This window comes from Embleya sp. NPDC050154 (genome assembly GCF_044460165.1).
Taxonomy (GTDB): Bacteria; Actinomycetota; Actinomycetes; order Streptomycetales; family Streptomycetaceae; genus Embleya.
The window spans coordinates 57,672-108,571 of record NZ_JBITJP010000035.1; the positions used below are offsets into that span (position 1 = coordinate 57,672).

The window sequence follows — 50,900 nt, forward strand, 5'->3', positions numbered from 1 at the left end:
CCTCAACGCGCTGAACGCGACGGTCGGCTGGACCGTGGCCCACCCCGGGCGGATCGCCGTCATGGTGTGCGCGGAAGCCTGCTCGGCCGCCTACGTCCTCGACGCCACGATGCGCACCTCCGTCGTCAACAGCCTCTTCGGCGACGGCGCGGCGGCTGTCGCACTGGCCGCCGACACCCCCGACGCGGCCGGCCCGCCCGACGCGCCGAGCGGCTACGCCGGACTCGGCGTCGACGTCGACTCGCCTCCCGCCGGCAGCCCGCGCGTACTGTCCTTCGCCAGTTGCCTGATCACCGACGCGATCGACGCGATGCGCTACGACTGGGACGACGAGCAGGGCAAGTTCAGCTTCTACCTCGACCCGGACGTGCCCTACGTGGTCGGCGCGCACGCGGAGTCGGTGGTCGATCGACTGTTGTCCGGCGCCGGATTGCGCCGCAGCGACATCGCGCACTGGCTGGTGCACTCCGGCGGCAAGAAGGTGATCGACGCGGTCCGGGTCAACCTCGGCCTGACCCGGCACGACGTGCGGCACACCACCGGAGTGCTGCGCGACTACGGCAACGTGTCGAGCGGTTCGTTCCTGTTCTCCTACGAACGGCTGCTCCGCGAGGGTGTGGTCCGGGCCGGCGACCACGGCGTGCTGATGACCATGGGGCCCGGCTCGACCATCGAGACGGCACTGGTCCAGTGGTGATGGGGGAACGCATGAACGACGACCTGGAACTGCGGGTGGACGGCGCCCGACCGCTGACCGTCGAGGCGATCGCGGCGGTCGGCGCGGTCTGCGACACGGCCGAGGATCGGGGTGGCCGGGGCAGGGTGGTGGTGTACGTGTCCGGCGCCCCGGACGGCCCCAGACCCGCCGGGCTGACCGTGGCCGTGGTGAGCAAGTGGGAACGCGCCCTGCGGCGCCTGGAGCGACTGCCCGCGGCCACCGTGGCCGTCGCCGACGGCGACTGCGGCGGCCTGGCCCTGGACGCGCTCCTGGCCACCGACCACCGCATCGCCACCGAGTCGGTGCGCCTGGTCGTGCCGGTGGAAGGCGGCGCCACCTGGCCGGGCATGGCCGTCTACCGCCTCGCCCACCGGGCCGGCAGCACGGCGGTGGCGATCCGCCGGGCGGTGCTCTTCGGCACTCCCCTGCCGGCCCGTGACGCGCTCGCCCTGCAACTCCTCGACGAGGTGACCGACGACGTGTCCGCGGCCCTGGCGGCGGCCGAACCACTCGGTGAACTGTCCGGCCCCGAACTGGCCATCCGGCGGCAGTTGTTGTTCGACGCGAGCACCGCCGGCTTCGAGGAGGCCCTGGGCGTGCATCTGGCCGCGTGCGACCGGGACCTGCGCCGGACCGGCAGCGGAGCCGTGTCGTGATCCGCGAACGGGCCCGGCCCGAGTGGCACGAGGACCTCGCCCTCGTCCGCGCCGAACTGGAGCCGGCCCGCTCGACGCTGGCCCGGGCCGCCGCGCACACCGACGACCTGCTGGCCGTCCTGCCCGCGCCCGAACACCGGTCGATCGCCCAGCACATCGCCGCGACCGCGGCCAAGGACGGTACCCGCGCGTTGCGCCGCGCCTTCCTGGCGCGGCATGCCGACGCCGTGTACGACGAGCTCACCGCGTGCCGGACCCGAGCACTGCGACTCGCCGAGCTGTCCCGGGCGGCCGCGAGCGCCTTTCCCGGACTGGTGCCCGGCCCGGAACAGTTCGTCCTCGAACGCGGTCGTCCGCAGGCCCACAAGGAGGGCCACGAGATCGACCAGGGCATCTTCTTCGCCGGCATCCTCGGCGCGGAGCAATCCGGTCGGCACCTGCTCGACGTACTGTTGCGGCCCACACCGCGGGCGCTCGCGCTGCTGCCCGAGTTCACCGCGACCGGCCTGATCGAACTGGGTTCGGTACGGCTGGAGCGCGTCGCCGGCACCGCCCGGCTCACCCTGTGTCGGGACGACTGCCTGAACGCGGAGGACAACCGTCAGGTCGACGACATGGAGACCGCAGTCGACCTGGCCCTGCTCGATCCGGCGGTGCGCGTCGGCCTGGTGCGCGGCGGCGTGATGACCCACCCCCGCTACCGCGGCCGTCGGGTGTTCAGCGCCGGCATCAACCTCAAAGCGCTCAACGCCGGCGACATCTCCCTGGTCGACTTCCTGCTTCGCCGCGAACTCGGCTACATCCACAAGCTGTTGCGCGGCATCCGGGTCGAGGACGACGCCGCCTGGCACAGCCCCACGATCGACAAACCCTGGGTCGCGGCGGTCGACACGTTCGCGATCGGCGGCGGCATGCAGCTCCTGCTCGTCTTCGATCACGTCCTGGCCGCGTCCGACGCCTACCTCAGCCTGCCGGCCGCGCGCGAGGGCATCATCCCGGGTGCCGCCAACTTCCGCCTGACCAGGCACGTCGGGCCGCGCATGGCTCGGCAGATCATCCTCGAAGGCCGGCGAATCCCGGCGCAGGGACCCGAGGCCCGACTCCTGGTCGACGAGGTGCACGATCCGGAACGACTGGACCGGGCCGTCGAGGACTGCCTGGACCGGCTGAAGCAGCCCGCGGTGGGGGCCAATCGGCGGATGCTCAATCTCGCCGAGGAGTCGCCGGACCGGTTCCGGCACTACATGGCCGAGTTCGCACTCCAGCAGGCGCTGCGGATGTACAGCGCGGACGTGCTCGACAAGGTCGACCGGTTCTCCGCCCGGCAGGGGGTGCCGTCACGATGAGCGCCGCCGAGCAGCCCCGGGTGCGGTACGAGAAGAAGGATCACGTCGCCCGGATCACCCTGGATCGACCCGCCGTGCTCAACGCGATGGACCTGCGCACGCACGAGGAACTGGCCACGATCTGGGACGACGTCGAGGCCGACGACCAGGTGCGCGTCGCGGTGCTGACCGGAGCGGGCGAGCGCTCGTTCACGGTCGGCCAGGATCTGCGCGAGCGTGCCCGGCTCGACCGCGCGGGCGTTCCCCGGTCCACGTTCGGCAGTCGCGGCCAACCCGGTTGGCCCCGGCTGACCGAGCGGTTCGAGCTGTCCAAGCCGGTGATCGCCCGGGTGAACGGCTATGCCCTGGGCGGCGGCTTCGAACTCGCGCTGGCCTGCGACCTGATCGTCGCGGCCGACCACGCGGTGTTCGCGTTGCCGGAGGCTCGGTTGGGCCTGGTCCCCGGCGCGGGCGGCGCGTTTCGGCTCGCCCGCCAGCTACCGCTGAAGATGGCCATGGGCCATCTGCTCACCGGCCGCCGGATGAGCGCGCAGTCGGCGCTCCGCCTGGGACTGGTCAACCAGGTCGTCCCGCTCGACGACCTGGACGCGTGCGTCGACGAGTGGACCGACGACCTCCTGCGCAGCGCGCCCTTGGCCGTGCGGGCGATCAAGGAGGCGGTCATGCGGTCCGTGGACATGCCGCTGGAGCAGGCCTTCTCGACGCCGTTCGCATGGGAGCAGCGGCGAAGGCACAGCGAGGACGCCGTCGAGGGTCCGCGCGCGTTCGCCGAACAGCGCGAACCTCGGTGGCAGGGGCGCTGAGCCCACCGGCCCCCGGAACCGACGAGACCTCACCGCAGCGTGGCCCCGAGTCCTGATGATGGGCTCGGGGCCACGCTGCGTCGATCTCCGGCGCTCGCGCCTCCGCGGCGTAGGGCGGGCCCGCTTTCGGGCCCGCCCTACCTCGTTCACCGCGGGTCCGCGCCCGGCCGTTCCGCCACGGCCGACCAGATCCGGTCGAGCATCTCCGGGAGAACCAACTCCGCGTGGGCGCAGGGCAACCGCACCTCGGTGATCTCACCGCTCACGTGCGGTCGCCAGCTGTCCGCGCCGACGAACCCGGCAGGCTTGTCCTGCTCGGCGACCACCAGCACCACGTTCCCGTCGAACCGGCCGTACTCGTGGTCGGCGCCGATGTTGCCGTTGTTGCGCCGGATCCGGGCCAGCATCAGCAACTCGTCGTCGGAGACGGCGCCTTCGAAGCCCGCCTCCCGTCGCACGGCCCGCATGCGCTCGGTCGGTTCGGCGCGATCGTCGTCGGCCTCGTCCGCGGAGCCGCTCCCGGGGCTCTCGACCTCTTCGTCGCGCGCCTTCGGGTCGGTCAAGGCGGTCGCCGGATAGGTGTCCATGATCACGAGTGCGGCGACCTCTTCGCCCGCGGCTCGCAGCCGGACCGCGATCTCGTGTCCGAGCATGCCGCCGAAGGACCATCCCAGCAGGTGGTAGGGGCCCTTGGGCTGGATGCCGCGGATCTGCTCCAGGTAGACGTCCGCCATTTCGCCGACCGACCGGGACATCTCGCGGACACCGTCCAGGCCCGGGGCCTGGAGTCCGTACAGCGGGACGTCCGCGTCGATGTGCCGGGCCAACGGCGTGTAGCACCAACTCAAGCCGGCGCCGGGAGGCAGCGCGAAGAAGGGCAGCCCTTCCCCCTGGGCCTTGATCGGCAACAGCACGCCCAGCGCGTCCCGGACCGCGCCCAGATTCATCCGCCGCACCAACTCGGCCGGGGTCGGCGCCGCGAACACCGTCCGGACCGGCACCGACACGCCGCGCGCGGCCAGTTCGGCGACCAGGGTGACCGCGAGCAGGGAGTGTCCGCCCAGCTCGAAGAAGTTGTCGTCCGCTCCCACCGAGTCCACGCCCAGGGTCGCGGCGAACACCTCGCACGCCAGCACCTCCAACGACGTGACCGGAGTTCGGCCGGAGCCCGTACCGGAAGCCCCTCCGCCGCCGCGCCCCGGATCGGGCAGGGCCTTGCGGTCGAGCTTGCCGTTCGCGGTCAGCGGGAGCGCCTCGAGGACCGCCACGGCCGACGGGACCATGTACGCGGGCAGTCGCCGAGCCGCGAACTCGCGCAGGCGCTCGGCGAGTCCACTCTCGTACTCGCCGTCGTCGTCCCCGACATCCATGGTGCGTGGGTCGCTCGGGACGACGTAGGCAACGAGCCGAAGCTCGCCGGGCGCGTCCTCGTGGGCGATCACCGCGGCGCGGGCGACGTCGGGGTGTGCTTCGATGGCGCTCTGTATCTCACCGGGCTCGATCCGGAAGCCCCGGATCTTGACCTGGTCGTCGACCCGCCCGACGAATACCAGTCGGCCGTCGGCGGTCCAGCGGGCCCGGTCGCCGGTGCGATACATGCGCTCGCCACCGCCCCCGAACGGGCAGGCCACGAACCGCTCGGCCGTCAACCCCGACCGGCCCAGATAGCCCCGGGCCAGACCCGCACCCGCCACATACAACTCGCCCACCACCCCGGGCGGAACCGGAGCAAGCCGACCGTCCAGCACATACGCCCGGGTGTTCACGATCGGCGTGCCCACCACCGGTTCACCACCCGCCGCCAACGGCGCCGACATCGTCGCGCACACCGTCGTCTCCGTCGGCCCGTACGCGTTGATCAACCGCCGACCCACAGCCCACCGCGCCACCAGATCCGCACCCAACGCCTCACCGGCACAAACGAGGGTCCGCACACCGGCCAGGTCCCGTTCGTCCATCACGCTCACGACCGCCGGCGGCAACGTGACGTGCGTGACGCCGTCCCGGGCGATCACCTCGGCCAGGCCTGCCCCGGGCAGGAGTTCGTCGGCGGGAGCCAGCACGAGCGTCGCCCCACCACACAACGCCACCCACATCTCGGCCGACGCCGCATCGAACCCGATCGACGCGAACTGCAACACCCGATCCCCCGCACCCAGAGCAAACCGCTCCACCTGCGACGCCACCAGACCCGACAACCCACGATGCGACACCGCAACACCCTTGGGCCGACCCGTCGAACCCGACGTATAGATCACATACGCCAAACCCTCCAACACCTCGACCACCGGCACAGCCAACGGACAAGCCGCCACCGCACCCCGCACAGCCGGATCGTCCAACGCCACCGACACCACACCACGCACCGGCAACTCGTCCAACACATCCTCGGAACTCAACAACACCGAGGCACGACTGTCCCCCACCATGAACGCAACCCGATCCACCGGCGCACCCGGATCGATCGGCAGATACGCCGCACCCGCCTTCAACACCGCCAACAACGCCACGACCAGGTCGACACCACGCTCCAACGCCACCGCAACCACCGACTCGCGGCCCACCCCCAAACCGGTCAGGTAGCCCGCCAACCGACCCGACCGCGCATCCAACTCCCCGAACGACACCTCCTCCCCACCGCACACCAGCGCCACCGCATCCGGAGACCCCTCCACCCACCGGCCCAACAACCCCACCACCGACGCCCGAGCCACCTCGGCAGACGTGTCGTTCCACTCCACCAACACACGCGCACGCTCGTCCGCGTCCAGCACGTCGAGCGTGCCCATTCGGGTGCTCGGCTCTGCGGTCAGTTCGGCCAGGGCCCGGACCCATCGATCGGTGATCGACCGGACGGTGTCCGCGTCGAACAGGTCCGCGGTGCCGGTCACCCAACCCAGCAGGCCGGCACGCCGGCCATGCCGGTCGAACGCCTCGGCGACGGTGACGTCCAGGTCGAACTTGGCCACCGAGGGCAGGTCCGAGGCGGCGTCCGTGGTCGGCGCGTCGGTGCGTACGCCGGGCAGGTCCAGCGCGGCGCGCGCGTTGTTCTGCACCGTGAGCATGACCTGGAAGAGCGGGTGCCGGGCGAGCGAACGGGCGGGCGCGAGTTCCTCCACCAATCGCTCGAACGGCACGTCCTGGTTGCCGAACGCGCCCAGTCCGGCGTCGCGGACCCGGCCCAGCAGTTCGCGGAACGTGGGGTCTCCGGAGAGGTCGGTGCGCATCACCAGGCTGTTCACGAAACACCCGACCGAGTCGTCCAGTGCCTCGTCGGTGCGTCCGGCGACGGCCGCGCCGATCGGGATGTCGGAACCGGCGCCCAGCTTCGACAACAGCACCGCCAGCGCGGCCTGGAGGACCATGAACACGGTCACGCCCTCGGCCCGCGCCAGTTCGACCACACGAGTGTGCGTCTCGGCCGGGATCTCCAACGGCACGCTGTGGCCGACGTGAGTGGCGACCGGCGGACGCGAGTGGTCGACCGGCAAGGGGAGTTCCTCGGGCACTCCGGCCAGGGTCTCGCGCCAGTAGGCGACCTGGGCCGACAACACACTGTTCGGGTCGCCCTCGCCGCCCAGCAACTCGCGCTGCCACAGCGCGTAGTCGGCGTACTGCACCGGCAGCGGCTCCCACGCCGGCTCCTCGCCCGCGCGGCGGGCCGTGTACGCCTGGGCGATGTCCCGGCCCAGCGGTTCCCACGACCATCCGTCGCCCGCGATGTGATGCACCACCGCGACCAGAACGCACTCCTCCTCGGAGCGGAACAGCCATGCACGGATCGGTATTTCGGTGGACAGGTCGAAGGCGTACTCGCTCGCCCGAGCGACCGCCGGCGCCAGTTCGTCGGCTGCGACGCGGCGCACCCGCAGCTCCCACTCGAACCCGGCCGGGTCGAGGATGTGCTGGTACGGCTCGCCGTCCGCGACCGGGAACACGGTACGCAGCACCTCGTGCCGTGCGATCACGTCCCGCAGCGCGTCCGCCAGCGCTTCTTCGTCCAGGTCGCCCGACAGGCCCACCACCACCGGGATGTTGTACGTCGGGTTCGGGCCCTCCAACTGTTCGATGAACCACAACCGCCGCTGGGCGAAGGACAACGGCAGCGGCTCGGGTCGCTTGCGCACGGTCAGCGCCGGGCGTACCGCACCCGTCCCCGACTCGGCGATCCGCGCCGCGAGCGTGGCCGCGGTGGGCGCCTCGAACAGCTCCCGGATCGCGATCTCCGCGCCCAGCACCGCACGCACCCTGGACACCAACCGGGTCGCCAGCAGCGAGTGCCCGCCGAGGTCGAAGAAGTCGTCGTCGACGCCGACCGTCTCCAGACCCAGAACCTGGGCGAACACCCCGCACAGGATTTCCTCCCGGGCATCGGTCGCGGCCCGGCCCGCGTCGCCGGCTCCGGTGTACTCCGGCGCGGGCAGTGCCTTGCGGTCCAGCTTCCCGTTCGGCGTCATCGGCAGCACGGACAGCACGACCACGGCAGCGGGCACCATGTACTCGGGCATCTTCTCCGCCGCGAATCGGCGCAGCAGCTCGGGGAGTTCGTGATCGAGCACGGCGGCCTGGCCGCTTGCGGCGGCGGCCACGACGTAGGCGACGAGCCGCTTGTCGCCCGGCACGTCCTCACGGGCGATCACCGCGGCCCGGGCCACCCGCGGATGAGCGACCAACAGCGCCTCGATCTCCCCCGGTTCGATCCGGAAGCCGCGGATCTTGATCTGGTCGTCGGCCCGCCCGGCGAACCTCAACCGCCCGTCGTCGGTCCACCCGACCCGGTCCCCGGTCCGGTACATCCGCGAGCCGTCGGCGGCGAACCGGTCCGGGACGAAGCGCAGGCCGGTGAGCCCGGGACGGCCCAGGTAGCCCCGCGCGACGCCCGCGCCGGCCACGTACAGCTCGCCGACCACTCCCGGCGGCACCGGGTTGAGGTACTCGTCGAGCACGTAGGCGCGGGTGTTGACGATCGGCGCGCCGATCACCGGTTCGTCGCCCGGCCGCAGCGGCTCGGACATGGTCGCCACCACCGACATCTCCGTCGGCCCGTAGGCGTTGATCAATCGCCGACCCGGCGCCCATCCGGCCACCAGTTCGGCGTCCAGCGCCTCGCCGCCGGACAGGAGTGTGGAGACCGACGGAAGATCGTCGGGGTCGAGGAGGCCCAGCACGGTGGGCGGCAGCAGCAGGTGGGTCACCCGGTGCCGATCGACGAGGTCGATCATGCCCGCGCCGGGCAGGAGTTCTTCCGCCGGCGCCACCACGAGACGTGCTCCCGAGCACAGTGCCATCAGCAGCTCCCAGGTCGCGGCGTCGAAGCCCACCGAGGCGAACTGGAGCACCCGGCTGTTCCCGTCCAGGTCGAGTCCGCGTGCCGCGACCAGGTTCACCGCGCCGGCGTGCGACACCAGGACGGCCTTGGGCGTGCCCGTCGAGCCCGAGGTGTAGATCACGTAGGCGAGGCCCTCGGGCCGGGCCGCGGCGACCGTTGCGGGTCCGGTCACGGGCGCCGCGAGGGCGCCCCGCACCCGGTCGTCGTCCAGCGCGATCGTCAGGATGTGCCCGAGCGGCAGGTCCTCCAGGAGCTCTTCCGTGCCCACCAGCGCCATCGCCCGGCTGTCGGTGAGCATGAACATGATCCGGTCGGTCGGCTGCTTGGGGTCGATCGGCAGGTAGGCCGCGCCGGCCTTCCAGACCGCGAGCAGCGCCACCACCAGTTCGACGCCACGCTCCAGCAGCACGGCGACGACCGACTCCGGCCCGACCCCCGACCCGGCCAGGTACCGCGCCAGCCGATCGGCCCGGGCGTGCAACTCCGCGTAGCTCAGCTCGAACCCGTCACCGGCCACGGCCACCGCGTGCGGTGCCCGGGCCACCTGGGCCGCGAACAACTCCGGAACCGTGGCCGTGGGAACGTCCAGCGCGGTGTCGTTCCAGTCCAGCAGCAGCCGGGACCGCTCGGCGTCGTCCAGTACGTCCACGCTGCCCAGCGGAACGTCGCCGGCGGCCGTGTTCGGGAGGCCCACGCCGTCCGCGCCGACCGTACGCGCGGTGGCGTCGGCCAGGACGGTGAGGAAGTTCTCGATCGTGGTGTGCAACATCCGCGTGACCACATGCGGATCGACCGGCGCCGCCGCGTCCACGGTCAACCCGAAGCCCTCGGCGCCGAGGTCATCCACGGACACCACCAGCGGGAAGTTGGTCAGGTCCTCCATGAAGACCGTACGAACGCCCATCGTGTCGTCGTCGGTGCGACCGTCGGGCGCGCCCGGGCCCGGCCGCGGGTCGGCCTCGCGCCCATTCTCCGGCTCGCCGCTGTAGCGGTAGTTGAAGAAGGCGGTGAACAGCGGTGCGTCGCCGGTGATCCCGCTCGCCTGCTGCGCGAGCGAGAGCGGTGCGTGCTCGTGTTCGAGCAACGCGGCGAGTTGGTCCCGCATCGCGGCCACTGCCGCCAAGGCGCCCACGCCCTCGGTACGCGCCCGCACCGGCAACGTGTTCATGAACAGACCCAACGCACGATCGGCACCGGCACCCGCGTTCATCCGACCGAACAACACCGTCCCGAACACGACATCGTCCCGCCCCGCCAATACCGACAACACCCGCGCCCAGGCCACATGCAGCAACGTCGCGGGACTCACACCCAGCCCCCGCGCCACCTCCCGAATCCGCACGGCCACCACATCCGCCACCGGCAACTCGGCCCGCCGCACACCGGTCCCGTCACCACGCACATCCAACAACCCGAACGGAGCCGTCGTCTCGGTCACATCACCCAACAACTCCGCGAAGAACTCCTCGTGACCACCGTTCCGCAGACTCTCCCGCGCCTGCACCACGAAATCCCGGAACGGCAACGCCGGCGCCAGTTCATCGCCGCGACCGGCGAGGAACGCCCGCACCTCCTGGAGCAGGACCTCCATGCCGACGTGGTCCTGGATGATGTGGTGCACCCGCAGGAGGCACAACAGCCGGGTCCCGTCGGGCAGGCGCGTGCTGTGCGCGTCGATCAGCGGTGCCCGGCCGATGTTCATGCTCAGCCCGCCTGCGGCAACCAACGCGGCCACCGGATCGCCGCTTTCCGGACCGAGGTCGATCTCCCGCACATTCAGTGGTGCGTGCCGCTGGACCACCTGGACCGGCTCGGGCACGCCCTCCCACACGATCGCGGTCCGGTAGATGTCGTGCCGGTCGATCACCTGCCGGAGCGCCCACAGGAAGGCGTCGAGCCGAGCCGCCGTGTCGAACTCCAGAACGAACGGCGAGACGTAGACGTCGCGTTCGTCGTCACCGGCCATCAGGTGATGGAAAAGGATGCCCTCCTGGAGCGGCGCCAACGGGTACACGTCGGCGATGTTCGCGGCACCGCCCTCGATCGACCCGACCAGCCGCCCGACCTCGACGGCCGACAGGTCGACGAGCGGCAACATCTCCGGCGTCAGTGCGGTGGCGTCGGCCGGGATTCGGTTCACCGGCACGCGCACCGGGATCGGCCCCGCGGCAGACGCCAGTCCGGCCACCGTGGGCGACTGGAACAGGGCCCGAACCGACACCGAGACGCCCCGCGCCCGCAACCGCTCCACCAGCGTGATGGCCAGCAGCGAATGCCCGCCCAGCGTGAAGAAGTTGTCGTCCACCCCCACCGACGGCACGCCCAACACCTCGGCGAAGACCGCGCACAACACCTCCTCGCGCACCGAGGAGGGACCACGGCCGCCGAGGCCGGAGGCATACTCCGGCGCGGGCAGTGCGTTGCGATCCAACTTGCCGTTGACGGTCAGCGGAAGCGCGTCGAGCACCACGACGGCCGCGGGAACCATGTGGTCGGGCAGCCGGATCGCGGTGAACCGGAGCAGTTCCCCCGGCAGTTCGCCGTCCGCCGCGGCACCGGCCTCGACGGGCACGACATAGCCGACCAGCCGCTTGTCCCCCGGGGAGTCCTCACGCGCGACCACCACCGCACGGGCGACCAGCGGATGCGCGGCGAGTGTGCTCTCGATCTCACCGGGCTCGACCCGGAATCCACGAATCTTGACCTGCTCGTCACCGCGACCGAGGTACACGAGCCGGCCGCCGTCGGTCCACATCACCCGGTCCCCGGTGCGGTACATCCGCTCGCCCACGGCGAACGGGCACGCCACGAACCTGTCCGCCGTCAACCCCGGCCGCGAAACGTAACCCCGAGCCAGCCCGGCACCCGCGATATACAGCTCGCCGATCACACCCACCGGAACCGGAGCAAGATCCCCACCCAGCACGAACAACCGCGTATTCGCGATCGCCCGACCGATCGGCACCGGACCCGACGACACCTCGTCACCCGCACGAACCTCGAAGACACAACAACCCACCACCGTCTCGGTCGGCCCGTACTCGTTCACCACCACCGAACCCGGCGACCGCGCCAACCACCCCGCCACATCCGCCCCGAACAACGCCTCACCACCGACCACCACACACCGCGCGGAACCGGCAGCCTCGTCGGCGGAGAGGATCTCCCCCAGCAGCGGCAGATGGGCGGGCACCACCTTCACCAGGTCGAAGCCGGGACCGGAGCGCAGCAGATCCGCCAGGCCATCCGCGCCGCCCTCACCACTCACCGTCACCGGCGACCCGGACACCAGCGGCAACAACACACTCGTCACCGTCAGGTCGAACGCCAACGACGAGTGCAACGGCGCACCACCCGAGGCCCCCATCCCGTACGCCTCGACAGCCCACGCCACATAGTTCGCCAACCCGCCGTGCGTGACCGCCACACCCTTCGGCCGACCCGTCGAACCCGACGTATAGATCACATACGCCAACTCCGCGGGCTGCACGGAGGCCCACGGCTCGGTGGCCGCGTCCTCGGGACGCGAGGCCGGGTCGTCGACCGCGATCGTGGACAGTTGATGCGCGGGAAGGTCGTCGCGCAGTGCGGCGAGGCGTTCTTCGAGCAGTGCGGTGGTGCTGATCAGGGTGCTTGCCCGACTGTCCGCCAGCATGAACGTGATCCGGTCCGACGGGTACGCCGGGTCGATCGGCAGATACGCGGCACCGACCCGCCACGCCGCCAGGATCGCCACCACCGCATCGACACCACGCGGCAGACACAGACCCACCACCGAGCCGATACCGACCCCGTGCTCGCGCAACAACCGCGCCAGGCCGCCCGCACGCGCGTCCAACGCGGCGTACGAGGTCTCGACACCGTCGCACAACACCGCTATCGCGTCCGGTGAATCGATCACTCGAGCCGCGAACATCGCCGGCACCGCATCGGTCGGCAGCTCCACCGCCGTGTCGTTCCACTCCACCAGCAGGCGGGCCCGCTCGGCGTCGTCCAGCACCGCGACCGAGTTCAGGGGGACGTCCGGTCCATCGCGGTCGGCATCGTTCGCGAGGGCGCCGAGGAGGTTCTCGATCGTCGTGTGCAGCAGACGCGTGACCACGTGCGGATCACCGGGAGTGGTTGCATCCACGGTCAACGCGAAGCCGTCCGCACCGAGGTCGTCGACCGAGACCGCGAGCGGGAAGTTCGTCAACTCCAACGCGAACACCGTACGGATTCCCGCGGGACCGTCGTCGCCCGGACCGACCCCTCGCGGGTCTTGGCCGTCCTGGTCGGTTGTGGGGCTCCGGTCACCTTGGTCGCCGCCGTAGCGGTAGTTGAAGAAGGCGGTGAACAGCGGCATGTCTCCGCTGATCCCGCTCGCCTGCTGGGCGACCACCAGCGGGGCGTGTTCGTGCTCCATCAGCGCGGCAAGCTGGTCCCGCATCGCGGCGACGGCCGCCGACGCGCCCACCCTGTCGGTACGTACCCGTACCGGCAGCGTGTTCATGAACAGACCCGACGCGCGATCGGCACCGGCACCCGCGTTCATCCGACCGAACAACACCGTTCCGAACACGACGTCGTCCCGTCCGGAGAGCACCGACAACACGCGTGCCCAGGCCACATGCAGGAGCGTCGCGGGCGTGACCCCGAGGTCTCGCGCCACCTTCCGGATCCGCACGGCCACGTCGTCCGCCACCGGCAACTCGGCCCGCCGCACACCGCTGCCGTCACCGCGCACATTCAACAGCCCGAACGGCGCCGTGGTCTCGGTGACATCGCCCAACAGCTCCGCGAAGAACTCCTCGTGACCACCGTGCCGCAGACTCTCCCGCGCCTGCACCACGAAGTCCCGGAACGGCAGTGCCGGCGCCAGTTCACCGCCGCGACCGGCGAGGAAGGCGCGCACCTCCTGGAGCAGGACCTCCATCCCGGTGTGGTCCTGAATCATGTGGTGCACGCGCAACATGCCGTACCAGCGACCGGCTTCGGGCGCGGGTGTGACATGTGCGTCGATCAACGGTGCACGACCGACGTCCATGGTCGGCCCACCGGCGGCCAGCAGTCGCGCGACGGCGTCGTCTCCACCCTCGGCCGGCGCGATCTCCCGCACCGGCAGCGGAGCATGCCGCTGCACCACCTGCAGCGGATCCGGGACGCCGTCCCACAGGATCGCCGTGCGGTAGATGTCGTGCCGGTCGATCACCTCTTGAAGGGCCCGCAGGAATGCGTCGAGGCGCTCCCGTGTGTCGAATTCCAGCACGAACGGGGATATGTACACGTCGCGCTCTTCGTCACCCGCCATCAGGTGGTGGAAGAGGATGCCCTGCTGGAGCGGTGCGAGCGGGTAGACGTCGGCGATGTTGGCGGCTCCGCCGTCGATCGACGCGGCGACGCGGGCGACCTCGGCCTCGGACAGATCCACCAGTGGCAACATGTCCGGCGTCAACGTCGTCGCGTCGGCCGGGATCCGGTTCGCCGGGACGGACACCGGTTCCGCACCGGCCGACGCGGCCAGCCCGGCCACCGTCGGCGCCTCGAACAGGGCCCGCACCGACACCGAGACCCCTCGCGCCCGCAACCGCTCGACCAACGTCACCGCGAGCAGCGAATGCCCGCCCAGAGCGAAGAAATTGTCGTCCACCCTGACCGACGGCAGACCCAGCACCTCGGCGAACGCCGCGCACAGCACCTCCTCACGCAGCGAGGACGGGCCACGACCATTCGTCCCGGTCGGATATTCGGGAGCGGGCAACGCCTTGCGGTCCAACTTCCCGTTCGCGGTCAGCGGGATGGCGTCCAGCACGACGACCGCAGACGGAACCATGTACTCCGGCAACCGAGCGGCAGCGAACCTCCGAAGCGCCTCGGGCAGTTGCTCGGGCAGCTCACGATCGCGCGGCACGACGTAGGCAACCAGGCGCCGGTCCCCGGACACGCCCTGGGCAGTGTCGGCACGCACGACCACGGCAACCCGTGCGACCCGGGGGTGTGCGGCCAATGCGGCCTCGATCTCGCCGGGTTCGATCCGGAACCCCCGGATCTTCACCTGATCGTCCGCCCGCCCGGCGAAGACCAACTCGCCGGCCGCCGTCCACCGCGCCCGGTCGCCCGTCCGGTACATCCGCTCACCCGAGCCGAAGGGCGACGCCACGAACCGCTCACCGGTCAACGCCGCCCGACCGAGATAGCCCCGGGCCAGACCCACACCGGCCACATACAACTCACCCGTCACCCCCGGCGGCACGGGCGCGAGACGCTCGTCCAGCACATACGCCCGAGCATTCGCGATCGGCCTCCCGATCGGAACCTCGCCCACCCCGGGCCGGCAGCGCCACACCGTGGCGTCCACGGTCGTCTCGGTCGGCCCGTACGTGTTGAACATGACCCGACCGGGCGCCCAACGAGCCGCCAGTTCCGGCGGGCATGCCTCGCCGCCCACCTCCAGGACCAGGTCCGACCGCATCGCCTCGACGGCCAGTCCGGCCAAGACGGCGGGCGGCAACGTCGCGTGTGTGATCGCCTCGTCGACGAAGAACCCGGCCAACTCCGCACCGAGCCGACGCTCGTCGGGCACCACCACCAGTGCCGCACCCGACGACAGCGCCACCGACCACTCCAGGCAGAAGTTGTCGAACCCCACCGACGCGAACTGCGCCATCCGCGAACCCGCCCCGATCGCGAACCGCACACGCCCCGCCGCAGCGGTGTTCGCAAACCCCGCCTGCGAAACCACCACGCCCTTCGGCCGACCCGTCGAACCCGACGTGTAGACCACATAAGCCGGATGCGAACCCCACAACGGAGACGAACGATCGGCGTCACCCACGGGCGACGACGGCAGGCTCTCCAACGCCGCGACCACCGCAGGCTCGTCGAGAACCAGCACCGCGGCCCCGACCCACGTGGACGGCACCCGCCCGGCGTTCGCGGTGTCCGTGACCACCAGGACCGGCGCCGCATCATCCAGCACGTAGCCGATCCGCTCGGCCGGCTGCGTCGGATCGATGGCCAGATACGCGCCACCGGCAGCCGACACACCCAACAACGCCGTCATCAACCCGTGGCCGCGCCCCAACACCACGGCCACCACCGACTCGGGACCGACATCCAACCCCACCAAATACCGCGCCAGACGACCGACCCGACCACCCAACTCCCCATACGACAGCGCCGAACCCCCGGCCACCACCGCCACCGCGTCCGCGGCCTCCACCACTCGGGTCAGGAATCCGTCGATCACGGTCGGCGCCGGAACCTCGACCGCCGAAGCCGCCGTGTCGTTCCACGCGACCAGGATCCGGGCGCGCTCGTCGTCGTCCAGCACGTCCGCCGCGCCGAGCCGCAGGCTCGGATCCGCGACCAACGTCCCCAGCACGCGAATCCACCGATCGGCCATCGTCTCGATCGAACCCGGGTCGAACAGGTCGGCCGAGGCCACGATCGACCCTCGGATCCCGGCGGGCCTGCCCTGCTCGTCGTAGGTCTCCTCGGCGGTCACGTCGAGGTCGAACTTCGCCGCGGCGGCCGGTGACAGCGGTGCCACACCGACCTCGGGCGGCGCGCCCGCCCGTACCCCCGACAGGTCCAGCGCCGCGCGTGCGGTGTTCTGGAGCGTCAACATCACCTGGAACAGCGGATGCCGATTCAGCGACCGGGTCGGCGCGAGTTCCTCCACCAACCGCTCGAACGGCACGTCCTGGTGCTCGTACGCGCCCAGGCCCGCCTCACGGACCCGACCCAGGACCTCGCGGAAGGTCGGATCCCCGGTGAGGTCGGTCCGCAACACCAGCGTGTTCACGAAGAACCCGACCAGGTCGTCCAGGCCCTCGTCGGTACGTCCGGCCACCGTCGTCCCGATCGGGATGTCGGTCCCCGCGCCCAGCCGGGACAGCAGCACCGCCAACGCGGCCTGCAACACCATGAACACGGTCACACCCTCGGCCCGGGCGACCCGCACCAGCTCGTCGTGCAATTCGGCGGGTATCGCCAACCGGGTGACGTGGGCGTCGTGCCCGGCGGTGGTCGAGCGCGGGCGGTCGACGGGCAGGTCGAGTTCCTCGGGAAGCCCCGCGAGGGCTGTTCGCCAATACGCCACCTGCCCGGACATCAGACCGGCCGGATCGTCGTCCTCGCCCAGCAACTCCCGCTGCCAGAGCGCGTAGTCCGCGTACTGCACCGGCAACGGCGCCCACTCCGGTGCGCGTCCCGCGCAACGGGCCGCATAGGCGGCCGAGATGTCCCGACCCAACGGACCCATCGACCAACCGTCGCCCGCGATGTGATGCACCACCAGGACCAGCACATGCTCTTCGTCGCACCGGAAGAGCCAGGCCCGAATGGGAATCTCGTCCGCGAAATCGAACGCGTGGTCCGTTGCCGTCGCGACGGCGTGCGGCAGTTCCTCGGCGGTGACCTCCTCGTACTCCAGGTCCCAGTTCAGTTCGGCGGGATCCAGGACACGCTGGTACGGCTCGCCGTCGACCATCGGGAAGACGGTCCGCAACACCTCGTGCCGACCCACCACATCCCGCAAGGCTGCCGACAGCGCGGCACGGTCGAGATCACCCGACAGCCGCAACACCTCCGGCATGTTGTAGCCCGGGTTGGGGCCGTCCAACCGCCCGAGGAACCACAACCGCCGCTGCGCGAACGACAACGGCAGTCGCTCCGGGCGAGGCCGCTCGCGCAGCGGCGCCCGCACCGCGCCCACTCGCGCGTCCGCCGGCCGAGCGGCCAGCCCCGAGACCGTGGGCGTCTCGAACAGGGCCCGGATCTCCAACTCCACACCCAGCACGGCCCGCACGCGCGAAACCAACCGCGTCGCGAGCAGGGAGTGGCCGCCGAGTTCGAAGAAGCTCTCATGCACCCCGACCGAGTCGAGCCCGAGCACTTGGGCGAACATCCCGCACAGGATCTCCTCCCGCGGCGTCGACACGACCTCCTCCGCCACCGTCCCGCCCGACCGATCGGCGCTGGGCAACGCTGCCCGATCGAGCTTGCCGTTGGCCGTCAGCGGCAGCGCGTCAAGCACCACGATCGCGCTCGGCAACATGTACTCCGGGAGCCGACGCGCGGCGAACTCCCGTAACGAACGCGGAAGATCCTCGCCGACATCACCGGGATCGGTGGGCACCACATAGGCGGACAGAACCAGCTCGCCTTGCGATTCCGCGCGCGCGATCACCGCGGCCTGACCCACCTGCGGATGAGCCGCCAACACTGCCTGGATCTCCGCCGGTTCGATCCGGAACCCGCGAAGCTTCACCTGGTCGTCGGCGCGCCCGACGAATACCAGTCGGCCGTCGGCGGTCCAGCGGGCCCGGTCGCCGGTGCGATACATGCGCTCGCCACCGCCCCCGAACGGGCAGGCCACGAACCGCTCGGCCGTCAACCCCGACCGGCCCAGATAGCCCCGGGCCAGACCCGCACCCGCCACATACAACTCGCCCACCACGCCGGGCGGAACCGGCGCAAGCCGACCGTCCAGCACATACGCCCGGGTGTTCACGATCGGCGTGCCCACCACCGGCTCACCACCCGCCGCCAACGGCGCCGACATCGTCGCGCACACCGTCGTCTCCGTCGGCCCGTACGCGTTGATCAACCGCCGACCCGCAGCCCACCGCGCCACCAGATCCGCACCCAACGCCTCACCGGCGGACACCAACGTGCGCACGGTGTCCAGGTCGTGCTCGTCCAGGACGCTCAGCACGGCGGGTGGCAGGGTCACGTGGGTGACCTCGTTGCGCCTGATCACGTCGACCAGGCCGGGGCCGGGCAGGAGTTCGTCGGCGGGAGCCAGCACGAGCGTCGCCCCACCACACAACGCCACCCACATCTCCGCCGACGCCGCATCGAACCCGATCGACGCGAACTGGAGGACCCGATCCCCCGCGCCCAGAGCAAACCGCTCCACCTGCGACGCCACCAGACCCGACAACCCACGATGCGACACCGCAACACCCTTGGGCCGACCCGTCGAACCCGACGTATAGATCACATACGCCAAACCCTCCAACACCTCGACCACCGGCACAGCCACCGGACAAGCCGCCACCACACCCCGCACAGCCGCGTCGTCCAACGCCACCGACACCACACCACGCACCGGCAACTCGTCCAACACATCCTCGGAACTCAACAACACCGAGGCACGACTGTCCCCCACCATGAACGCAACCCGATCCACCGGCGCACCCGGATCGATCGGCAGATACGCCGCACCCGCCTTCAACACCGCCAACAACGCCACGACCAGATCGACACCACGCTCCAACGCCACCGCAACCACCGACTCCCGACCCACCCCCAAACCGGTCAGGTAGCCCGCCAACCGACCCGACCGCGCATCCAACTCCCCGAACGACACCTCCTCCCCACCACACACCAGCGCCACCGCATCCGGAGACCCCTCCACCCACCGGCCCAACAACCCCGCCACCGACGCCCGAGCCACCTCGGCAGACGTGTCGTTCCACTCCACCAACAGCCGGCCGAGATCGTCCGCGCCCAGGACCGCCACGGTGTCGAGGGGGACGTCGGGGGCGTCTTCGTGGTCCAGGCCGTCTTCCAGGGCCACGAGCAGGTTCTCGATGGTGGTGTGCAACATCCGGGTGACCACATGCGGGTCGCCGGGGGCCACCACGTCCACGGTCAGCGCGAAGCCGTCCGTGCCCAGGTCGTCCACGGAGACGGCCAGCGGGAAGTTGGTGAGGTCCAGCATGAAGACCGTGCGGATTCCGGACACGATCGCATCGCCTCGGGGCCCGTCGGAATCCGCGTTCGCCGTCCGACCACCGCTGTGCCGGTAGTTGAACAAAGCGGTGAACAGCGGTGTGTCCTCGGCAATCCCGGCGGCTCGCTGAGCGGCGGCCAAAGGCGCGTGTTCGTGCTCCAGCAACGCGGCCAACCGGTCGCGCATGGCCGAAACCGCCGCTCGCGCACCGATGTTCCGCAGATCGGCCCGAACGGGAAGGGTGTTCATGAAAAGCCCGAGCGCCCGATCGCCGTCGGCACCGGCGTGCATTCGACCGGACAACACCGTCCCGAACACGACGTCGTCGCGACCGGAGAGCGCCGACAACACCTGGGCCCAGGCCACATGCAAAACGGTGGCCGGGCTGACTCCGAGCCGACGGGCCACCTCGCGAATCCGCGTGCCGACCTCGTCCCGGACCGGGAGATCGGCGCGCTGCACACCGTCGCCGTCGCCGCGCACGTCCAACAGGCCGAAGGGCGCGGTCGGTTCGGTGACGTCACCGAGCAGGTCGGCGAAGAACGCCTCGTGCCCGCCGTCCCGCAGACGTTCACGCGCCTGCACCATAAAATCGCGGAACGGCAGTGCCGGCGCCAGGTCGTCACCGTGACCGGAGAGGAACGCCCGCACCTCCCGAAGCAGGACCTCCATGCCGGTGTGGTCCTGAATCATGTGGTGCACGCGCAACATGCCGTACCAGCGGCCGGCTTCGGCCGCAGGCGTGATGTGTGCGTCGATCAGCGGTGCACGACCGATGTCCATGGTCAGCCCACCGGCGGCCAGAAGGTGCGCGGCCGGATCTCCATCGGCGGCGACAGGCGCCGCCTCGCGCACCGTAAGCGGAGCGTGTCGCTGCACCACCTGCACCGGGTCGGGGAGCCCGTCCCAGACGATCGCGGTCCGGTAGATGTCGTGCCGATCGATCACCTGCTGAAGGGCGCGAAGGAAGCCGTCCAGCCGTTCACGGGCGTCGAATTCCAGCACGAACGAGGTCACGTAGACGTCGCGTTCGCGCTCACCCGCCATCAGGTGGTGGAAGAGGATGCCTTCCTGCAGCGGTGCAAGCGGGTAGACGTCGGCGATGTTGGCGGCCCCGCCGTCGATCGACGCGGCGACGCGGGCGACCTCGGCCTCGGACAGATCCACCAGTGGCAACATGTCCGGCGTCAACGCCGTCGCGTCGGCAGGGATGCGATTCGCGGGGACGGCGACCAGGTCCGCACCGGCCGAGACGGCCAGCCCGGCCACCGTCGGCGACTCGAACAGGGCCCGCACCGACACCGAGAGCCCGCGTACCCGCAACCGCTCGACCAAAGTCACCGCGAGCAGCGAATGCCCGCCCAGAGCGAAGAAGTTGTCGTCCACCCCGACCGAGGTCAGGCCCAACACCTCGGCGAAGGCCGCACACAGCACCTCCTCGCGCACCGACGAGGGACCACGACCGGTACGCGCGGTCACGTAGTCGGGCGTCGGCAGCGCGGCATGGTCCACCTTGCCATTGGCGGTCAGCGGCAGCTCGTCCAGGACGACGATCGCCGACGGGACCATGTACTCCGGCAGGCGGGCCGCAGTGAACGCGCGCAGGGTCGCCGTAAGGTCTTCGTCGGTTTCGGCGACAACGGGGCCGACCGCGACGACGTATGCGACGAGTCGCTCGTCACCGGCGCGAGCCGCGGGGCTTCCGGGCCGGGTGCGTACCACCGCCTGGCCAACCCGGGGGTGTGCGGTCAGCGCGGCCTCGATCTCGCCGGGTTCGATCCGGAACCCCCGGATCTTCACCTGATCGTCCGCCCGCCCGGCGAACACCAGCTCACCGGCCGCCGTCCACCGCGCCCGGTCACCGGTCCGGTACATCCGCTCACCCGAGCCGAAGGGCGACGCCACGAACCGCTCACCGGTCAACGCCGCCCGACCGAGATAGCCCCGGGCCAGACCCACACCGGCCACATACAACTCACCCGTCACCCCCGGCGGCACGGGCGCGAGACGCTCGTCCAGCACATACGCCCGAGCATTCGCGATCGGCCTCCCGATCGCGACCTCGCCCGCCTCCGGCCGGCAGCGCCAAGCCACCGCGTCCACCGTGGTCTCGGTCGGCCCGTACGTGTTGAACAACACCCGACCCGAGGCCCACCGGGCCATCAGCTCGGGTGGGCATGCCTCGCCGCCCACCTCCAGCACGACGTCCGACGAAATCAGCGCGGACGGCATACCGGCCAACACCGCCGGCGGCAACGTCGCGTGTGTGATCGCCTCGTCGACGAAGAACCCGGCCAACTCCGCACCGAGCCGACGCTCGTCGGGCACCACCACCAGTGCCGCACCCGACGACAGCGCCACCGACCACTCCAGGCAGAAGTTGTCGAACCCCACCGACGCGAACTGCGCCATCCGCGAACCCGCCCCGATCGCGAACCGCACACGCCCCGCCGCAGCGGTGTTCGCAAACCCCGCCTGCGAAACCACCACGCCCTTCGGCCGACCCGTCGAACCCGACGTGTAGACCACATAAGCCGGATGCGAACCCCACAACGGAGACGAACGATCGGCGTCACCCACGGGCGACGACGGCAGGCTCTCCAACGCCGCGACCACCGCAGGCTCGTCGAGAACCAGCACCGCGGCCCCGACCCCGGCCCCGGACCACGTGGACGGCACCCGCGACGCGTGCAGGCTGTCCGTGACCACCAACACAGGTGCGGCGTCATCGAGCAGGTAGCCGATCCGCTCGGCCGGCTGCATCGGATCGATGGCCAGATACGCGCCACCGGCAGCCGACACACCCAACAACGCCGTCATCAACCCGTGGCCGCGCCCCAACACCACAGCGACCACCGACTCGGGACCGACACCCAACCCCACCAAATACCGCGCCAGACGACCGACCCGACCACCCAACTCCCCATACGACAGCGCCGAACCCCCGGCCACCACCGCCACCGCGTCCGCGGCCTCCACCACCCGAGCCGCGAACGACTCGGCCACCGGCACCGCCGGCACTTCCACCGCCGTGTCATTCCACGCGACCAACACTCGCGAGCGCTCGTCGGTGTCGAAGAGGTCGACGTCATGCACTCGCCGCTGTGGATCGGCGGTTACCGCTTCGAGGACACGGACCCAGCGATCCGCCATCGTCGCGACCGACTCGGCATCGAACAGGTCGGCGACACCGAGGAAGCCGCCCCGCAGGCCCGCGGGCCGTCCCTGGTCGTCGAAGACCTCCTCGACGGTCACATCCAGATCGAACTTCGCGGGTGTGGACAGACCGGCCGTGAGCTCGGCCGTCGGCGCGTCGATCCGGACGGTCCGGAGGTCGAGGGTTGCCCGCGCCGTGTTCTGGACGGTCAGCATGACCTGGAACAGCGGGTGCCGGGCGAGCGATCGGCTCGGCGCGAGTTCCTCCACCAAGCGCTCGAAGGGCACGTCCTGGTGATCGAAGGCATCGAGTCCGGCTTCGCGCACCCGGCTCAGCACCTGCCGGAAGGTCGGCTCTCCGGACAGGTCGGTCCGCAACACCAGCGTGTTCACGAAGAACCCGACCAGGTCGTCCAGATCCTCGTCGGTGCGTCCGGCCACCGTCGTCCCGATCGGGATGTCCGTGCCGGCGCCCGACCGGGACAACAACACCGCCAACGCGGCCTGCAACACCATGAACACGGTCACGCCCTCGGCCCGCGCCAACTGCGCCAACCGGTCGTGCAGCTCGGCGGGTACGGTCAACGGGGCGGCATGTCCCCGGTATCCGACCACCGCCGGCCGCGGACGATCGACGGGCAGATCCAGCTGGTCGGGAATCCCGGCCAGCGCGGTGCGCCAGTACGCCACCTGCGCCGCCAACACGCTGTCCGGGTCGTCATCGGATCCCAGCAACTCCCGCTGCCAGAGCGCGTAGTCCGCGTACTGCACCGGCAACGGCGCCCATGCGGGCGCGCGTCCCGCGCAGCGAGCCGCGTAGGCGGCCGAGATATCCCGACCCAACGGACCCATAGACCAACCGTCACCGGCGATGTGATGCACCACCAGGACCAGCACATGCTCGTCGTCGCCGGACGAGAACAGCCACGCCTTGATCGGCATCTCCTCGGCGAGGTCGATCGGGTACTCGGTGGCCCGCAGGATCGCCTGAGCCAGTCCCCCGGGCTCGACCTCCTCCTGCTCGATCTCCCAGGTCGATTCGCCGGAATCGAGCACCCGCTGATACGGCTCGCCGTCCACCATCGGGAAGACGGTCCGCAACACCTCGTGCCGACCCACCACATCCCGCAACGCGGCCGACAACGCGTCCCGGTTCAGATCACCGGACAGGCGCAGGACCACGGGAATGTTGTAGCTCGCGTTCGGTCCGTCCAGTCGCCCGAGGAACCACAACCTCCGCTGCGCGAACGACAGCGGCGGACGCTCCGGACGAACTCCCCGGGCCAGGGCCACCCGTCGTTCGCCCACCCGCCCGTTCGCCAGGCGAGCCGCCAGTCCCGAGACGGTCGGCGTCTCGAAAACGGCTCGGATCTCCAGTTCCACGCCGAGCACGGCGCGCACGCGGGAGAGCAGCCGCGTCGCGAGCAACGAGTGGCCGCCCAGTTCGAAGAAGCTCTCATGCACCCCGACCGAGTCGAGCCCGAGCACCTGGGCGAACATCCCGCACAGGATCTCCTCCTGCGGCGACGGCGCGATCCCGCCGATTGCCACGGCCTCCGGCCGCTCGGGGTCGGGCAGGGCTGCCCGATCCAGCTTGCCGTTGGCGGTCAGCGGAAGCGCGTCAAGCACCACGATCGCGCTCGGCAACATGTACTCCGGCAGGCGCCGCGCGGCGAACTCCCGCAGCGTGCCCGGCAGGTCCTCGTCGACTGCGTCGGCGTCGTCGGGCACGACGTAGGCCAACAGGCGGATATCGCCCGAGGCTTCCGCGCGAGCGATCACGGCGACCCGGCCCACCCCCGGATGTGCCGCCAAGACCTCCTCGATCTCCGCCGGTTCGATCCGGTAGCCGCGGACCTTCACCTGATCGTCGACCCGACCGACGAACACCAACCGGCCGTCAAGGGTCCAGCGCACTCGGTCGCCCGTGCGATACATCCGCTCGCCATCGCCCGAGAACGGGCAGGCCACGAACCGCTCCGCCGTCAGCCCGGGTCGGGAGATGTACCCCCGGGCCAATCCGGCGCCCGCCACGTACAGCTCGCCGATCGTGCCCACCGGGACCGGGGTCAAGTCCTCGCCCAGCACGTACAGGCGCGTGTTCGCGATCGGGCGGCCGATCGGCACCGGCCCGGACGGTACGTCATCGCCCGCGCGGACCTCGAAGACGCAGCAGCCGACCACGGTCTCGGTCGGCCCGTACTCGTTCACGACCACCGAGCCCGGCGACCGCGCCAACCACGCGGACACGTCGGCTCCGAACAGCGCCTCACCGCCGACCACCACGCAGCGCGCGGCGCCGGCCGCCTCGTCGTCCGTCAACAACTCGCCCAGCAAGGGCAGATGCGCGGGGACGACCTTCACCAGGTCGAATCCCGACCTCGAACGCACCAGCCCGGCCAGCCCATCGGCGCCGCCCTCGGGGCTGACCACCACCGGCGATCCGGACACCAGCGGCAACAACACACTCGTCACCGTCAGGTCGAACGCCAACGACGAGTGCAACGGCGCACCACCCGAGGCCCCCACGTCATACGCCTCGCCGGCCCACGCGACATAGTTCGCCAGCCCGCCGTGCGTAACCGCCACACCCTTCGGCCGACCCGTCGAACCCGACGTATAGATCACATACGCCAACTCCGCAGGTCGCACGGAGGCCCACGGCTCGGTGGCCGCGTCCTCGGGACGCGAGGCCAGGTCATCGACCGCGATCGTGGGCAACCGGCCTGCCGGCAACTCCTCCAACAGATCCTCGGTGCTGATCAACATCGCGGCGCGACTGTCCGCCACCATGAACGCGACCCGGTCCGAGGGGTACTCCGGGTCGATCGGCAGATACGCCGCTCCGGCCCGCCATACGCCCAGGATCGCCACCACCGCGTCGACACCACGCGGTAGGCACAGACCCACGACCGACCCGGCACCCACCCCACGCTCGCGCAGCACTCGCGCCAACTGCCCCGCGCGGGCATCCAACTCCGCGTACGAGACGCCCGTCCCGCCGCACATCACCGCGACCGCGTCCGGCGAGTCCACCACCCGAGCCGCGAACGACTCCGGCACCGACGGGCGCGGCGAGTCCACCGCGGTGTCGTTCCACGTGACCAACACCCGCGTGCGCTCTTCGTGTCCGAGCACGTCCACCGTTGCGAGCCGCGCGCCCGGGTCGGTGACCAGTGCCCGCAGCACCCGCAGCCAGCGTTCGGCCAACGCGTCTACCGAACCCTGATCGAACAGGTCCGCCGAACCGGTGATCGAGCCGCGGATCCCCGCCGGCCCGCCCTGGGCGTCGAAGCGTTCCTCAGCGGCCACGTCGAGGTCGAACTTCGCCGCGGCGGCGGCCGACAACTGGGCCGCGATGCCGTCGAGCGGGGTGCCCGCCCGCACACCGGACAGGTCCAACGCCGCGCGCGCGGTGTTCTGCAGCGTCAGCATCACCTGGAACAACGGATGACGAGCCAATGACCGTGCCGGGGCAAGCTCCTCCACCAGCCGCTCGAACGGCACGTCCTGGTTGTCGAAGGCGCCGAGTCCGGAGGTAAGCACCCGGGCCAACACCTCACGGAAGGTGGGGTCTCCGGACAGATCGGTGCGCATCACCAAGGTGTTCACGAAGAAGCCGACCATGTCCCGCATCGCGGAATCGGAACGCCCGGCCACCGCGGCCCCGATCGGGATGTCCGTACCCGCCCCGAGTCGGGACAACAGCACGGCCAGGCCGGCCTGGAGGACCATGAACACGGTCACCCGCTCGGCCTTGGCCAACTCCACCAGTTCGCGGTGCAACTCGGCCGGGATCTCCACCGACGCCACGTGTCCGCGGTGTCCGGCCAGCGCCGGGCGACTGCGGTCGGCCGGCAGTTCCAGCTCGGTCGGGATGCCGGCGAGCGCGGAGCGCCAGTACGCCAGTTGGGCGTGCAGGACACTGCTCGGATCGTCGTCGCTGCCGAGCAACTCCCGCTGCCAGAGCGCGTAGTCGGCGTACTGGACCGGCAGCGGGTCCCACTTCGGCGGATGACCCGCGCAGCGTGCCGCGTAGGCGGCGGAGATGTCCCGTCCCAACGGCCGCATCGACCAACCATCTCCGGCGATGTGGTGCATCACCAGCACGAGCACATGCTCTCCGTCGCACCGGAAGAGCCAGGCTCGGATCGGTATCTCCCGCGCGAGATCGAACGCGTGCTCGGTGGCCGTCGCCACCGCCCGGGACAGCCGCTCGGCGTCGAGCTCCGTGTAGGCGAGCTCCCATTCCAGGGTGTCGGCGTCGAGGATCTCCTGGTGCGGTTCACCGTCGACCACGGCGTATACCGTGCGCAGCACCTCGTGCCGGCCGATGACGTCGCGGAGTGCCGCCCCCAACGCGTCCCGGTCCAGGTCCCCCGACAGACGCAGTACCACCGGGCTGTTGTAGGTCGGGCTCGGGCCATCCATCTGGCCGAGGAACCACAGCCGCCGCTGCGCGAACGACAAGGGAATCATCAGTGCTCCTCAGTTCCGCGCATCGGCCGCAGCGCCGGCCTGGCTGACTTCTGCTCTCCCGCGTGCCCGGCGAGTTCGGCCACGGTGGGTGCTTCGAACACGTCCCTGATCCGCAGCTCGATGCCGAGCACTTCCCGGATCCGGGTGAGCAATTGCATGGCGAGCAGGGAATGCCCGCCCAGGTGGAAGAAGTTGTCGTCGACTCCCACGGCATCCAGGCCGAGGACTTCGGCGAACACGCCGCAGAGCGCCTCTTCCCGGGCGGTCTCCGGCTTTCGGCCGTCGGCATCTCCGTAGCGGGGAGCGGGCAGAGCGGCCCGGTCGAGTTTGCCGTTGGCGGTGAGCGGGATGCCGTCGAGCATCACGATCGCGGCGGGGAGCATATGCCCCGGCAGCCGCTGCGCCGCAAACCGGCGAAGCTCCAAAGGCAGTTGTGTGCTCCCGGAGCCACCTGCATCGACCGGGACGACATACGCCACCAGTCGAATGTCGCCCGGGGACTGCGCCCGGGTGACCACGGCCGCCCAGTGCACTTCGGGGTGAGCGGTCAGCGTGGCCTCGATCTCGCCGGGCTCGATCCGGAACCCCCGGATCTTCACCTGATCGTCGGTCCGACCGGCGAACATCAACTCTCCCGCGGCCGTCCACCGCGCGCGGTCGCCTGTGCGATACATCCGCTCACCCGAACCGAACGGGCAGGCCACGAACCGTTCACCGGTGAGCGCGGCCCTGCCCAGGTAGCCCCGGGCCAGGCCCGTGCCGGCCACATGAAGCTCGCCGATCACCCCGGGCGCGACCGGACGCAGGAAGTCGTCCAGGACGTAGGCACGGGTGTTGGCGATCGGGCTCCCGATCGGGATCTCGTCGACCTCCGACCGGCAGTGCCAGACGGTGGCGTCCACCGTCGTCTCGGTGGGCCCGTAAGTGTTGAACATGACCCGCCCAGGTGCCCAACGGTCCATCAATTCCGGTGGGCACGCCTCGCCACCCACCTCCAGGACCACGTGCGGCGGGATCGCCCCGACCGGCACCCCGGCCAACACGGCGGGGGGCAAGGACACATGCGTGATCGCCTGCTCGACGAGGAACCGGGCCAACTCGTCGCCCAATCGCCGCTCGTCGGGAACAACCACCAAAGCCGCCCCCGACACCAGCGCCAACGCCCATTCCAAACAGAACACATCGAAACCGATCGAGGTGAACTGCGCGATCCGGGAGTTCTCTTCGGGTCGGAACCGGCCCCGTCCCGCAGCCACGGTGTTCGCGAATCCGGCCTGCGAGACGACCACCCCCTTGGGTTGCCCGGTCGAACCCGACGTGTAGACCACATAGGCCGGGTGCGAACCCGACAGCGGCACCAAACGGTCGGCGTCACCGACGGGGGACGACGGCAGGCTCTCCAGCGCGGTGACCACCGCAGGCTCGTCGAGAACCAGGACCGCACCCCTTTCTCCGCACCACGCGGCCGGGATGTGCGACGCGTTCACGCTGTCCGTGACCACCAGGACCGGCGCCGCGTCATCGAGCATGTAGGCGATCCGCTCGACCGGCTGCGTCGGATCGATGGCCAGATACGCAGCACCGGCAGCCGAGACACCCAACAACGCTGTCATCAAGCCCGAGTCGCGACCCAACACCACCGCGACCACCGCCTCGGGGCCGACCCCGAGCCCGATCAGCCGCCGCGCCAAACGGTGAACTCGACCACCCAACTCGCCGTACGAAAGCTCCGAATCCCCGGACACCACCGCAATCGCTGCCGGCGCCTCCGCCACCCGAGCCGCGAACAGCTCCGCGACCGGCACCGCCGGCACCTCCACCGCCGTGTCGTTCCAGGTGACCAACACCCGCGAGCGCTCGTCGTCGTCCAGCACGTCCACGGCGTCGAGTCGAACACCCGGATTTGCGACCAGCGTTCCCAGCACCCGTACCCAGCGGGCGGCGATGGTTTCGACCGTATCCGGGTCGAACAGATCGGCCGACGCCACGACCACGCCGCGAAGCCCGGCGGGACGGTCCTGCTCGTCGAAGACTTCGGTCAGCGCCAGATCCAGGTCGAATCTCGCCGGTTGTGCGACGGACACGCCCGCTGCGGCGCCCGACGTACCGACCCCAAGCCCCGGCAAATCCAGCGCCGCCCGGCCGGTGTTCTGCAGCGTCAACATCACCTGGAACAGCGGATGCCGCGCCAACGACCGCGCCGGCGCCAACTCCTCCACCAACCGCTCGAACGGCACATCCTGATTCCCGAACGCACCCAGCCCGGTCTCCCGAACCCGACCCAGCACCTCCCGGAACGTCGGATCCCCCGACAGGTCCGTCCGCATCACCAACGTGTTCACGAAGAACCCGACCAGATCGTCCAGACCCTCGTCCGTACGACCCGCCACCGCCGCACCGATCGGCACATCCGTACCGGCACCCAACCGCGACAACAACACCGCCAACCCGGCCTGCAACACCATGAACACCGTCACACCCTCGGACCGCGCGACCCGCACCAGCTCGGCGTGAATCTCGGCGGGGACCACGAGCGGGACGCTGTGACCACGGTCGCTCGCGACGAGGGGCCGGGGGCGATCGAAGGGCAACTCCAGCTCCTCCGGACCTCCGGCAAGCGCCTCCCGCCAGTACGCGACCTGGCGCGACAGCACGCTGTCGGGGTCGTCCGCGTCGCCGAGCAACTCCCTCTGCCACAGCGCATAGTCGGCGTACTGCGCCGGAAGCGGCGTCCACTCGGGCGCATCGCCGGCGCACCGGGCCGCATAGGCGGTGGAGATGTCCCGGCCCAACGGGCCCATCGACCAACCGTCACCCGCGATGTGATGCACCACGAGCACCAACGCGTGCTGCTCGGGCCCGGACGATAGCAACCACGCCTTGATCGGCACCTCCGTCGCCAGGTCGAACTCGTGGCTAACAGCGCGTGCCACCGCACCGGGCAGCTCGGCCGCGGACACCCGACCGACCGCCGGCTCCCACGCGAGTTCGTCGAGACTCAGGATTCGTTGGTACGGCTCACCGTCGGCGACCGCAACCACCGTCCGCAACACTTCGTGCCGACCCACCACATCCCGCAACGCAGCCGACAACGCGGCCACGTCCACACGACCGGACAAGCCCACCACCACCGGCAGGTTGTACGTCGCGCCGCCACCCTCCAACTGCCCCAGGAACCACAACCGGCGCTGCGCGAACGACAACGGCACCCGCTCCGGACGCTCCCTGACCGTCAGCGCGGGCCGCGCCGCGTCGGCGTGGTCCAGCGCGACCGCCAACCCTGCGACGGTCGGCGTCTCGAACAACGTCCGCAGGTCCAACTCGACGCCCAGCACGCCCCGGACACGCGACGCCAGCCGCGTCGCCAGCAGCGAGTGTCCGCCCAACTCGAAGAAACTGTCGTCGACCCCCACCCGATCCCGACCCAACACCTGGGCGAACGCCCCACACAACAACTCTTCACGCAGACCGACCGGCTCCCGGCCGGGTTCGGTGTGGTGGTCGGGTGCGGGGAGGGCTTTGCGGTCGAGTTTGCCGTTGCTCGTGAGCGGGAGTGCGTCGAGGGCGACGACGGCGGCGGGGACCATGTACTCGGGCAGACGGGCGGCGGCGAACCGCCGGAGGGTGTCGGGCAGGGCCGCCGGGGGTGTGGCGGCGTCTCGGGCGGGGACGACGTAGGCGACCAGATGGGTGCCCGAGGTCTCGTCGGCGCGGGCGACGACCGCGGCCTGCGCGACGTCGGGGTGCGCGGCGAGCGCGGCCTGCACCTCGGCGGGTTCGATCCGGAAGCCCCGGATCTTGACCTGATCGTCGACCCGGCCGGCGAACAGCACCTGACCGTCGTGGGTCCACCGGGCCCGGTCACCGGTGCGATACATCCGCTCGCCGGAACCGAACGGGCAGGCCACGAAACGCTCGCTCGTCAACCCGCTGCGACCGACGTAACCCCGGGCGAGCTGGACACCGGCCAGGTACAACTCACCCGTCACACCCGGCGGCACCGGCGCGAGGTTGTCGTCGAGGACGAAGACCCGGGTGTTGGCGATCGGTGCGCCGATCGGGACGGACGATCCGTCCCAGCCGGGGGTGCAGTGCCAGGCCGTGACGTCCACGGACGCCTCGGTCGGGCCGTACAGGTTGTGCAACTCCACACTCTCGAACAGCGCGTGGAAGCGGGCCTGGGTCTCCACCGACAGGGCCTCCCCACTGCACACCACCAGACGCAGATCTTCGGCACAGGCGGCAGCGGTCGGCTCCTCCAGGAACGCGTCCAGCATCGAGGGCACGAAATGCATCACCCCCACCCGCTGCTCACGCACCAACGCGGCGACGTACGCCGGATCCCGATGACCACCCGGCCGGGCCACCACCATCGCCGCACCCGACAACAGCGTCGCGAACAACTCCCACACCGACACGTCGAACACGAACGGCGTCTTGTGCATCACCCGATCACCGACACCCAACCCATACCGATCCCACATCCACACCAGGCGATTCACCACACCCGCATGCGGCACCACGACACCCTTGGGCACCCCCGTCGAACCCGACGTATAGATCACATACGCCGCGTTGCCGCCGGTCAGCGCACCACCACGCTCGAAATCACTCAACTTGCCACCGTCGAACCCGGCCACCCGCGCCACAACCTCGGCGTCATCGACGATCAGCACCGGCGCCGGTCCAGAGGTGGTCGACACCGACGACGCCGACGTCCCATCCGTGACGACCAGCGCCGGGCCCGCGTCCCGCAGGAGGAGTTCGACGCGCTCGGTCGGGTACTGCGGATCGATCGGCAAATAGGCGCCGCCCGCCTTCAACACCGCCAACAACGACACGACCAGGTCGATCCCGCGCTCCAACACCACCGCGACAACCGACTCCGGACCCACCCCCAACCCCACCAGACACCGCGCCAAACGATTCGCCCGCACATCCAACTCCGCGAACGACACCTCCACACCCTCGAACACCACCGCCACCGCACCCGGCGACGCCACCACCCGAGCCTCGAACAACCCCACAACCGAAACCGAATCCCGATCCACAGCGGTGTCGTTCCACCCCACCAACACCCGAGACCGTTCGGCCCCGTCAAGCACGTCCACCGCGCCCAGACGCGACGCCGGTTCGGCGGTCACCGCCCGCAGTACCCGTGCCAACCGCTCGGCCATCTGCAGGACGAAATCCGGATCGAACAGGTCGGCGGCGACGGTCACCAGGCCGCGGAGCCCGGCTGGGCGGCCCTGATCGTCGACGACTTCGCCGACGGTCACCTCGATGTCCACCCTCGCGGCCGGCGAGAGATCCGCAGCGTCGGCGGCCGACGCCGCACCCACCTCGATGTCGGGCAGTTCGAGCGCCGCCCGGCCGGCGTTCTGCAGGGTCAACATCACCTGGAACAGCGGATGCCGCGCCAACGACCGCGCCGGCGCCAACTCCTCCACCAACCGCTCGAACGGCACATCCTGATTCCCGAACGCCGCCAGGCCCGTCTCCCGAACCCGACCCAGCACCTCCCGGAACGTCGGATCCCCCGACAGGTCCGTCCGCATCACCAACGTGTTCACGAAGAACCCGACCAGATCGTCCAGACCCTCGTCCGTACGACCCGCCACCGCCGCACCGATCGGCACATCCGTACCGGCACCCAACCGCGACAACAACACCGCCAACCCGGCCTGCAACACCATGAACACCGTCACACCCTCGGACCGGGCCAACTCCACGATGTCGCCGTGGAGATCGCCTGGGATCTCGAGCCGAGCGCTGTGCCCACGGTGACCGGCGACCGGCGGACGGGGTCGGTCGATCGGCAGTTCCAGCTCCTCCGGCGCTCCGGCCAGAGCCGAACGCCAGTAGGCCACCTGGGCCGACAACACGCTTTCGGGGTCGTCCTCCTCACCCAGGATCTCGCGCTGCCAGAGCGTGTAGTCGGCGTACTGCACCGGCAACGGAGCCCACTCGGGTGCGTGTCCCGCACACCGGGCCGCATACGCCGTGGAGACGTCACGACCCAACGGACCCATCGACCAACCGTCACCCGCGATGTGATGCACCACGAGCACGAACACGTGCTCCCGCGGCCCGGACGAGAACAGCCACGCCTTGATCGGTACCTCGGCCGCGAGGTCGAACACATGGCCTGTCGCCCGCGCGATCGCACCCGGCATCTCCGCCGGCGCCACGGACTCGGCTACCGGCTCCCACTCGACGTGGTCGAGACTCAACACCCTCTGGTACGGCTCACCGTCCGCGACGGCGAATACCGTCCGCAGCACCTCGTGCCGACCTATCACATCCCGCAACGCGGCGGAGAGAGCCGCATTGTCCACCGGTCCCGACAGCCGAACGACCGTCGAAGCGTTGTACTTGGCGCTACGGCCCTCCAACTGCCCCAGGAACCACAACCGGCGCTGCGCGAACGACAACGGCACCCGCTCCGGACGCTCCCGAACCGCCAACGCCGTGCGCGCCGCACCGGACCGGGTCAGTTCTCCGGCCAGCCCGGCTGCCGTCGGTGACTCGAAGAGGGAGCGAATGTCCAACTCGACGCCCAGCACCGCCCGTACGCGCGATACGAGCCGCGTCGCGAGCAGGGAGTGGCCGCCCAGCTCGAAGAAGTTCTCGTGCGCTCCGACCGATTCCAGGCCGAGCACCTGGGCGAACATCCCGCACAGGATCTCCTCCTGGGGCGACGGCGCGAACCCGCCGGACTCCGCACCATCCAAGCGATCGGGACTGGGCAGGGCGGCCCGATCGAGTTTGCCGTTGGCGGTCAGCGGAAGCGCGGCCAGCACCACGATCGCGCCGGGCAGCATGTACTCCGGCAGGCGACGCGCGGCGAACTCGCGCAACGCGACCGGCAGGTCATCGCTCCCACCATCGCCGAATCCGCCATCGGCGTCGGCCGGCACGACATACGCCAGCAGACGGGTGTCACCCGAGGATTCCGTCCGGGCGACCACCGCGACCCGAGCCACGCCCGGGTGGGCCGCCAACACCTCCTCGATCTCGGCCGGTTCGATCCGGAAGCCGCGCACCTTCACCTGATCGTCGGCCCGACCGACGAACACCAACCGACCCTCGGCAGTCCACCGAACCCGGTCCCCGGTGCGGTACATCCGCTCCCCGACCGCGAAGGGGCACGCCACGAACCGATCCGCCGTCAACCCCGGCCGCGAAACGTAACCCCGGGCCAGCCCGGCACCCGCGATATACAGCTCGCCGATCACACCCACCGGAACCGGAGCAAGATCCCCACCCAGCACGAACAACCGCGTATTCGCGATCGCCCGACCGATCGGCACCGGACCCGACGACACCTCGTCACCCGCACGAACCTCGAAGACACAACAACCCACCACCGTCTCGGTCGGCCCGTACTCGTTCACCACCACCGAACCCGGCGACCGCACCAACCACCCCGCCACATCCGCCCCGAACAACGCCTCACCACCGACCACCACACACCGCGCGGAACCGGCAGCCTCCTCCTCCGTCAACAACTCGCCCAGCAACGGCAGGTGCGCGGGCACCACCTTCACCAGGTCGAACCCGGCCCCGGAACGCAACAACCCCGCAAGGCCATCGGCACCACCCTCGGGACTCACCGTCACCGGCGACCCCGACACCAGCGGCAACAACACACTCGTCACCGTCAGGTCGAACGCCAACGACGAGTGCAACGGCGCACCACCCGACGCCCCCACCCCGTACGCCTCGACAGCCCACGCCACATAGTTCGCCAACCCGCCGTGCGTGACCGCCACACCCTTCGGCCGACCCGTCGAACCCGACGTATAGATCACATACGCCAACTCCTCCGAGTGCACCGCGACACCCGACTCCGTCTCGGCCGCCGCCTCCGGAGGCGCGCCGAGCGTGTCGATCGCGATCGTGGGCAAGCGGCCGGCCGGCAACTCCTCCAACAGGTCCTCGGTACTGATCAACGTCACGGCACGGCTGTCCGTGAGCATGAACGCGATGCGATCCGACGGGTACTCCGGGTCGATCGGCAGATACGCGGCACCGACCCGCCACACCGCCAGGATCGCCACCACCGCATCGACACCACGCGGCAGACACAGACCCACCACCGAGCCGGCGCCGACCCCGTACCGGCGCAACAACCGCGCCAGGCCGCCCGCACGCGCGTCCAACGCGGCGTACGAGGTCTCGACCCCGTCGCACAGCACCGCCACGGCGTCCGGCGACTCCGCCACCCGCGCCGCGATCAACTCCGGCACCGACACACCCGCTACATCCACGGCGGTGTCGTTCCACTCCACCAACACCCGCGACCGCTCGGCATCGTCCAACACCGCCACGGAGCCCAACGCAACGTCGGCTGCGGCCTCGCCCTCGACACCGTCCGCCAGAACAGCGGTCAGGTTCTCGATCGTCGTGTGCAACATCCGGGTGACCACGTGCGGATCGGCGGGAGCGACGGCGTCCACGGTCATCACGAAGCCGTCGGTGCCCAGGTCGTCCACCGACACGGCCAGCGGGAAGTTCGTGAGGTCCAGCATGTAGACCGTGCGGATGCCCTCCATCTCGCCGCTTCCGTGGCGACCATCGACATCCGTGGCGGTTCCCTGTTCGCCGCTGTAGCGGTAGTTGAAGAAGGCGGTGAACAGCGGTGCGTCGCCGGTGATCCCGCTCGCCTGCTGAGCGAGCGAGAGCGGTGCGTGCTCGTGTTCGAGCAACGCGGCGAGTTGGTCCCGCATCGCGGCAACTGCCGCCAAGGCGCCCACGCCCTCGGTACGCGCCCGCACCGGCAACGTGTTCATGAACAGACCCAGCGCACGATCGGCACCGGCACCCGCGTTCATCCGACCGAACAACACCGTCCCGAACACGACATCGTCCCGCCCCGCCAACACCGACAACACCCGCGCCCAGGCCACATGCAGCAACGTCGCGGGACTCACACCCAGCCCCCGCGCCACCTCCCGAATCCGCACGGCCACCACATCCGCCACCGGCAACTCGGCCCGCCGCACACCGGTCCCGTCACCACGCACATCCAACAACCCGAACGGAGCCGTCGTCTCGGTCACATCACCCAACAACTCCGCGAAGAACTCCTCGTGACCACCGTTCCGCAGACTCTCCCGCGCCTGCACCACGAAATCCCGGAACGGGCGCGGGGTGGGCAGCTCGTGCCCGTCGCCCGCCAGGAACGTCCGGACCTCCTGGAGCAGGACCTCCATGCCGACGTGGTCCTGAAGCATGTGATGCACCCGGATAAGCGCGAGCCATCGAGGGCCGCCGGGCGCGGCGGTGATGTGCGTGTCGATGAGCGGCGCGCGACCGATGTCCATGCTCAATCCGCCGGAGGCGGCCAACTCCGCCACCGAGTCGCGGCTTTCGGGTCCGAGGCGCACCTCCCGCACCGGCAGCGGGGCCCGTCGCTGGACCACCTGGACCGGCTCGGGCACGCCTTCCCACACGATCGCGGTCCGGTAGATGTCGTGCCGGTCGATCACCTGCTGGAGCGCCCACAGGAAACCGTCGAGCCGCTCCCGGGTATCGAACTCCAACACGAACGGCGCAACGTAGACGTCACGTTCGTGCTCGCCGGCCATCAGGTGGTGGAAGAGAATGCCCTCCTGGAGCGGCGCCAGCGGGTACACGTCGGCGATGTTCGCGGCACCACCCTCGATCGACCCGACCAGCCCCTCGACCTCGGCTTCCGACAGATCCACCAGCGGCAACATGTCCGGCGTCAGAGCCGTGGCGTCGGCCGGGATGCGGTTCGCCGGGACCATCACCGGCACCGGCCCGGCGATCTCCGCGAGCCCGGCCACGGTCGGCGACCGGAACAGGGCCCGAACCGACACCGAGACGCCCCGCGCCCGCAACCGCTCCACCAGCGTGATGGCCAGCAGCGAATGCCCGCCCAGCGTGAAGAAGTTGTCGTCCACCCCCACCGACGGCACGCCCAACACCTCGGCGAAGACCGCGCACAACACCTCCTCGCGCACGGTCGCGGGGCCCCTGCCATGCGTCCCGCCCGGCCCGTATTCGGGGGCGGGGAGCGCGTCGCGGTCCAGCTTCCCGTTGGCGGTCAGCGGAATGGCGTCCAGCACGACGATCGCCGACGGCACCATGTATTCCGGCAACCGTCCGACGACGAAACCACGCAGCGCCTCGACCAGTTGCTCGCCCGCCTCCCCATCGCGGGCCACGACATAGGCAACCAGGCGCGTCTCACCGGGTCGGGTAGCGGAAGAGGCGTCCGTACGGCCCATGCTCTCCTCGCGGGCGACGACGGCCGCCTGGGCGACGTCGGGGTGGGTCTCCAGCACGGTCCGGATCTCGCCTGGCTCGATCCGGAAGCCACGGATTTTCACCTGGTCGTCCGCACGACCGGCGAAGACCAACTCCCCCTCGGTCGTCCACCACGCCCGGTCTCCCGTGCGATACATCCGCTCACCGAAGCCGAACGGGCAGGCCACGAACCGTTCGCCCGTCAACGCGGGACGACCGAGATAGCCCCGAGCCAGGCCCGCACCCGCCACGTGGAGCTCACCCGTCACGCCCGGTGCCACCGGGCGCAGGGCTTCGTCCAGGACGTACATGCGGGTGTTGGCGATCGGCGCGCCGAAGGGAATCGGCACCCGTAGCGGGAGGTCGAGATGGGTCGAGGTGACCATGACCGTGGCCTCGGTGGGCCCATACGTGTTGATCAGTCGTCGGCCCGACGCCCATGTCCGCGCCAGGTGTTCGCCGACGGCCTCCGCGCCGATCAGCAGTGTCGCCACCCCGGCGAGGTCGTCCGGCTCCAGGACGGCCAGCAGGGACGGCACGAGGCTGGCGGCCCGTACTCCGTTCTCGTCCACCAGTCGCCGCAACAACTCCGGTTGGCTGCGTTCGTCAGGGTTCGCCACCACCAGCGTTCCGCCGTGCGACAGCGTCACCGCGACATCCAGCACCGACGCGTCGAAGCCGAAGGACGCGAACTGCAGGACCCCGACGCCGGTTGCCACACCCATCATCGGCGCGAACACCGAGACGAGGTTGCGCAGTCCGGCGTGGGTGGCCGCCACGGCCTTCGGCGTGCCGGTGGAGCCCGACGTGTAGATCACGTACGCCAGTCCGGTCGGCGACACACTCACCGGGGCGACCTGGGGAGTGGTCGTCGCGAGGATGTCCGAGGCCGCGGGATCGTCGAGCGCGATCACCGACAGGCCCGCCGTCGGCAGGTCCGCGAGCGTCTCCCGGATCCCGATCAGCGTGCCGATTCCGCTGTCCGCGAGCACGAACTCCGCTCGCTCCCGCGGATAGTCCGGATCGATCGGCACATACGCCGCGCCCGCCCGCCACACACCCAGAATCGCCGCGACCATGTCCACTCCGCGCGGCAGGCACAGCCCCACCAAGGACTCCGCCCCGACACCCGAACCGCGCAGGTATCCGGCCAGCCGACCGGCCCGGGCCGCCAACTCTGCGTAAGTAAGCGCAACACCGTCACACAGCACGGCCGGCGCATCCGGCGTCCGCACGGCCTGTACGGCGAACAACTCCGGCATCAGCGGCCCGGGCACGTCAGTCGTCGTGTCGTTCCACTCCACCAACACCCGCGACCGCTCGCCGCCGTCGAGCACGTCCACCGCGCTCAGCGACAGACCCGGATCCGCAACCAATTCCGTGAGCACTCGAATCCAGCGACCACCGAAGCCCTCGACCGATTCCCGGTCGAACAGATCCGCCGCACCCACCAGGCCACCACGAAGTCCCGCCGGACGACCCTCGTCGTCGAAGAGCTCGGTGAGTGAGACGTCCAGGTCGAACTTGGCGACCTGCGCGGCGAATACCCTCGCCGCCGCCGCGGCGCCCGGTGTGCCGACCTCGATGCCGGGCAACTCCAAGCCCGCCCGCCCGGTGTTCTGCACGGTCAACATCACCTGGAACAACGGGTGTCGGGCCAGCGATCGGGCCGGCGCCAGTTCCTCCACCAGCCGCTCGAACGGCACGTCCTGATGTCCGAACGCGCCGAGCCCGCTGTCGCGGACCCGGCCCAACACGTCCCGGAACGACGGGTCTCCCGATAGATCCGTTCGCGTCACCAGGGTGTTCACGAAGAAGCCGACCAGGTCGTCGAGGCTCTCGTCGGTGCGGCCGGCCACCGCCGCGCCGATCGGGATGTCCGTACCGGCGCCCAGCTTCGACAACACCACCGCGAGCCCGGCCTGCAACACCATGAACACCGTCACACCCTCGGCCCGCGCCACCTCCCGCAACCGCGCATGCACATCCGCGGACACCTCGAGCCCGACCCGATGCCCACGATGCGAAGCGACCACCGGACGCGGCCGATCCACCGGAAGCTTCAACTCCTCCGGCGCACCCGCCAAAACCTCCCGCCAATACGTCACCTGACCCGACAACACACTCGCCGAATCACCCTCGTCACCCAACAACTCCCGCTGCCACAACGCGTAATCCACGTACTGCACCGGCAACGCGGTCCACCCCGGTGCCCGATCCGCACACCGGGCCGCGTACGCGGTGGAGATGTCCCGGCCCAACGGGCCCATCGACCAGCCGTCCCCCGCGATGTGATGCACCACCACCACGAAGACATGCTCGTCCGGCCCGGTCGAGAGCAGCCACGCCTTGATCGGTATGTCCGTCGCGAGGTCGAACTCGTGGCCCACGGCCCGCGCCACCGCACCGGGCACCTCGCCGGGCGCGACCTCCTCGACCGCCAACTCCCAGGTCCACTCGTCCAGGTCCAACACCCGCTGGTACGGCTCCCCGTCCGCCACCGCGAACACCGTCCGCAACACCTCGTGCCGACCCACCACATCCCGCAACGCCGCCGACAACGCGGGCACGTCCACACGACCGGACAAGCCCACCACCACCGGCAGGTTGTATGTCGCGCCGCCACCCTCCAACTGCCCCAGGAACCACAACCGGCGCTGCGCGAACGACAACGGCACCCGCTCCGGACGCACGCGCTCCCCGACCGAGGCCCGGGCCCGCCGTACCCGGCCGTCCTCCAGTCCGGCCGCCAGTCCGGCCACCGTGGGCGTCTCGAACAGAGCCCGGATCTCCAGTTCCACGCCCAGCACCGCGCGCACCCGCGACACCAGCCGCGTCGCCAGCAGCGAATGTCCGCCCAACTCGAAGAAGTTGTCGTCGACGCCCACCCGATCCAGACCCAACACGTGGGCGAACGCCCCACACAACAACTCTTCACGCAGACCGGCCGGGCCCCGACCGGCGTCCGTGTGGTAGTCGGGAACGGGCAGCGCCCCGCGATCGAGCTTGCCGTTGGGTGTCAGCGGCAGCTCGTCCAGCACGACGACGGCCGAGGGCACCATGTAGTCGGGCAACCACTGTGCCGCAAACCGTCGGAGCTCCTCGGGCAGGCGCGCGAACTCGGCGGTGCCGCCTTCCGCCGCGACGACGTAGCCGACCAGTCGTTTGTCACCGGTCCGGCCTGCCGTGTCGGCGTCCTCGCGGACGACGACGGCGGCCTGGGCGACGTCGGGGTGGGTCTCCAGTACGGTCTGGACCTCGCCGGGCTCGATCCGGAACCCGCGGATCTTGACCTGGTCGTCCGCGCGGCCGGCGAACACCAACTCACCGGACGCCGTCCACCGTGCCCGGTCGCCCGTGCGATACATGCGCTCACCGGAGCCGAACGGGCAGGCCACGAACCGCTCACCGGTCAGCGTCGCACGACCGAGATAGCCCCGGGCCAGGCCCGCGCCGGCGATGTACAGGTCACCGCTCACGCCCGGGGGCACCGGGCGAAGGAAGTCGTCGAGCACATAGGTGCGCGTGTTCGCGATCGGCGCGCCGAACGGGATGGGGCTGCGCAGCGGCGGGTCGAGGTGGGTGGCGGTGATCATCACGGTCGCCTCGGTGGGCCCGTAGGTGTTGATCAGTCGCCGATCCGCCGACCAGGTCCGGGCCAGGTGTTCGCTGATCGGCTCGGCGCCCACCAGCAGCGTGCCGACGCCGGCCAGGTCCTTGGGTTCCAGAACGCCCAGCAGGGAGGGAACGAGGCTGGCGGCGCGGACCGCGTTGTCGTCGACGAGTCGGCGCAGCAACTCCGGTTGGCTGCGTTCGTCGGTGTTCGCCACCACCAGCGTTCCGCCGTGGGACAAGGTCACGGCGACGTCCAGCACCGACGCGTCGAAGCTGAACGACGCGTACTGCAGGACTCCGACGCCGGGTGCGACTCCCATCATCGGCGCGAACACCGAAACCAGGTTCGCCAGCCCGGCCCGCGTGGCCACCACGGCTTTCGGGGTCCCGGTCGAGCCGGAGGTGTAGATCACGTAGGCGGCCCCGGACGGTACCTGGTCGGCCACGGGTTCGACGGGGGCGGTCGTCGCGAGGGTGACCGAGGTCGTGGGATCGTCCAGCGCGATCACCGACAGGCCCGCCGTCGGCAGGTCCGCGAGGGTCTCCCGGGTCCCGATCAGCGTGCCGATACCGCTGTCCGCGAGCATGAACTCCGCTCGCTCCCGCGGATACTCCGGATCGATCGGCACATACGCCGCACCGGCCCACCACACGCCCAGAATCGCCGCGACCATATCCACGCCACGCGGCAGGCACAGCCCCACCAACGATTCCGTGCCCGCACCCGACCGGCACAGGTACCCGGCCAATCGGCCTGCGTAGAACGCCAGTTCCGCGTACGAGATTGCGGCTCCGTCGCACACCACGGCCGGGGCGTCCGGTGTGCGTACGGCCTGCACGGCGATCGACTCCGCCACCGTCGTGGTCGACGACGCGACCGCCGTGTCGTTCCAGTCGAGCACCACGCGTGACCGCTCTGCCGCGTCGAGCACGTCCACCGCGCTCAACCGCAGCCCCGGATCGGCTGCCAGATCCGCCAACGCGCGAACCCAGCGGCCTGCCAGGCCCTCCACCGAGTCCCGGTCGAACAGGTCGGCCGCGCCCACCAACGCACCGCGTAGCCCCGCCGGTCGCCCTTCGTCGTCGAAGAGTTCCGCCAGCGACACGTCCAGGTCGAACTTCGCCACTCCCGAGAGTTCGGCCGCGATCTCCTCGGTCGGGGCGCCGACCCGCACGCCGGGCAGTTCCAGGGCCGCTCGTCCCGTGTTCTGGAGGGTCGTCATCACCTGGAACAGCGGATGCCGCGCCAACGAGCGCGCCGGCGCCAGCTCCTCCACCAGCCGCTCGAACGGCACATCCTGATGTTCGAAGGCGCCGAGTCCGGTCTCCCGGACCCGGCCCAGTACCTCGCGGAACGTCGGGTCCCCGGACAGGTCCGTGCGCAGCACCAGGGTGTTCACGAACAGGCCGACCAGGTCGTCGAGGCTCTCGTCGGTGCGGCCGGCCACCGCCGCGCCGATCGGGATGTCCGTACCGGCGCCCAGCTTCGACAACACCACCGCGAGCCCGGCCTGCAACACCATGAACACCGTCACACCCTCGGCCCGCGCCACCTCCCGCAACCGCGCGTGCACATCCGCGGACACCTCGAGCCCGACCCGATGCCCACGATGCGAAGCGACCACCGGACGCGGCCGATCCACCGGAAGCTCCAACTCCTCCGGCGCACCCGCCAAAACTTCCCGCCAATACGCCACCTGACCCGACAACACACTCGCCGAATCACCCTCGTCACCCAACAACTCCCGCTGCCACAACGCGTAATCCGCGTACTGCACGGGCAGTCGTGTCCACTCCGGTGCCTGCCCCGCGCACCGGGCCGCGTAGGCCGTCGAGACGTCCCGGCCCAACGGGCCCATCGACCAGCCGTCACTCGCGATGTGATGCACCACGAGCACCAACACGTGTTCTTCGACTCCGGTCGACAACAGCCGTGCGTGCAGCGGGACTTCCGTCGCCAGGTCGAATGCGTGGCCCACGGCCCGCGCCACCGCACCGGGCACCTCACCGGGCGCGACCTCCTCGACCGCCAACTCCCAGGCCCACTCGTCCAGGTCCAACACCCGCTGGTACGGCTCCCCGTCCGCCACCGCGAACACCGTCCGCAACACCTCGTGCCGACCCACCACATCCCGCAACGCCGCCGACAACGCGAGCACGTCCACCTGCCCCGACAGCCGCACCACCGTCGACGCGTTGTACGTGGCGCTGCGGCCATCCAACTGCCCCAGGAACCACAACCGCCGCTGCGCGAACGACAACGGCACCCGCTCCGGGCGCTCCCGAACCGCCAACGCCGTCCGCGCCGCGCCGGCGTCGGCCAGCGCCGCCGCGAGTCCGGCCACCGTCGGCGCCTCGAACAGCGTGCGAATATCCACCTCGACGCCCAGCACCGCCCGCACCCGCGACACCAGTCGGGTGGCCAGCAGCGAGTGGCCGCCCAGGTCGAAGAAGCCGTCGTCGACGCCGACCTCGTCCAGCCCGAGCACCTGCGCGAAGACACCGCACAGAAGTTCCTCGCGGAGTCCTGTCGGACCTCGGTCGCTGCCCGGGGTGTAGTGCGGGGCGGGCAGCGCCTTGCGGTCGAGTTTCCCGTTCGGAGTCATCGGCAGCGCGTCGAGCACGACGATCGCCGACGGCACCATGTAGTCCGGCAGCCGGGTGGCCACGAAACGTCGCAGTTCCTCGGCCAGGCGCGCCTCGCCGGCGGACGCGCCATCCTCGGTGCCGACCACGTAGCCGACCAGGAGCCGATCCTCGGGCCCGCCGCCGGGGACCGCGTCCGCGCGGGCGAGCACGGCCGCCTGGGCGACCAACGGGTGGGCGACGAGCGCGGCCTCGACCTCGCCGGGCTCGATCCGGAAGCCCCGGATCTTGACCTGGTCGTCGGCGCGACCGGCGAACACCAGCCGCCCGTCCGCGGTCCACCGCACCCGGTCCCCGGTCCGGTACATGCGCTCGCCCGGAGCGAACGGGCAGGCCACGAACCGCTCACCGGTGAGCGCCGGCCGCCCGAGGTAGCCCCGGGCCAGGCCCGCGCCGGCCACGTAGAGTTCGCCGACCACCTCGGCCGGCACGGGGCCGAGGCGATCGTCCAGGACGTAGGCGTGCGCGTTGCGGATCGGCCCGCCGATGTCGGGTTCGCCGCCCGGCTCCAGGGGCGTGGACATGGTGGCGCAGACCGTGGTCTCGGTCGGCCCGTACGCGTTGATCAGCCGCCGTCCGACGGCCCAGCGCCCGGCCAGGTCGGTGCCGAGCGCCTCGCCCGCGGACACCAGTGTCCGCACCGACGGCAGGTCGTCGGCGTCCAGGACCCGCAACACGGCGGGCGGCAGCGTGGCGTGGGTGACCGCGTGCCGGGCGATCACCTCGGCCAGGCCCTCGCCGGGCAGCAGTTCCGCCGCCGGCGCCACCACGAGGCAGGCGCCGCTGCCCAGCGCCATCATCAGCTCCCACGACGCCGCGTCGAAGCCGGCGGACGCGAACTGGAGCACCCGGCTGTCCCGGTCCACGCCCAGCCGCTCGATCTGGGTGGTGACCAGACTGGCCACGCCGGCGTGCGAGAGGGCCACGCCCTTGGGCCGACCGGTGGAGCCCGAGGTGTAGATCACGTACGCCAACCCGGTGGCGGGCGTGGAAACCGTCGGCGCTTCGCCGGGACGGGCCGCGATGGCGGCCGCGACGTGCGGGTCGTCCGAGGCGATGCTCAGCACGCCGCGCACGGGCGGCAGATCGTCCAGGATCGCCTCGGTGCCCAGCAGCACGACGGCTCGGCTGTCGGCGAGCAGGTAGGCGATCCGCTCCTGCGGGTAGCGCGGGTCGATCGGCAGATACGCGGCGCCTGCTTCGAGCACCGCGAGCAGGGCCACGACCAGGTCCACGCCGCGCTCCTGCACGACGGCGACCACCGACTCGGGACCCACACCCAGGTCGATCAGATGCCGGGCGAGCCGGTTCGCACGCTCGTCGAGGCGTGCGTAGGACAGTTCGACACCGTCGGCCCGGACCGCCACGGCATCCGGGGTGCTTCGCACATGGGACCGGAACAGCTCCGGCAGCGTCGCGGCCGAGCCCACGTCGGCGGCCGTTTCGGCCCAGTCCGCCACCAGGCGCGACCACGCTTCGTCGTCCAGGACCGACACGGCCCGCAGCGGGGTGTCCGGGCCGTACGCATCCTCGGGAACGGGGTTCGGGGCGGACCCCGGGGCAAACTCCGCAGCGGACTCCGCAGCCGTTTCCAACGCCGCGACCAGGTTCTCGATCGTCGTGTGCAGCAGGCGCGCGACGGCCTCCGGGTCGGCCGGCGCCATCGCGTCCACGCTCAACGCGAAGCCATCGTCGGCCAGGTCGTCCACGGACACGGCCAGCGGGAAGTTGCTGCGGTCGTGCGTGGCCAGCGAGCGGATGCCGGCAAAGCCCGACTCTTCGTCGGAGTCCGGGCCATCCGCGCCATCCGCGCCACCCTTCCGTCGGGAGCCGCTGTGCCGGTAGTTGAACAGGGCGCTGAACAGCGGGACGTCGCCGTCCAGCCCCGCCGCCTGCTGCGCCACCGCCAACGGCGCGTGCTCGTGTTCGAGCAGCGCGGCGAGTTGGGCACGCATCGCCAGGACCGCCGCCCGCACCCCGACGTCGCCCAGCCGGACCCGGACCGGCAGGGTGTTCATGAACAGGCCCAGTGCCCGGTCGGCCCCGGCACCCGCGTTCATCCGCCCGAACAGCACGGTGCCGAAGACCACGTCGTCGCGTCCGGACAACGCGGCCAGCGCCCGGGCCCAGGCCACGTGCAGCAGGGTCGCGGGGCTGACTCCCAGTCCTCGGGCCACGTCGCGGATACGCCGGCCGACGTCCGCGCGGACCGGGAGGCCGGCCCGTCGTACGGCGGTGCCGTCGCCGCGCACGTCCACCAGGCCGTAGGGGTGGGTGGGTTCGGTGACGTCGCCGAGCAGGTCGGCGAAGTATCGCTCGTGGCCGCCCCGGCGCAGGCTTTCCCTGGCCTGGACCACGAAGTCGCGGAACGGCAGCGGCGGGGCGAGTTCGGCGCCGCGTCCGGTGCGGAACGCCTGCACCTCCTGGAGCAGCACCTCCATCCCGGTGTGGTCCTGAACCATGTGGTGCACGCGCAGCATGGCCAGCCAACGGGTGCCGTCGGCGGCCGGTGTGACATGCGCGTCGATCAGCGGAGCGCGGGTGACGTCCATGCTCGTCGCGCCCGCGACAAGCAGCGCGGCGACCGGATCCTCGGCACCGCCGCACTCGCCCGGGCCGAACTCCTGTACGGTCAGCGGCGCCCGACGGTGCACCACCTGCACCGGGTCGGCCACGCCCTCCCACACGATCGCGGTGCGGTAGATGTCGTGCCGGTCGATCACCCGGCCGAGGGCGCTCAGGAAGCCGTCCAGCCGCTCGCGGGTGTCGAACTCCAGCACGAACGGCGTGACGTAGACGTCGCGTTCGTGTTCGCCCGCGATCAGGTGGTGGAAGAGGATGCCTTCCTGCAACGGCGCCAACGGGTAGATGTCGGCGATGTTCGCGGCGCCGCCCTCGACGGTCGCGACGATGCGCGCGAGGTCGGCGTCCGACAGGTCCACCAGCGGCAGCAGGTCCGGGGTGAGTTCGGTGCAGTCGGCCGGGATCGGGTTCGCCGGGACCGGCACCGGTTCGGGGCCGGCGAGTGCGGCCAGGCCGGCCGGGGTCGGTGTCTCGAACAGGGCCCGGATCTCGACCGAGACGCCCTGCACCCGCAGCCGTTCCACCAGCGTGACCGCCAGCAGCGAGTGCCCGCCGGACTCGAAGAAGTTGTCGTCCACGCCCACCGTGTCCAGGCCGAGCGCCTCGGCGAACGCGGCACACAGGATCTCCTCGCGCACCGTGCTCGGTCCTCGGCCGACGCTGCCCGCGTGCTGCGGCGCGGGAAGGGCCTTGCGGTCGAGCTTCCCGTTGGTGGTCAGCGGCAGCGCGTCCAGGGTCACGATCGCCGCCGGCACCATCTGCTCGGGGAGCCGTTGCGCGACGAACTTCTTGACCGATTCCGCGAGTTCCTCGTCGTCCCCGGTCTCGGGGTCGGCCGGGACCAGGTAGGCGACGAGGCTGAGGTCGCCGGCGGCGGTGTCCCGACCGACGACGACCGCCTGGGCCACCCGAGGATGCGTGAGCAGCGCGGTCCGGATCTCGTCGGGCTCGATCCGAAAGCCGCGGATCTTGATCTGGTCGTCGACCCGACCGGCGAAGACCAGGTTGCCGTCCGAGTTCCACCTGACCCGGTCTCCGGTGCGGTACATCCGCTCGCCGGCGACGAACGGGCAGGCCACGAACCGCTCACCGGTCAAGGCCGGGCGATGGAGATAGCCGCGCGCGACACCCGCTCCGGCGACGTACAGTTCACCGGTCACCCCGGGCGGTACCGGGGCCAGTCGTTCGTCGAGCACATAGGCGCGGGTGTTGCCGATGGGCGTGCCGATCGGGACCGCGCCGTGCCGGAGCAGATGCGGGGTCAACGGCGTGGTGGTGACCCCGATCGTGGTCTCGGTGGGGCCGTAGTGGTTGAACACCGGGCGCTCGCCGGCCGCGCGCAGCAGGTCGCGCACCCACTCGGCCGAGGCCGCCTCGCCGCCGAGCACCAGCGACCCGGCCGGCAGCACCGCGGCCGTACCGCGCACGCTCGCCAGCGCGGCCAGGTGCGAGGGCACCACCTTGACGTGCTCGATCCGGTGCCGGACCAGGTACTCGGCCACGGCCGACGGGTCGAGCGCGGCGTCGGCGTCCAGGATGTGCAGTCGGCCACCGCTGACCAGGCTGCCGAACACCACGGTGTTGCCCAGGTCGGTGACCTGCGACTGGAGCAACGCGTAGCGCGCCCCGGGTGCGCCCAGTCCCACCCGCGCGGGCGCCGAGGCCACGTAGTTCGCTAGCCCGCCGTGCGTGACGGCGACCCCCTTCGGCCGTCCGGTCGACCCGGACGTGTGGATCACATAGGCCAGTTCGTCGGGATGCGGGCGCGCAATCGGGGTCGTGTGCGCCCCCTCCGGGTCGGTGCCGACCGGGTCCGAGTCGTCGACCCCGTCCGGGTCGTCGATCGCGACGGTGGGCAGCCGACCGGCCGGCAGGTCCTCCAGCAGGTCCTCGGTCCCGACCAGGATGACCGCGCGACCGTCCGCGAGCAGGAAGGCGATCCGATCCGCGGGATGGCTCGGATCGATGGGCAGGTACGCCGCGCCCGCCCGCCACACGCCGAGGATCGCGGCGATCATGTCCGACCCTCGGGGCAGACACAGCGCCACCACCGAACCGCGGCCGACCCCGCGCCCGCGCAGCACCCGGGCCAACCGCGCTGCGCGCGCCGCCAGTTCGGCGTACGAGATCTCGACGCCGGCGCACTCGACCGCGATCGCGTCCGGGGTCCGCGCCGCCTGCGCGGCGAACGACTCGGGCACCGACGGCGTCGGCGGGTCGACCCGCGTATCGTTCCACTCCACCAGCACCCGGGCGCGCTCGTCCTCGTCGAGCACGTCCACCGCGCCCACCCGCACGCCCGGATCGGCGAGCACCGTCTCCAGCACCCGCACCCACCGCGCACCCATCGCGCGCACCGAATCCGGATCGAACAGGTCCGCCGCCGCGGTCAACCCGCCGCGCAGTCCGGCCGGCCGACCCAGCTCGTCGAACACCTGGGCGATCATCACGTCGAGATCGAACTTCACCCCCGGCCGCGGCCCGGGCCGGACCTCGACCGCCAGACCGGGCAGGGCGACACTCGCGTCGAGGGTGTTCTGCATGGTCAGAACCACCTGGAAGAGCGGATGGCGAGCCGACGATCGAGCGGGCGCCAGCTCCTCCACGAGCCGTTCGAACGGCACGTCCTGATGCCCCAGCGCCCCCAGCCCCGCCTCCCGCACCCGGGCCAGGACGGTGGTGAAGGTGGGATCGGCGGACAGGTCGGTACGGATGACCAGGGTGTTGACGAAGCACCCGATCAGCGGGTCCAGGCTCTCGTCGGTGCGCCCCGCGACCGCCGACCCGATCGGGATGTCCGTACCCGCGCCCAGCTTCGCCAACAACACCGCCAGCGCGGCCTGGAGGACCATGAACACCGTCACGCCCTCGGCCCGCGCCACCTCCACGAGCCGCGCGTGCAGGTCCGCCGACAGTTCCAGGGGCACGGTGTGCCCGAGGTGACTGGCGACCGCCGGGCGCGGGCGCTCCACGGGCAGCGCGAGTTCCTCCGGCGCATCGGCCAGCGCGTCCCGCCAGTACGCCACCTGACGCGACAACACGCTGTCCGGGTCCTGGTCGCCGCCCAGCAACTCGCGTTGCCACAGCGCGTAGTCCGCGTACTGCACCGGCAGCGGCGCCCAGTCCGGCTCCCGGCCCGCCCGCCGGGCCGCGTAGGCGATCGAGAGGTCCTGTCCCAGCGGCGCCATCGACCAGCCGTCGGCGGCGATGTGATGGACCACCACGACCAGGACGTGCTCCTCCGGCCCGACCGTGATCAACGACGCCCGCAGCGGAGGCTCCGCCGACAGATCGAAGGCGTACCCACTGGCCCGCGCCACCGCGCCGGCCGACTCGTCCGCGTCGGCCGCCTCCACCCGGCACAACTCCCACGCCACCTCATCCGGGCGCAGGATCCGCTGGTACGGCTCACCGTCGGCGACCGCGAGCACCGTCCGCAGCACCTCGTGCCGGGCGATCACGTCCCGGAACGCCGCCGCCAGCGCGTCGACGTCGGGTCTGCCGACCAGCCGAAGCACGTTCGGGGCGTTGTACGTCGCGCTGCGCCCCTCCAGTTGCTCCAGGAACCAGAGCCGGTACTGGGCGAACGACAGCGGGATCCGCTCCGGCCGCTCCCGCACCGTCACCGCGGCCCGCGCCGTGTCCGCGTCGTCCAACACGGCCGCCACCCCGGCGACGGTGGGCGTCCGGAAAAGCTCGCGAATCTCCAGTTCGACGCCGAGCGTGCTGCGAATCCGGGACGCGAGCCGGGTGGCGAGCAACGAATGGCCGCCGAGTTCGAAGAAGTTGTCGTCGATCCCGACGGCATCGCGCCCGAGCACCTGCGCGAACACACCGCACAGGATCTCCTCGCGCACGGTGCGCGGCTCCCGGCCGGGTTCGGTGTGGTGGTCGGGTGCGGGGAGGGCTTTGCGGTCGAGTTTGCCGTTGCTCGTGAGCGGGAGCGCGTCGAGGACGACGACGGCGGCGGGGACCATGTACTCGGGCAGACGGGCGGCGGCGAACCGCCGGAGGGTGTCGGGCAGGGCCGCCGGGGGTGTGGCGGCGTCTCGGGCGGGGACGACGTAGGCGACCAGATGGGTGCCCGAGGTCTCGTCGGCGCGGGCGACGACCGCGGCCTGCGCGACGTCGGGGTGCGCGGCGAGCGCGGCCTGCACCTCGGCGGGTTCGATCCGGAAGCCCCGGATCTTGACCTGATCGTCCACCCGGCCGGCGAACAGCACCTGACCGTCGTGGGTCCACCGGGCCCGGTCACCGGTGCGATACATCCGCTCACCGGAACCGAACGGGCAGGCCACGAAACGCTCGCTCGTCAACCCGCTGCGACCGACGTAACCCCGGGCGAGCTGGACACCGGCCAGGTACAACTCACCCGTCACACCCGGCGGCACCGGCGCGAGGTTGTCGTCGAGGACGAAGACCCGGGTGTTGGCGATCGGTGCGCCGATCGGGACGGACGATCCGTCCCAGCCGGGAGCGCAGTGCCAGGCCGTGACGTCCACGGACGCCTCGGTCGGGCCGTACAGGTTGTGCAGTTCCACTCCGTCGAACAGCGCGTGGAAGCGGGC

6 protein-coding genes (1 of these 6 only partly in view) are annotated in these 50,900 nt (G+C 70.8%); 4 read left to right on the top strand and 2 right to left on the bottom strand.

Translation table 11 applies throughout. The annotated features are described in order from the left end of the window. From dpgA to dpgD, 4 genes are all read left to right on the top strand, one after another. A protein-coding gene (gene dpgA, locus ACIBSV_RS44835) for a 3,5-dihydroxyphenylacetyl-CoA synthase DpgA (RefSeq protein WP_395873282.1) crosses the window boundary here: on the top strand, window positions 1-697 show its 3' portion. The gene continues 527 nt to the left of window position 1, outside the view; only the last 697 of its 1,224 coding nucleotides appear in the window; its start codon lies beyond the left edge, outside the window; its stop codon occupies window positions 695-697. Window positions 698-708: 11 nt separating this feature from the next. Beyond that, window positions 709-1,374, top strand: coding sequence for an enoyl-CoA-hydratase DpgB (dpgB, locus tag ACIBSV_RS44840; protein WP_395873283.1), 666 nt, complete (start codon window positions 709-711; stop codon window positions 1,372-1,374). Window positions 1,375-1,451: 77 nt separating this feature from the next. Further along, entirely contained in the window at window positions 1,452-2,720 is a 1,269-nt protein-coding gene (gene dpgC, locus ACIBSV_RS44845; protein WP_395873286.1) for a (3,5-dihydroxyphenyl)acetyl-CoA 1,2-dioxygenase DpgC, read from the top strand. After that, window positions 2,717-3,523: an enoyl-CoA-hydratase DpgD gene (gene dpgD, locus ACIBSV_RS44850; protein WP_395873284.1), complete on the top strand. Its 807-nt coding sequence runs from the start codon at window positions 2,717-2,719 to the stop codon at window positions 3,521-3,523. The genes dpgC and dpgD overlap by 4 nt, the downstream gene beginning before the upstream one ends. Before the next feature lie 146 nt (window positions 3,524-3,669). On the opposite strand, the gene ACIBSV_RS44855 is transcribed toward dpgD, so the two are convergent. Both ACIBSV_RS44855 and ACIBSV_RS44860 read right to left on the bottom strand, forming a co-directional pair. Further along, window positions 3,670-27,210: a non-ribosomal peptide synthase/polyketide synthase gene (locus ACIBSV_RS44855; protein ID WP_395873285.1), complete on the bottom strand. Its 23,541-nt coding sequence runs from the start codon at window positions 27,208-27,210 to the stop codon at window positions 3,670-3,672. Next, entirely contained in the window at window positions 27,210-50,885 is a 23,676-nt protein-coding gene (locus tag ACIBSV_RS44860) for a non-ribosomal peptide synthase/polyketide synthase (protein WP_395873287.1), read from the bottom strand. Before ACIBSV_RS44860 ends, ACIBSV_RS44855 begins: the two co-directional genes overlap by 1 nt. Window positions 50,886-50,900: the final 15 nt, after the last annotated feature.

Bases quoted from the DNA above. Each gene is read 5' to 3' on its own strand.
- ACIBSV_RS44855 (WP_395873285.1), bottom strand. From the start codon at position 27,210: ATGATTCCCTTGTCGTTCGCGCAGCGGCGGCTGTGGTTCCTCGGCCAG.
- dpgD (WP_395873284.1), top strand. From the start codon at position 2,717: ATGAGCGCCGCCGAGCAGCCCCGGGTGCGGTACGAGAAGAAGGATCAC.
- dpgB (WP_395873283.1), top strand. From the start codon at position 709: ATGAACGACGACCTGGAACTGCGGGTGGACGGCGCCCGACCGCTGACC.